At 62.2% G+C, this 44343-nt stretch carries 40 protein-coding genes and 2 tRNA genes; 38 read left to right on the forward strand and 4 right to left on the reverse strand.

Annotated features, from left to right (window positions below):
• The 20 genes from F4Z81_04300 to hxlB all read left to right on the forward strand — a co-directional run.
• Positions 1–466, forward strand: a 466-nt coding sequence (locus F4Z81_04300; GenBank protein ID MXW04276.1) for a hypothetical protein, incomplete at its 5' end; no start/stop codon positions are given.
• Positions 467–535: 69 nt separating this feature from the next.
• Positions 536–1531, forward strand: a complete 996-nt coding sequence (grpE, locus tag F4Z81_04305) for a nucleotide exchange factor GrpE (GenBank protein MXW04277.1) — start codon at positions 536–538, stop codon at positions 1529–1531.
• Positions 1528–2679, forward strand: coding sequence for a molecular chaperone DnaJ (gene dnaJ / locus F4Z81_04310; GenBank protein MXW04278.1), 1152 nt, complete (start codon positions 1528–1530; stop codon positions 2677–2679). The genes grpE and dnaJ overlap by 4 nt, the downstream gene beginning before the upstream one ends.
• Before the next feature lie 49 nt (positions 2680–2728).
• Positions 2729–3613, forward strand: coding sequence for a 50S ribosomal protein L11 methyltransferase (prmA, locus tag F4Z81_04315; protein ID MXW04279.1), 885 nt, complete (start codon positions 2729–2731; stop codon positions 3611–3613).
• A 59-nt stretch (positions 3614–3672) separates the two neighbouring features.
• A complete protein-coding gene (locus F4Z81_04320) occupies positions 3673–4416 on the forward strand; it encodes a 16S rRNA (uracil(1498)-N(3))-methyltransferase (GenBank protein ID MXW04280.1) in 744 nt (247 codons plus the stop codon).
• Between the two features lie 60 nt (positions 4417–4476).
• Positions 4477–4821 (forward strand): histidine triad nucleotide-binding protein, encoded by a 345-nt coding sequence (locus F4Z81_04325; GenBank protein MXW04281.1) that lies wholly within the window; start codon positions 4477–4479, stop codon positions 4819–4821.
• 155 nt (positions 4822–4976) lie between these two features.
• Positions 4977–5174 carry a 30S ribosomal protein S21 gene (rpsU, locus tag F4Z81_04330; GenBank protein MXW04282.1) on the forward strand — a complete coding sequence of 66 codons (198 nt, stop codon included), beginning with the start codon at positions 4977–4979 and terminating at the stop codon, positions 5172–5174.
• A gap of 16 nt (positions 5175–5190) precedes the next feature.
• The gene (locus F4Z81_04335; GenBank protein ID MXW04283.1) at positions 5191–5673 is read left to right on the forward strand and encodes a GatB/YqeY domain-containing protein; all 483 of its coding nucleotides are present in this window, start codon (positions 5191–5193) and stop codon (positions 5671–5673) included.
• 82 nt (positions 5674–5755) lie between these two features.
• A complete protein-coding gene (locus F4Z81_04340; protein ID MXW04284.1) occupies positions 5756–6289 on the forward strand; it encodes a CvpA family protein in 534 nt (177 codons plus the stop codon).
• A gap of 24 nt (positions 6290–6313) precedes the next feature.
• Positions 6314–8818, forward strand: a complete 2505-nt coding sequence (locus F4Z81_04345) for an endonuclease MutS2 (protein ID MXW04285.1) — start codon at positions 6314–6316, stop codon at positions 8816–8818.
• 112 nt (positions 8819–8930) lie between these two features.
• Positions 8931–9512: a thioredoxin family protein gene (locus tag F4Z81_04350; GenBank protein ID MXW04286.1), complete on the forward strand. Its 582-nt coding sequence runs from the start codon at positions 8931–8933 to the stop codon at positions 9510–9512.
• Positions 9513–9545: 33 nt separating this feature from the next.
• A complete protein-coding gene (locus tag F4Z81_04355; GenBank protein ID MXW04287.1) occupies positions 9546–11366 on the forward strand; it encodes a DNA primase in 1821 nt (606 codons plus the stop codon).
• A gap of 88 nt (positions 11367–11454) precedes the next feature.
• Positions 11455–11528 (forward strand) — tRNA-Ile (locus tag F4Z81_04360).
• 6 nt (positions 11529–11534) lie between these two features.
• Positions 11535–11608: transfer RNA gene (locus F4Z81_04365), tRNA-Val, on the forward strand.
• 69 nt (positions 11609–11677) lie between these two features.
• Positions 11678–12505 (forward strand): HAD family phosphatase, encoded by an 828-nt coding sequence (locus F4Z81_04370; protein MXW04288.1) that lies wholly within the window; start codon positions 11678–11680, stop codon positions 12503–12505.
• A gap of 18 nt (positions 12506–12523) precedes the next feature.
• Positions 12524–13354 carry an HAD family phosphatase gene (locus F4Z81_04375; protein ID MXW04289.1) on the forward strand — a complete coding sequence of 277 codons (831 nt, stop codon included), beginning with the start codon at positions 12524–12526 and terminating at the stop codon, positions 13352–13354.
• A 161-nt stretch (positions 13355–13515) separates the two neighbouring features.
• A complete protein-coding gene (locus F4Z81_04380; protein ID MXW04290.1) occupies positions 13516–14187 on the forward strand; it encodes a hypothetical protein in 672 nt (223 codons plus the stop codon).
• 81 nt (positions 14188–14268) lie between these two features.
• The gene (locus F4Z81_04385; GenBank protein ID MXW04291.1) at positions 14269–15045 is read left to right on the forward strand and encodes a LarC family nickel insertion protein; all 777 of its coding nucleotides are present in this window, start codon (positions 14269–14271) and stop codon (positions 15043–15045) included.
• 52 nt (positions 15046–15097) lie between these two features.
• A complete protein-coding gene (locus F4Z81_04390) occupies positions 15098–15796 on the forward strand; it encodes a 3-hexulose-6-phosphate synthase (protein MXW04292.1) in 699 nt (232 codons plus the stop codon).
• Entirely contained in the window at positions 15789–16379 is a 591-nt protein-coding gene (hxlB, locus tag F4Z81_04395) for a 6-phospho-3-hexuloisomerase (GenBank protein ID MXW04293.1), read from the forward strand. Before F4Z81_04390 ends, hxlB begins: the two co-directional genes overlap by 8 nt.
• A 75-nt stretch (positions 16380–16454) precedes the next feature.
• Here hxlB and F4Z81_04400 read toward each other — a convergent pair whose 3' ends face one another.
• The 4 genes from F4Z81_04400 to F4Z81_04415 all read right to left on the reverse strand — a co-directional run bounded on the left by F4Z81_04400 (position 16455) and on the right by F4Z81_04415 (position 27263).
• Positions 16455–18074, reverse strand: a complete 1620-nt coding sequence (locus F4Z81_04400) for a hypothetical protein (GenBank protein ID MXW04294.1) — start codon at positions 18072–18074, stop codon at positions 16455–16457.
• Between the two features lie 133 nt (positions 18075–18207).
• The gene (locus F4Z81_04405) at positions 18208–20097 is read right to left on the reverse strand and encodes a BamA/TamA family outer membrane protein (GenBank protein MXW04295.1); all 1890 of its coding nucleotides are present in this window, start codon (positions 20095–20097) and stop codon (positions 18208–18210) included.
• Positions 20098–20151: 54 nt separating this feature from the next.
• Positions 20152–24933 carry a hypothetical protein gene (locus tag F4Z81_04410; GenBank protein ID MXW04296.1) on the reverse strand — a complete coding sequence of 1594 codons (4782 nt, stop codon included), beginning with the start codon at positions 24931–24933 and terminating at the stop codon, positions 20152–20154.
• 23 nt (positions 24934–24956) lie between these two features.
• Positions 24957–27263 carry a hypothetical protein gene (locus tag F4Z81_04415; GenBank protein ID MXW04297.1) on the reverse strand — a complete coding sequence of 769 codons (2307 nt, stop codon included), beginning with the start codon at positions 27261–27263 and terminating at the stop codon, positions 24957–24959.
• A gap of 298 nt (positions 27264–27561) precedes the next feature.
• On the opposite strand from F4Z81_04415, the gene F4Z81_04420 reads away from it, so the two are divergent.
• From F4Z81_04420 to F4Z81_04505, 18 genes are all read left to right on the forward strand, one after another.
• Positions 27562–28092, forward strand: coding sequence for a metal-dependent transcriptional regulator (locus tag F4Z81_04420; GenBank protein ID MXW04298.1), 531 nt, complete (start codon positions 27562–27564; stop codon positions 28090–28092).
• A gap of 217 nt (positions 28093–28309) precedes the next feature.
• Entirely contained in the window at positions 28310–29581 is a 1272-nt protein-coding gene (locus F4Z81_04425) for a hypothetical protein (GenBank protein MXW04299.1), read from the forward strand.
• Positions 29582–29584: 3 nt separating this feature from the next.
• Positions 29585–30595: an FAD:protein FMN transferase gene (locus tag F4Z81_04430; protein ID MXW04300.1), complete on the forward strand. Its 1011-nt coding sequence runs from the start codon at positions 29585–29587 to the stop codon at positions 30593–30595.
• Between the two features lie 133 nt (positions 30596–30728).
• Complete coding sequence (locus tag F4Z81_04435) at positions 30729–31172, forward strand: FMN-binding protein (protein ID MXW04301.1); 444 nt, start codon at positions 30729–30731, stop codon at positions 31170–31172.
• Entirely contained in the window at positions 31169–31663 is a 495-nt protein-coding gene (locus F4Z81_04440; GenBank protein MXW04302.1) for a hypothetical protein, read from the forward strand. Before F4Z81_04435 ends, F4Z81_04440 begins: the two co-directional genes overlap by 4 nt.
• A gap of 3 nt (positions 31664–31666) precedes the next feature.
• The gene (locus F4Z81_04445) at positions 31667–31930 is read left to right on the forward strand and encodes a ferrous iron transport protein A (GenBank protein MXW04303.1); all 264 of its coding nucleotides are present in this window, start codon (positions 31667–31669) and stop codon (positions 31928–31930) included.
• 6 nt (positions 31931–31936) lie between these two features.
• Entirely contained in the window at positions 31937–34171 is a 2235-nt protein-coding gene (feoB, locus tag F4Z81_04450; GenBank protein ID MXW04304.1) for a ferrous iron transport protein B, read from the forward strand.
• Between the two features lie 88 nt (positions 34172–34259).
• Positions 34260–34493 carry a FeoB-associated Cys-rich membrane protein gene (locus tag F4Z81_04455; protein ID MXW04305.1) on the forward strand — a complete coding sequence of 78 codons (234 nt, stop codon included), beginning with the start codon at positions 34260–34262 and terminating at the stop codon, positions 34491–34493.
• 36 nt (positions 34494–34529) lie between these two features.
• Positions 34530–35096, forward strand: coding sequence for a nitroreductase (locus F4Z81_04460; protein ID MXW04306.1), 567 nt, complete (start codon positions 34530–34532; stop codon positions 35094–35096).
• Positions 35097–35172: 76 nt separating this feature from the next.
• On the forward strand, positions 35173–35700 hold the full coding sequence (locus tag F4Z81_04465; protein MXW04307.1) for a thioredoxin family protein: 528 nt from the start codon (positions 35173–35175) through the stop codon (positions 35698–35700).
• Positions 35701–35707: 7 nt separating this feature from the next.
• Positions 35708–36220 carry a DUF402 domain-containing protein gene (locus F4Z81_04470; GenBank protein ID MXW04308.1) on the forward strand — a complete coding sequence of 171 codons (513 nt, stop codon included), beginning with the start codon at positions 35708–35710 and terminating at the stop codon, positions 36218–36220.
• 117 nt (positions 36221–36337) lie between these two features.
• Positions 36338–37303: a PhoH family protein gene (locus tag F4Z81_04475; protein ID MXW04309.1), complete on the forward strand. Its 966-nt coding sequence runs from the start codon at positions 36338–36340 to the stop codon at positions 37301–37303.
• Between the two features lie 18 nt (positions 37304–37321).
• Entirely contained in the window at positions 37322–37837 is a 516-nt protein-coding gene (gene ybeY, locus F4Z81_04480; protein MXW04310.1) for an rRNA maturation RNase YbeY, read from the forward strand.
• Positions 37737–39152, forward strand: a complete 1416-nt coding sequence (locus tag F4Z81_04485; protein MXW04311.1) for an HlyC/CorC family transporter — start codon at positions 37737–37739, stop codon at positions 39150–39152. The genes ybeY and F4Z81_04485 overlap by 101 nt, the downstream gene beginning before the upstream one ends.
• The gene (locus F4Z81_04490) at positions 39115–40677 is read left to right on the forward strand and encodes a sulfatase-like hydrolase/transferase (protein MXW04312.1); all 1563 of its coding nucleotides are present in this window, start codon (positions 39115–39117) and stop codon (positions 40675–40677) included. The genes F4Z81_04485 and F4Z81_04490 overlap by 38 nt, the downstream gene beginning before the upstream one ends.
• Before the next feature lie 278 nt (positions 40678–40955).
• Positions 40956–41984: a 6-bladed beta-propeller gene (locus tag F4Z81_04495; protein ID MXW04313.1), complete on the forward strand. Its 1029-nt coding sequence runs from the start codon at positions 40956–40958 to the stop codon at positions 41982–41984.
• 60 nt (positions 41985–42044) lie between these two features.
• Complete coding sequence (locus F4Z81_04500) at positions 42045–43361, forward strand: efflux RND transporter periplasmic adaptor subunit (GenBank protein ID MXW04314.1); 1317 nt, start codon at positions 42045–42047, stop codon at positions 43359–43361.
• 64 nt (positions 43362–43425) lie between these two features.
• Positions 43426–44343: 6-bladed beta-propeller (locus F4Z81_04505; GenBank protein ID MXW04315.1), on the forward strand; the 918-nt coding region annotated here is incomplete at its 3' end.

Genomic DNA, 44343 nt, shown 5'->3' on the forward strand with positions numbered 1-44343 from the left:
GTCCGGCTGTTCCCTCAGGGAGATCCGGGGCCAGCTCGACGAACGCCTGGAAGACGCGCCGCAGTCCAGGCGGAAGATCGTGCAATTGTTCATCCAGTACAGCGAATATCTCTTCGATTTCGAGGAAAACGAGAAAACCCATATCGGCGGCACGACCTATATCGTGTCGCAGCCGGAGTTCGTGACGGACTACACGAAGCTTTCGTCGCTGCTGCAGTTTCTCGAGCACAAGCGGACGGTGGCACACTGGCTGAGCGAGCGCCATCACGACAACCGGATCGCCGTCACCATCGGGCGCGAGAACGGGCAGCGTGAAGTAACCTCGTGCAGCGTGGTGACTTCGACCTACCGAATCGGCGACATGACGGGTGTTATCGGGGTGATCGGCCCGACGCGCATGCCCTACGCGCGGCTGATGTCCGTCGTCGGCTACACGGCGAGGTACCTGAATACGAAATTCGCTTGAGTCTCAGGGGTTTTCGTACCGAACCGGTTTACCAGCGGACGTGAGCGATCACGCCCGCTTCGTTTTGATATGCCGGTCGCGTCCGGGCGTTACCGGGCGGACATTGCAGAACGGGCAAAAGCGGTAGAATGGACTGAACGGACTGAACCGAAAACGGTCGTCCGTGCTGAATTCCGGCGTAGTGACAGGAGGTTTGAAGTGTCTATGGGCAAGGAAGAGGAAGCAGCAATCGAGTCTGCGGCGTCGCCCGGTGACGCAGCCGAAGTGACCGGGACCACGGCGGAGGATAACGACCCGGAGGCCGGAGAGGATTCCGAGGCCGGGGCCGATTCCGCGGCCGGAGAGGATTCCGAGGCCGGGCCGGACCATGGCGCCGAACCGGGTAACGGACCGGCGGCCGGGGCGAAGGATCAGCCCGGCGGGGCCGCGTCCGGCGACGAAGCGGACTCCAGGGAGCCATCGGGTGGGGCTGCGGTCGATGCGGAGGAAGATGAACAGACCAGGCTGGCCGAGGAGGTCCTGCTTTACAAGGACCGCCTGGTACGCCTGGCCGCCGAGTTCGACAACTACAAGAAACGGACCGGCCGCGAGTTCACCGCGCTGGTAAAGAACGCGGGTGAATCGCTGATCACCGAGCTGCTGCCCATCCTCGACAACATCGAAAGGGCCCTCCAGGCTCCGCAGACCTCCGACGAGACCCGGTCCTTCGCCCAGGGTTTCGAGATGATCCGGCAGCAATTCCTGGAGAAACTGGAGAAGGCGGGGATGAAGGAGATCGCCGCCGAGGGAACGCCCTTCGATCCCACGCGGCACGAAGCCGTCATGGCCGTAGAAAACGAAGATCACCCGGCCGATACGGTGATCAACGTGGTCGAAAAGGGCTACACACTCAATGAAAAAGTCCTGCGCGCGGCCAAGGTCATCGTAACACGCGCGCCGGTGAAATCACCGGACCAGGCAGACCAGGCGGACCAGGCAGACCAGGCAGACCAGGCAGACCAGGCAGACCAGGCGGAAACGGAGAACCAGGACGGCAACCAGGCGTCGGGATCCAGTGGAAGATGAATAAACAGGACTACTACGATACCCTGGGCGTGGCGCGCTCGGCATCCGAGGACGAAATCAAGAAGGCGTACCGGAAGCTGGCCATGCAGTATCATCCGGACCGGAACCCGGACGACAAGGCAGCGGAGGAGAAATTCAAAACGGCCGCCGAAGCCTACGAGGTGCTCAGCGATCCGGACAAGCGCACGCGGTACGACCGGTTCGGCCACCAGGGCGTGGCCAGCGACTTCGGATCGGGCGGCTTCCAGTGGACGGACTTTTCCCACGCCGGAGACTTCGAGGACATCCTGGGGAACCTGTTCGGGGGCGGCATATTCGGCGACCTCTTCGGCGGGCGGACCCGTGGGAGGGCAAGCAACCGCGGCGAGGATCTGCGGGTGAACCTCAAGTTGACCCTTGAGGAACTGGCCCAGGGCGTCAGCAAGACGATTCGCATCAAGCGTTACGTGCCCTGCGACAGCTGCGATGGAGTCGGCGCCGCCGACCGGGACGGCGTGCGGACCTGTCCCACCTGCCACGGTCAGGGCCAGGTGCAGCAACGTGCGTCCTCCCTGTTCGGCGTCGTGATGAACGTGACGACCTGCCCGAACTGCCAGGGGCAGGGGAAGACCATCGACCGGCCCTGCAGCGCGTGCGAGGGGCAGGGCAGGCAGGTGAAGACGGTTACGGTCAAGGTGGATATCCCGACCGGCGCCGGCGACGGGAACTACATGCGACTTCAGGGCCAGGGCCACGCGGGGATCCGCGGCGGACCGGCGGGCGACGTGCTCGTCGTCATCGAACAGGAGTCCCACGAGTACTTCGAACGGCAGGACGACGACGTCATCTACGTCATGCCGCTCAGTTTCAGCCAGGCGGCCCTGGGTGACCAGGTCGAAGTCCCGACCCTCTCGGGCAAAGTCCGTCTCACCATCCCCCCCGGTACCCAGTTCGGCAAGGTGTTCCGGCTGCGGGGCAAGGGCATGCCCCACCTCAATGGTTACGGCCAGGGCGACCAGCTCGTAAAGGTCATCGTGTGGACGCCCACGGAACTCACCGGCCGGGAAAAGGAACTGTACCAGGAGTTGTCCCGCCTGCACAGCGGGAAGACACCGGAAAACGACCGGGGATTCCTCAACCGGATCCGGGACGAGTTGTTCGGCGACTGAGCCGCTGCGGAAACTCGAACTCCGACCCGCGTCCGCCCGATCCTCGCCTATGCGCCACTGGGTTGAAGTCACCATAGCCGTCTCGCCCGAAACCGAAGAAGCGATCGTCAACGCGTTCTGGGAACTGGGGTCCAGCGGGGTCCAGCAATCCGGGGATGGAAGTATCGGCACATCCGATCGCGTAACGGGCTTCTGGCCCGATCGGCCCGGAGTGGACGAGAAACTTCACCGGGTCGCACGCCTGTGGGAGGAACTTCGCAACCTGGGCCTGGCGGAAGGTCCTTGCCGGATCTCCACGCGCAGGGTTTCCGAAGACGACTGGTCCGGGAAATGGAAAGCGCAGGTGGGGCCCGTCCGGGTCTCGGAAGGGCTCACGGTCGCCCCGCCCTGGTCCGAGGTGCCCCAGTCCAATCGCTCGCTCGTGGTGCGGATCAACCCGGGCACCGGGTTCGGCACGGGCGGCCACGAAACCACGCAACTGTGCCTTCGGCAACTGGAAAAGCGGATCAGGCCGGGAGACCGGGTGCTTGATGTGGGATCGGGTTCCGGCGTGCTCTCCATTGCCGCGGTCCTCCGGGGCGCCTCCCGGGCGACGGGCATCGATATCGATCCCGAGACCCTCGGAAACGCGCGCGAGAACGCCCGGCTGAACGGGGTGGCCGACCGTGTCGACCTCCATGCCGGCCGCCTGGATCATCCTGCGGTGAGCGGCCGCTACCGGGTCGTGGTCTCCAATATCAGCGCGGCCAGCCTGACCGCCATGCTTCCCGGTTTCGCAGCCCACCTTCACCCCGGTGGCGAACTGATCCTGTCCGGACTGCTCATCGAGGAAGCCGGGTCATTCGAAGCTTTGCTGGCCAGCGAAGGATTTTCGCTGATCGAGCGGGAGACCCAGGGCGTCTGGTGGGCCGGCGCGGCTGTGCCGGCGATCTGACGGATGGCGACCGGCCGTTCCGGTAACGGCCGGACGGCAAGCCATGATCGGTGGAATTGATGGAATTCAGCTACGTGCCCCCGGAACGGATCACGGGAAATTCGGCCTTCGTTACCGACAAGGACGAACAGCATCACCTGGCCCGCTCATTGCGGAAGAAACCGGGGGACGCCGTGCATTTCGTGGACGGCGAAGGCTGGATCTACGACGGCGTGCTCGTAAGCTTGAAGCCGGAGATCGAAATCCAGATCCGGGACCGCCGGAGAGACCGGGAGACGGAATCGCCCGAAGTCACGCTCGCACCGTCGCTGCTCAAGGGGACGCGGCTGGACACCGTCGTCGAGAAGGCGACGGAACTGGGTGTTTCCGCCATCCTTCCCATGCGCACCGCCCGGACGGTGGCGGGCGGCAGGCCTGCAGGCAGGCAGGCCGGTCAACGGCTGGACCGCTGGCGGCGCATCGCCCTGAGCGCGATGAAGCAGTCGCTGCGCGCCCGATTGCCCCGAATCGAACCGGTCACGAGCATTGGGGACGTCGTGGGGACCGCGTCATCCTACGACCTGGCCCTCATCGCCTGGGAAGAGGAAGGGGAAAGGCGCCCGGGCCTCGCGGCGGGCCTCGACGCGACGGCAAGACGCGTCCTGCTGATGATCGGTCCCGAGGGCGGTTTCGCCGGGGAGGAGATCGCCATGGCCCGTGAGGCGGGCATGGTGACGGTTTCCCTGGGACGCTCGCGCCTGAGGTCCGACACGGCGGCCATCGCGGGACTGGCCCTGCTCATGGCGGCGCTGGACGCCCCGTGAGCGAGACTGACGGGAGTCACCGCCCCGTGTCAAGCACGAGGCACAATGGAGGACGATAACATGTCCGAGTGTCTGTTCTGCCGGATCGTCGCCGGATCGCTGCCCACCGAATTCGTCTACGAAGACGAGCACGTCGTGGCCTTCCGGGACATAAACCCCGCGGCCCCGGTGCATATCCTCATCGTGCCGCGGGAGCATATCGAAACGGTCGCCGACCTGGGCAGCGATGGGACCGGAGTCATGAGCCGGCTCACGGCGGCGGCGAACCGGATCGCCCGGGAAACCGGCGTCGACACCGGCGGATACCGGCTGATCGTCAACTGTGGCCCGGACGGGGGCCAGACCGTTTTCCATCTCCACATGCACCTGCTCGGCGGCCGCAAAATGCCCGAGCTGGCCGCTTGAGCGGCGAGGGGCGGGACGAAGGGCGCATATCGGAATCAAACGAATTAATCTCCTTGCTTTTTCTACCGGTCCATGGCATATTAGATAGGCTTGAATAGAGACGGAGAGTAAGACTTGGTTCACCCGATTCGAGAGGCATGAGAGGGGGTGTGAGGATGCCAGGTATTCGTGTCAGGGAAGGAGAACCGTTCGAAAAGGCCCTGCGTCGTTTTACCAAGACTTGCGAGAAAGTCGGCATCATGTCTGAAATACGCAAGCATCAGCATTTCGAAAAGCCAAGCGCGAAACGCAAGCGCAAGCTGAACGCGGCGAAGCGGAAGAATCAGAAGCGGCTCCAGCAGGAAAGATACTGAACGACCGGAGCGGGTCATGGCGCTTAAAGAGCGTTTGACGGATGACATGAAGTCGGCACTCAGGAACCGGGAGACCGTACGCCTCGGACTGGTCCGCATGATACGCGCGCAGATCAAGAACCGGGAGATCGCCAAGGGGAGCGACCTGGAGGACGAGGAAACAGTCGAGGTGGTCTCTTCCCTGATCAAGGCCAAGAGAGAAGCGCTGGAATTCGCCGTCAAGGGAGATCGAAAGGACCTGGTCGCCCAGGCCGAAGAAGAGCTGGAGATCCTTGCGTCCTATCTTCCGGAACAGTTGTCCGAGGAAGAGATCAGATCCGTCGTCCAGGAAGCCATCGACCAGTCCGGCGCAGCGGGACCGGGAGACCTGGGCAGGGTCATGGGCGCGGTCATGCCCCGGGTAAAGGGCCTGGCGGACGGCAGGCTCGTCAACACCATCGTGCGGGAATGCCTGGCCGGCCTGGCCACGCAGGACATGCAGTCCGTGCAGACCGGATAATACTCTTTATATCACGGTCTGCGACGGTCCTGATTTCGAAGCCTCTCCGAATCCCCGGGGAGGCTTTCCGTGTTTTGATGCCATGAACTGGATCGATATCGCCATCGGGATCCTCGTAATCTTTCAGGCGGCAACCGGCTTTGGCAAGGGAATCGCCCGGAGTCTGCTCGACCTTGCGGGCATCGTCGCGGCGGTGGTCATTTCCCTGACCCAGTTCGGTCTGGTGTCCGATTTCATCGGGCGCATGACCGGCATTTCCACTGGATGGCTGCACTGGTTCAGCCTGTTCGTCTGCCTGGTCCTGTCGCTCGCGCTGGCCAACGTCGTGACCGGCGTGGCCGGCCGGTCGTTACGGGGCGCTTCAAAGTCCCTTCTCGACCGCGTGGCCGGATTTCTGCTCGGCGGCGCGCGCGGCTGCGTCATCGCGAGCCTGCTGTTGATCCTTTACGCATTCATGCCGTTCTCCGGAACGGCGAAGACCCAGCTTGACCGGTCGTCCCTGGCACCGGAGACCATGTCCATCATACCGGCGATCATCGATACCGTCATGGACCGCGTCGCGCCCGGTTCCCCGCCGATCATGGAGAAACTGGCACGGTACCTGCTAACCAGGTAACCGGCCCGATGTGAGCGACCGAGCATGAAAATCGGTATACCTCCCCACACGCTGAAAGTACTGGAATTCGACGCCGTCAGGACCATGTGTTCGGAAAGAACGGTCTCCGCACCGGGCCACCGCCGGGCCATGTCCCTGGAACCGGGCAGAGACGTCGTCGTGATCGGGAACAACCTGCAGACCGTCACCGAGATGCGCGGATTCCTGGACCAGGCCGAAACGGTTCCCCTGCGGGGCATCAAGGACATCGGCGGGGCCCTGGAACGGGCCGGCGTGGCCGGAGCAAGAATGGAGCCCCAGACGCTGCTGGACATGGCCGACACCCTCCGGGTAAGCCGGCGCATGCGGGCATTCGGCCAGAGGTTGCGGAATCGTTCCACGGCCCCCCACGTCGGGTCCCTCACAGCCGGACTGGGAGACTTCCAGGAGATCGAAAACTCGATCGGTCAGGCCATCGACGGTGACGGCAACATACGCGACCACGCCAGTCCCGGGTTGCGGCGAATCCGCACGGACCAGCAGACCATGCGGGAGCGCGCGAGAAACTGGCTGCAGCGGTTCATCCAGTCGGAAGCCGGAGCCAAAGCACTGCAGGAACCGGTCATCACCATGCGGGACGGGCGGTACGTGGTCCCGGTACGCATGGACCACCGCGGCCAGGTGCAGGGCGTGGTCCACGACCAGTCGGCCAGCGGCGCCACGGTATTCATAGAACCCATCGGCGTCGTCGAATTCAACAACCGACTGCGCGAACTGATCGTGGCGGAAGGCCGCGAGATCGAGCGCATCCTGCTGTCCCTGACCGACCAGGTACACCAGCAGGTGGAAGCCATAACCGTTTCGTACGGCCTGCTGGGCCAGCTCGACTTCTTTCACGCGGCGGCCGTGCTTTCCATCGACCTCCGGGCCGCGCCGCCTCGGTTGAATACCGACGGGCACATCGTCCTGCGCAACGCCCGGCACCCCATCCTCGAGCTGTCGGACCAGTGCGAAACCGTCGTCCCGTTGAACCTGCAGGTCGGGGAAAGCGCGCAGACGCTCGTGATCACCGGTCCCAACATGGGCGGCAAGACGGTCGCCCTGAAGTCGATCGGCATCCTGACCATGATGGCCCAGTCCGGATTGCACATACCGGCGGACGACGACACCGAAATCGCCGTGTTCGACTCCATCTTCGCGGACATCGGGGACGAGCAGTCGATCGAGGCGAACCTGAGTACCTTCTCGGCCCACCTGGTGCATATCCGGACCATACTGGAGGAGGCTGACGATCACACGCTGGTGCTCCTCGACGAGCTGGGCGCCGGCACGGATCCATCTGCGGGGTCGGCCATGGGCATGGCCATCCTGGAATCGCTGACCCAGCGGGGGACCGTCACCGCGGCCACGACTCACTTCGATACGCTCAAGGCTTTCGCCACCCGGACCGCGGGGGTGGAAAACGGTTCGATGATCTTCGACGTGGAGACCCTGACACCTTCCTACCAGTTCAGGCAGGGCATTCCCGGCGCCAGCTACGCGCTGGAAATCGGCAGCCGGCTCGGCATGCCCGGTGACGTGCTCGAGCGCGCCTCCCGGTTCATGGGCAACGCCGAAAAGCGCCTGGACGAAGTCATCATGGAAGTGGACCGGAAGCACGAACTGCTCGTGGCCGCGCAGGAGCAGGCGGACCGGCTTCGCGCCGAACTGGACGGACTGAAACGGACCTACGAGGACCAGATCGCTTCTTACCGGCAAAAGGAACGCGACACGATCGCCGCCGGCCGGGAGAAGATGGACCGGCTGCTGAAAGACGCCCAGGCCGCCATCGACCAGGCGGTGGCCGCGGTCCGCAGGGAACAGGCCGCGGCCGGGGCCGTCGAGGCATCGCGCAAGACGGTCGGCGACCAGCGCGCGCGGCTCCAGCGCATGCTCGATACCATCGATTCAGCATCTTCTTCGGACGGGGACGCCGGGGAGGCTGCCGCGGACAGTACGGGCGCCGCTGCGGACAGTGCAGGCGCCGCTGCGGAACGCGCCGGGGAGGCCGCCGTGGAACCCTCCGTGAACTCCGGCACGGGACCCGCCCGTGAGGCCATTTCTGCGGGCGACGAGGTGTGGGTGGCGTCGCTGGGACAGGCGGGGAGCGTGATCCAGGTCCAGGGAGACCGGCTGCGCATCCGGACCGGCAGGATGGAGATCACGGCCCGGCGGTCCGAGGTCCGGTTGCATAAACCCGATCCCGCGCCGTCACGGGGAAAACCGGCAGGCCGCGTGGAAGTGCGGATGGACCGTCCACGCGCTGCCCTGACGGAACTGGACGTGCGGGGCTTCCGCGCCGGGGAGGCCATCGACGCCGTGGACCGCTACATCGACCAGACCACCCTTGATGACCTCAACGAAATCCGTATACTTCATGGTAAGGGTACCGGGGCCCTGAGCAGCGCGATCCAGGAGTTTCTGCAACACCACCCCCTGGTCAAGTCTTCCCATTTCGCCGAACAGCGCGACGGGGGGACCGGGGTGACCATCGTGGAGATGAAGGACTGAGCGCGTTCGCGCGCTGACGTCGCGCTGTCGCCGCGGTGGCGGGTTCAGACTGCGGCAGACGGACGATCCATATTCGATTTCAATTAACGTTCTTGAGGCAGGAGGGACGATCATGGCCTTTACGCTGCAACTGGGCGAATCCGCGCCGGGGTTCTCGCTTCCGGCGACGGACGGCAGGACCTACAGCCTGGACGATTTTTCGACCGCCGAGACGCTGGTGGTGTTCTTCACGTGCAACCACTGTCCCTACGTGACCGGTTCCGACGAAGTGACGCGCGTTTCCGCGGAGAAATTCGCGTCCCGCGGCGTCCGGTTCGTCGGGATCAACTCCAACAGCGAGGTTACCCATCCCGACGACGACTTCGATCAAATGGTCGTACGGATGAACGTCCATCGCTTCCCGTGGGTCTACCTGCGCGACCTGTCCCAGGATACCGCGCGGGCGTACGGCGCCCTCCGGACGCCCCACTTCTACGTCTTCGACCGGGACCGCAGCCTGGTCTACACCGGCCGCGGCGTCGACAGCCCCCGGGACGTGGACGGCATCACGGTGAACAACCTGGAAGCGGCCCTCGACGACGTAACGGCGGGACGTCCCGTGCGGACGGCGCTCACCAACCCCATAGGGTGCAACGTCAAGTGGGAGAACCAGGACGCGCACTGGATGCCGCCGGAGGCGTGCGACCTGGTGTGAGGATCTTCAACAAGCCCGCCCCAGGCCGGCGGCATACGCGGGGAGAGCGCCTTGGCGCGGATACCGGAAGAGCTCGTAGATTCGATCCGTTCGCAGGCAGACATCGTGGACGTCGTGTCCGACTACGTCACGCTGCGCCGATCGGGTAAGAACTACATGGGGCTCTGTCCGTTTCACGACGAGAAGACGCCTTCCTTCAGCGTCAACCCGGAGAAACAGATCTTCCACTGCTTCGGCTGCGGCAAGGGCGGCAGCGTGTTCACCTTCCTCACGGAGCACGAGAACGTCACATTCGTCGAAGCGGTCCACCACATCGCCCGGCGCCTCAACATCACCATACCCGATACGCACGGGGAACGCGAGGAAAGCAGCGAGGCGGAAAGCCTGGCGCGGGTGACCCGGTTCGCCGCCCGGTTCTTCCACGACCGGCTGATGAACAGCGGGCGGGATTCCATCGTCCGGCGGTACGCCGAACGGCGCGGGCTGTCCGAAGAGACGATAAAGTCCTTCGGGCTCGGCTACGCGCCCGATTCCTGGAACGACCTGCTCAGCACCGCCCAAAAACAGGGCATCGGCGCGGACTGGCTCGTCAAGGCCGGATTGGCCAAGACGGGTGAGCAGCGCACCTACGATGCCTTCCGGAAACGGCTCATCTTTCCCATACAGGCGCCGAGCGGCCGCGTGGTCGGATTCGGCGGGCGAGCGCTTTCCGACGAGGACCAGCCCAAGTACCTCAATTCACCCGAATCCCCCATCTACCGGAAGAGCCAGGTGCTCTACGGGCTGTACCAGGCCCGGGACGCGTTGCGGCGGCAGGGACAGGCGCTGGTCGTGGAAGGGTACATGGACCTGCTCGGCCTGCATGAACAAGGGATCCAGGGAGTGGTCGCCCTGTGCGGAACGGCGTTGACGCGGGAACAGGCCCGGCTCCTGGCGCGGTACGGGCAGCAGGCGTACCTCGTCTACGATTCGGACCAGGCCGGCGTACGGGCGACCTGGCGCGCCATCGAGCCCCTGGTGGAAAGTGGGCTCTGGACCCGCGTCGTGCGGCTGCCGGAGGACTACGACCCTGACTCCTACGTGCGGGAACACGGGCAGGACGGGTTCATGAAACTCGTCGAACAGGCCGATTCCCTGGCCGATTTCATGGGCTTTCACGCCAATCTCCAGGCAGCGGGCGATCGGGACGAAGTGTTCCGGATGCTGGCCGGCCTGATCCGAAAGACGACGAACCTGGTCCACCGGGAAATGTACCGGGAAGAAGCCGAACGCCGGTTTCCGGCGCTGCAGGGCCTGCTGGCCTCTGAGCTGCGGCACCCAGGCAGACCGGGCGGACCGGGCGGACCGGGCGGTTCGGGCACCGCGGGGCGTGATCGCCAGGCGACCCACGCTGCGCCGGCGCGGGACGGCGACGAGCGGGTGGAACGGGACCTGGTCCAGCTCATGCTCAGCGACCGGACCATCGCCGAACTCGTCGAAGGCCAGCTGGAGCCGCAGGACTTCAAGTATCCCCTGTACCGCCGGATCGTCGAACAGTGTCTCGCCGGACTGGGCGACGGGGGATCCTACGACCTTTCCGGCCTGATCGATACCATCGGCGACGACGAGGCCGCACGGGTGATCACGGAACTGATCAACACGTCGGACTCCGGCGTTCACCTGGAGCAGAGGGCCCGGGACCATATCGTCCGGATCAAGCAGAAACGGCTCAAGGAAAGCATGGCCCGCCTGATGGAACAGATCAAGCAAATGGAAACGGGAGGGCGAAGCAGCGAATTGAACGAAGCCATGGCCACCTACATGGAACTCAAGCAACAGGAAAAAGTCCTGCTGCGGTCGGCCCGCGGCGACTGAATTGCCGCCCCATCTTTTGCTTGACGATGACCCGCCGTTCGCCTATATTGGTCCCGCTTGTCGGGCATGCTGACTGGGCATCTACCATGGGCCTGTAGCTCAGTTGGTTAGAGCATCCGACTCATAATCGGACGGTCCCAGGTTCGAGTCCTGGCGGGCCCATTTGCCGGGCGCTTAGCTCAGCCGGTTAGAGTGCCACGCTCACATCGTGGAGGTCAGTGGTTCGAGTCCACTAGCGCCCATAGGGTGTAAAGGTTTACGTCGAAAAGCGGAGGCTTTCCTGAAGTCTCCGTTTTTTAATTGGGTCTGTCATGTATCGTCTCCTCGCCCTGGACATCGACGGCACGCTGCTCGACGGCAGGCGGGAAATGTCCGATGCCACGGTCGACGCCGTTCGGTACGCGGCCGGCCGCGGCGTCCACGTCACGGTGTGTACCGGGCGAAGCCTGCCCTCTGCCGAAGAGGCCGTGCGGCATCTGCCGTTGAACGTCCCCTACGTACTGAACAACGGCGCCATGATTTACGACGCCCCAGGTCGTCGCGCCAGGTATCTGCGAAACCTGCCGAGCCATCTTGCGATGGACGCCGTCCGGGTCTTTCGCGGTATCGGGTTTCATCCCATCGTGTATGGCCCCCTGCCCGAAGTGCAGTACTTCTACTACGACTCCTTCGATCCGGACAACCACGCGTTCATTGACTATGCAAAGCAGAATGCCGACCGCGTTCACCGGGTGGACGACGTCTGCGCGTTTCTGCGCCAGGACATTGCCTGCATCACGGTCGCCGAGCGCAACGAACGGGTCAATTCCCGGGAATCACACATAAGGGCCCAACTGCCCGATACGGGGGTGGTCTTCGAAATCAGCCCGTGGGACCCTGGCTACCACGTCATCACGGTCATGCCGGCCGGCGTGTCCAAAGGCGACGGACTGCGCAGGCTGGCCCGGCTTCTCGGGATCGGGCTCTCCGAGGTCATGGCCGTGGGGGACAACCTGAACGACCTGGAAATGCTCGACGTCGCGGGCCTGGGCGTGGCCATGGGAAATGGCCCCCCCGAAATCCTCGCCCGGGCGGATTATGTCACGGCTTCCGTGGACGACGAGGGTGTCGCCCGGGCTATCGAGCGCTTCATAAAGTGAATTGAAAGAGTTGCGGGCATGACCTACGACCTGATCGCCATCGACATCGACGGCACGTTGCTGACCTCGCGCCGCGAGGTCTCCCCGGTAACGCGCGAGGCGCTTCAAAGGGCCGTCTCGGCCGGGAAGCGCGTGGCGCTCTGTACGGGGCGAAGCCTGAACTCCGGCCGGGCCGCGGCGGAGCAGGTGCCGTCCTCCACGACGCTGGTCTTCCACAGCGGCGCGCTCATACTCGAGCACCTGGACGGCCCGTTGCTCAGGGCGCAAAACCTGCCCAGGGACCTGGCGGCCGACCTGGTCGATTTCTGCAGGCGGCGCGGTCACGACCCCCTCGTCTATGAACCGGTCCCGGAAAGCCGGTATATCTGGTTTGAATACCCCCGTACGGCGAACGGATGGCGAGAACGCTACCTGGAGGCCAATGCGGACAAGGCCTTCCAGGTGGACGGCCTGGAGGAGGTGCTGCACCGGGACCCGGCGCAGATCGCGGTGGCCGGAAGGGGATCGTCCATGCATGAACTGAAGGCGGAGCTGGCGGAATACGGCGACCGGATCGGCGTCATCTTGTCGCGCAGCACCCTGGTGGGCGACTACTGGTGCATGGAGATCGTACCGGCCGGCGTGTCCAAGGCGAAGGCCCTCGCTTTCCTCGGCGAACGCTACGAAATCGGAGCGGAGCGGATGATCAGTATCGGCGATAACTTCAATGACCTGGACATGATCGAATACGCCGGCCTCGGCGTGGCCATGGGGAACGCGCCCGACGCCGTGCGGCGCGCCGCGGACCGGGTCGCGCCGGACAATGACGCCGACGGGGTCGCCCACATCATCGACACCTGTCTGCTGTAAGCGCTTCCCCGGTCCGGCCGGTCCGGGGAGAATCATTTGATTTTTTAACGGATTTTCTTATCTTCCTGTATAACCCTGTTGACGCAGACGACGGACAAGACGAGAGATGGAGTCTGTACCGAAACAACATGACCCGTACCGGGACTAAGGAGATTGTCAAAATGACTCGAATGGTTATGGCTACCGCGGCGCTTTCCGCGCTGTTGCTGCTGATCGGAACCGCAGCGCCCCTGCATGCCCAGCATGACGATCCGAACATGGAATGGGTGATGGACGGCCCCCTGTTTGACCGTCTGGGCGGCGAAGAGATGATCATGGGCGTGATCGACGACTTCGTTGCCGCGGCCGTGGATGAGGAACCGTTGAAGGGTCATCTCGAAGGGGTCGACCAGGATGCGTGGAAGGAGACCCTGCTGGCCCAGTTCACTTTCGTCTCCGGCGGTGAAATCGAATACGACGGCAGCAGTTTCAAGGAAAGCCTGGCGGAAATGGGCATCGAGGAAGCCTCCATGGAGACCGTCGCCGATCAACTGACGATCGCGCTGGAGTTGAACGAGGCCTGGCCGGAAGACGTGGATGAACTGCTGGTCGCCCTGGAATTGAAAGAAGCCGAATTGACCGAAGAGGAGATGGCCGAAGAGGGGATGACCGAAGGGGAGATGGAAACAGGAAGCGGCCAGGACAGTGAGGCCGGGGACGCCGAAGCCAGCGACGCAGGGGAAGCCAGCGGCGACGCCGAAGCCAGTGAAACCAGCGACACCGGGGATGCGAGCAGCGACGCCGGAACAAGTGAAACCGGAGATGCCGCGGCGGATGGCGGGACCCGCAAGTAGCCTGACCCGCTTTTTCTACCGATTGCCATGACCGGGCGATGAGCGAAAGATCGTCCGGTCATTTATATATGGGGCGGACGCATGGCCATAGCGTACTTCGACTGCTTCTCCGGCATCAGCGGCGACATGATTCTCGGCGCGCTGGTGGACGCCGGCCTGGATTTCGATACGCTGAACAGCGAACTGGAGAAACTCCCCCTGGACGGTTTCCGGCTCACCCGAAAGACGGTGACCCGGCAGCTTATCGCGGGTACTAAGATCGATGTGATCGTCCGGACCGCGGAGGGCCGTGAAATCATCGAAGGCCCCGGCGAATCCGGACCCTTCCACGACCACGGGGAAGCGAGGCACCTGGAAGATTTGACCTCCGTCATCGAAGGCAGCACGCTCGACGGGGCCGTCAGAGGCCGGGCCATCGAGGTGTTCGATCACCTGGCGACGGCGGAAAGCAAAGTGCACGGCATCTCGAAACAGGAGGTACACCTCCACGAAGTCAGCGGGGTGGACGCTGTCGTGGACGTCGTGGGCGCCTGCATCGGCCTGGCCCTGCTCGACATAGACCGGGTTTACGCGTCGGCGCTGCCGGTGGGACGGGGATTTATCCACTGCGCGCACGGCCGGATGCCCGTCCCCGCCCCGGGCGCGCTTGAACTGATGCGCGACATGCCGGTTTACCACACCGGAATCGAAGGTGAACTGGTCACCCCGACCGGCGCCGCGTTCCTTAAAGCCACGGCCAACGGGCACGGAGTCCTGCCAAGGATGATTTTGAGGAAGATCGGCTATGGCGCGGGTACGAAGGATCTCCCGGAACACCCGAACCTGCTCCGGGTTTTTATCGGCGACGGTGTGGACTGACCGGGTCGAAGCGGACCCGTTGCCCACCGCTGCTTAAGTGGACAAGGCCATCATGTTGCTCCAACTCGCCCTGGACACGCCGCACGCGGATACGGTTCGCCGCCTGTTGGACGAGACCGCCGGCGACGTGGACATCATCGAACTCGGAACGCCCCTGCTGATCCGTTACGGGGTCGACATCATCGCCGGGATCAGGCGGGACCATCCCGACAAGAAGATCCTGGCGGATCTCAAGATCGCCGATGCCGGCGCCGTGGAATCGGGCCTTGCCTTTGATGCGGGAGCGGACATCGTAACCGTGCTCGGGACGGCCCACCCGGCCACGCTTCGGGAAGCGGTCGAGCGGGCGAAGCGCTCCGGCGGCCGGGTCATGGCCGACCTGATCACCGTCCGCGCATTGGACGAGGCGGTTTCCCTGGCCCGCAGGCTGGATCGGTCCGGGCTGGATTACATTTGTCTGCACACGGCTTTCGACGCCCGGGGGCCGGGAGGACCGGGCGGACCGGGCGGACCGGGCGATTCAGCGCGAGACCTGGAAGGCATAGGCCAGGTCGGCGCAGCGGTCGAACGGGCGGGGCTGGCCGTCGCGGGCGGACTGGACCCCGACTACATAAAGCGGTTGATACCGCACGGGCCGGACATCGTGATCGTTGGAGGTTACATCACCGGAAACGCCGACCCCGGCCGCGCAGTCCGTGCGGTCCGAGCGGTCCGGCAGAGCATGGAGACTGTGCATCGAGCCGATGGATAACGAGAGAGCCTCTCCCCCATTCGATGTAGTCGCCCAGTCCATCCTGGACGAACTCCGGCAGACGCTGAACCAGGTCTCAAGCGACGAAGTCGAGGCGCTGGTGCGGGAAGTCACTGGGGCCCGGCGGGTTTTCGTTGCCGGCGCGGGACGTTCCGGGCTGGTCATGCACAGCTTCGCCATGCGCCTTGCGCAGCTCGGCCTGCTGGTCCACGTGGTGGGCGAAACGACCTCGTCCGCCATCCGACCTGGCGACCTGCTGCTGATCGGATCGGGATCTGGCGTGACGGACCGCCTGGTCCGCTATGCCGGGAAAGCCGCCGAGGCCGGCGCGCGTGTTGCGGCGGCGACCGCCGTCCCGGATTCTCCCGTCGCCCGGCGGGCGGACGTTGTCGTCGTCATACCGGCGCCCACGCCGAAATCACCGAAAGAAACCAGCGGACAGGAACAACGGTCGGGCCAGCCGATGGGCACGCTCTTCGAACAGAGCCTCGGGGTGATGCTCGATGCCTGCGTCATGCTGCTCATGGCGCGGCTCGGCGAAACCGGACGGAGCATGTTCGCCCGCCACGCCAATCTGGAGTAGGCGCCGGTAGTTCCGGCAAGCGCCGGTAGCTCTCGCGTGTCTGCGGTCCCGGGCCGCGGCTCCGTGCCGCGGATGCTATGCCTTCGACAAGCGCCTGAGCACTTCCCGGTCCAGGACGGCCTTCAGGAATCCACGCCAGTGGCCGTTGCGGTCTCTGTCCGCCGACCGGTAGGGATCGGTACCGATGTACAGGGCGCCGCCGTCCTTGTGCGGTTTCAGGATCACCGCGGGCGAACCGTCGCCCCACCGTCCGATGACGCGCACGTCGTCGTCGATTTCCGCCGGTCGGACCCGCCACTGGTGCGCGTCGAGCGCGGCGCCCTCGGGCAGGTCGGGCCAGCCGGCAGTCAGCAGGATCCGGTCCGGATCATTGAGGACGGACTCCGCCTGTATGCCGAACACGCGTGCCCGCGCGTCGCCGTGACGCATCCCCTCGTCCAGGCGGAAGTCGTCGGCCGAACCCACGATCCATCCGCCTGCCCGCATGTAGCGAATCAACCGTTCGACGACCGCTTCTTTCACCGTTGGACAGGGCGTGCAGCAGAGCCATTCACACCCGGAGAGTTTGTCCCCGTCCGATACCTGGTGATCGGACGCGTATCCCACTTCCCGCCCCGTGCTCTCTTCGAGGATGCCATGGGGAGTCCAAACGTCCAGCGCGGGCACGCGGCTCGCGAAGGAATCATACGAAAGCAGGCATCGGTATTCCGTGGATGGTCCATTCGCGCGTTCCATTTCGGTCACCGAACGACTCAGTGTGGAAATCGCCGCCCATTGCTCCGGGTTCGATTCCGACAGGGACCTGCCCCGTATGGCCCGGCCTTCCCACCACGCGGTATCGTCCCAGTTATGCCAGCCAACGGCCGATACCCCCGGCGCAATGGCCGCGCCCGACCATTCCCGCAGCTCCCGAAGCGTGGCCTGGTACCTGCCCCGCATCATCTGCGAACCGACGACCATCCAGACGTCCCTTTCCGCCAGAGACCCGGCCGAGCGTGCCGACCAGCGGATCAGGCGGCCGGTATCCGCCGCGGACCGAACCGGCGGGGATCCCGGATCGATGATGACGAAGTCCAGCGCGCGGGCCGTCTGCTGAAAGTGGACCAGCGTTTCGGCGGGCAGGAGGGCGTCGAGATGGAAAGCCATCGTCGTCTTCAGGTTCGATTTCACCTTCTTCACGGCCCGGGCCACTTCTGCCGTAAACAGCGCATGTTGTTCCATCTGCCAGATCCTGCGCCCATGCCGGTATCCGTCTTCGGTCATCTCCATCGTCAACAGGCGGCCTTCGACGGACTCCATCACCTGTTGCCAGCGGTCCTCGGGGTACTCGCTGCCTCCCGTGGGCGCGTCCTCCAGCTGCAGCGCGTACAATCCCTTGCAGGACCCGAATACTTCCGACACGCGCCGCACATAGTCAAGGCGCCACGCCCGGGTGTCGGGCAACAGGTACAGGGCTTTCGGGTTGCCGATGTGCAGGATGGACCGGATGCCCGCGTCTGCCGCGGTGCCGATCATTTCTTTCACCCGGTCCGTCTGGTCTTCGGAGGCCAGCTGGTTTCTGAGATCGAATCCGTCTCGGAAGACGACGAATTGAAATCCACCGGCTTTGAGCTCGGCGAAGTCGTCGCGCCATCGGTCCGCGCGGTCAAACTCGTTATAGTACGTGAAAGCCTGTAGTCTTGTTTTGGCGAACATGTCTCCCTTCCCGGCGTAAACCCGCGATTGAAATCGCGATTGTAGTCGCGTCGGCTCTTGGGTGAATAGACAAATGGGTGAATGGGTAAATGGGTGATTGAAGGCAATGCGGAAAGGCGCCGTCCGGTCGAAATCAGAACGCCTGTCCGAGACCGAAGTAGAAGAACGTCCGGTCGTACTTCCTCGAATTGGGCGGGTCGATCTTGCTTTGATTGTGAAAGCCCACGTCGCCCCGAATCAGCCCGATCGGCGAATTCACCCGGACTCCCGCCCCGTAACCGAGCAGGAGATCTCCGAAACCGAAAGAACCCACCGTCTTGCCTACCCCGCCCCAGTCCGCGAACAAGGCCAGGTCAAAACGGGAAAAGGGTATCTGGACTTCATGCTGCGCGCTGATGGCGATCAATCCGCCGTCGGGCTGGCCGATCCGGTTAATGCCGAACCCCCGCACCGATCGGTCGCCTCCGATGAACAGTCTGCTGTCGAGGGGTACGCGGTTTTCATTCAGCGCCCTCACGTAGGCGAACGAGACCGCAGTGGAAAAATCCGGCGCGTTGGAAAAAGACAGGTACTTACGGGCTATGGCCCTCACCGTAAGTATCGAGCTCCGGTTGAGCGTGGAACTGCCGAGCAGTGGGCTGGCCACGCTACTCTGGAATTGACCGTAGAAACCCGTCTTCGGATTCAGGATATCATCCCGCGTGTCGTACGTCACAAGCCCGGTCAGACTGCCTTCGCGCCTGGACCGAAGGCTGTCGACTTCCGAACCGCTTCGCAGGAGCTCGGCCAGTTCGTCGCTTAGCGACGACACCTCGATGTTCTTCAGCGTATAGGTCAGTTGACTGCGGTAGGTGCGGGAGAGTTCGCGGTTGACCGCCACGGACACGCCCGCTTCCTGCTCGGTATGGCTGATGCGGTCCTCGCGCCGGAAGAACGCGCGCAGGATGCCCGTCGTCCTGGTCCGGAACAACCACGGCTGAGTGACCCCCGACTCGACGTGCTGGAAGAGCGTACTGATCTGACCGTTGGCGCCAATGGTGATCCCCCGGCCCAGCAAGTTTCGGTAGGCGACACTGAAGCTGCCCCTGAAGCGTTCGGCCGTGGCGTACCCGGCGCCGAAGCTCACCTCGCCACCGGGCAGTTCGGTGACCTCCACCACCAGGTCCCGCACCGTGGCGGAGGTGTCGCTCCTCAGGGGCGACAGGCGCACGCTGCGGAACAGGCCCGTCTGGAAGAGCCGGGTCTGGCTCAACGATATCTTCGCGTTGTCATAGAGTTCTCCCGGTTGGATCTCCAGTTCGCGGATCACCACGTTTCTGTGGGTCTTCAGCAGACCTCGGACCTGTATCGTGCCCACGCTGACTGGATGCCCTTCGGTAACCCGGAAGTTTACGGTAATGGTACGGTCCTCCACGTGCAGCACGATGTTCGAATCCACCACCACGTCCAGCAGCGCCCGGCGATCGGCGAGACGTTGGATGTAGCGTTTGTCCGTCGCGGCGGACAGCCGGTAGAAAACCTGGCCTTCCCGCGTGATCAGGTTCTGCCGGACCTCGTCTTCGGACAGGTATCCGAAGCCGTTCAGATTGACCGCGCGCACGGTGTACCGCGGACCTTCGTCGATGACGATCCTGAGCGCGATCCGATCCGTGTCAATCTCTTCGCGAACGGACCGGACTCTTGCGTCCAGAAACCCGCTGTTCCTGTAGAAACTCTCTATCGCCGACAGGTCGGTCCGCCAGACGGCGTTGTTTATTCGTCTGCGTTGCCAGAATCTGGGCCTTAGAAAACTGTCCGTTCTGGTTTCGATCAGACTGAGTATACGGTCCTCGGCGATGGACGCGTTGCCATCGACGACGATGCGCTCGACGATAAGGGACTGCTGGGCGTTGGTGGGGAAAGCGTACAGGATCGCCAGGAGAAACAGCGTCCGGATCGTACCGGTATACCGCATCCGGGATGAGCCGATACGACCCGATTCGGCAACGGTTGGCTTCGAGGGAAGCCTCATTCCCTTTACCATGTGAATTGCCTGACCGTTTGGTCCCCTGACGTCCTTACAAGAAATGTCGCAGGCTTACCGAAACCGGAATTTGACCCGGAGGTCGATTCCATTCTGGGGAAGTTCGCCCGATTGATCGGAAAATGTCTCGATATACAAGTAGTCGGTCAATTGGTAACCGACCCGCAGCGAGTATTCCGAAGATTGGAACAATCGAGTAAAGCTGACCCGGGCACGCCGGTTGATCCGCTTGCTGAGGGTAAGTTGAACCGGCGATCCGGCTTGAATGGCGCTGTTCATCGAGAAAGGATCGCCCTCGACCTGGACTTCGTCGAGATTCAACAAGGCCTCTGCGAGTGCTTCACCGGTCATCATAAAGGCCCTGTTTCGCATACCGGCGTATTCATCGGGCGTACCCAGGCTGGTTAGTCCGGCCGTGCCGAAAGTCAGCAGGGAGACGACCTCGGGACCGTAGATTACCTCGGGGCCGGCAAGCGACCGGGAACCCGACGCCAGAATCTCCGTCGCGTTGTCGTCGCGCGGCGCCGCACGCAGCTGGGGTGTCACCGTGGAGACCGGTCCGGACGCGAGCAGTTCCACTTCGTAATAGGTATCGTGAATGTCGCGCACGCGGGGCGCCCAGGCCTGAATGTTCAGGACCGGGTCGAGCTGCGCCACCGGGTACTCGATCAACGCGGTGAAGCTCTCCAACGGTACGCGTCTGGTCAGGTCGATCCGTCCGGTTTCCAGTTCGAACGTGGCGCCCAGGTACCTGATCACGCCGTCTTCCTCGGCGACTGCGTTTCCGGTCACCAGGGGATTCTGCACCGTGTTGCCAAGGGCCACTCCGCCCTCGACGGTCAGTTGGGCGATATTGTTCTCGACGGCCAGATCGGTCACGTCCACGGCTACGTCCAGCGCGATACTCTCCAGGAATGGGTCCGGCGTGTCTTGCGGACGTATGATCGCGTTGTCGAGGAGCAATTCGCCTATATCCAGCGAATGCGTGACCACTCCGGTCACGACGATCGGATCGGCTACATTGTAAATCCGTGAAAGTTCCCTGTTGCCGGTCCAGGCAAGCGATCCGTCGATTATGAGCATGGCCGAACCGAGCCGTTCCACTTCAGCCTGGCTGAAATCGGCATAGGCTTCGATTTGGGAGAAGGACAGATTGTCCGTCAAGAGGTCGCCGGAAACCCGGACCGTGCCGTCCCCGGCGCGGAACGCTGCGGGCTTCAGCTCGAAGGCGCCTCCGTCGACGTCGACCCGGAGTACGTCTGTCCGGAACATCGGTTCGAACTCACGGAACCGCAACGCCGCATCCCGAACGGTGACCTGTCCGACCGACCGGGGTGAAGCGGGCGATCCTCCGATGGACAGGCGGATGTCGGCCTTCCCCTCGATGCGTTCGAGGTCGTACACGACGCCACTCAGGAAAGACAGGTCGATGTCGTCTCCTTCGACGGTCAAAGCGATATCCTCCACACCGGTCGCGTCGCCGGTCCTTTCAATACGGGCCGGGTCATAAGGTATGGTGCCGTGGGCGGTTATGGTATCGTCGCCTTTGCGAATCCTCAGGTCCCGGATGGCGATTTCCCCGCCGCCATACACCATGTGGGCGGAGAGGCTGTCCAGGGAGGCCTGATTGTAACTCGGTCGATCCATGGAAACGCGGGCGTCCATGACCCGGGCGGAGGCCGGACCGGTGACTTCGATCCGGGTATTCACGTTACCGCCCAGGGGAAGGTCGAGATTCGCCAGTGCCATGACGGCGTCCATCCTGATCTGCTCACCCTGGATGACGAGGTCGGACGCGCCCGCCTCCGTTCCGCCATCGACGTACGCCAGGCGGCCGCCCATCGTAAGCCGGCCCCGCTCGTCATCGGGTTGGTTGATTCGGCGAATCGTGGCGGACATGGAATCCATATGGATGTGGGCCCCGTCGAAATGCAGCCTGACGGGTTCCGTGTTCACCAGCTCGTTCTGGAGACCGAACAGTTTCAGCGAATCCAGCGCCATGACCCCGTTGACGTCGCTGCGGTCCCGGACCGAACCGTTCACGTCGATCCTGCCCCGGATGTACCCGTCCAGATCGGCGGGAACCACCTCGAAGAACTCCCGCAGGGGCGCCACGGCCAGGTTGTCCACGACCATGGACGCCGTGTATCTCTCGCCGGACGGAAGCGGCTCCGGTTGAACCTCCGGCGCCCATCGCAGATCGACCGGATAGACAAGATCGATCTCCGATCGTCCCAACGGGCTCTGCACGGATAGCATGGGAACCCGCAACAACCGGTCTTCGTAAAGCGCCGTAGCGGCCACCGTGCCAAGCAGGTTTGTTCTGTTTCCTGTTGCATAACTCACGTTCGACACGGTCAGCAGGCTGTTCATCCTGGGATCCTCCGGAGTGCCCCCCAGGGAGATCACGCCGTCCATGGCGCCGCTGAACGTGCCGGCCGACACCAGGAAAGGCGAGAAGAACTCCAGCTGCACGCCTTCCAGGACAGTTTCAAGGTCGACCGGTCCGTCCGCGGCGAGACTCGCCGTACCGTCGACCGTTATGCGGCCGAAATCGCCCGCCAGTCTGAATTCGTCCACGGTAATGACCTGGTTCTCCAGCTTCACGGTGGAGGGGGCCTCGGAATGCAGTATCCGGTCGTTCATCAATACATCCAGCGAATCGAGGGAGACCGTTATGGTGGAAAGGTCCGGATACCCGGCCAGTCCCACGGCGTTTACGCTCCCGCTGAACGTACCGGTGCCGCCTTCGATCGGTCTCTTGGAGAGTATGGAGAGCAGCGGAGACAGTGAAGTCTGCAGCAGATCGACCCGCAGATCGTAGGGGTACTGCCCGGTCAATTCGAGGGATCCTTCCGCGTGTACGGTGGGACCCGGCACCCTGGTCAGGGTGAATGCCAGGCGGTCCGTGTCGATCGTCATTTCCAGATCGGTGTCGCCCAGGTCTTCGTTCTGAATCGACAGATTCTTAACGGAGCCCATCCCCGTTACGGAGGGCTGTTGAAGGGTACCGGCAATATCGCCCCGCATACGCAGGATGGCATCCAGCCCCCACCAGGATTCGCTTTGGAGGTAGTCCGCAAGCCTGAGGTCATGCACGTTGAAGTATCCGGAAACAGCCTGGTCCCCGGCCAGGTTCGTCCTGGCGCGGAGTTCCAGCCTGTCCAGCACGGCATTGACCGTCAGGTTGCGCCGTTCGTCCAGAAACCCTTCGACTTTCGTTTCGCCGAGGAGGACATCGCCATAGGCCAGGCCGCTGAGCCAGCCACCCAACCGCACGTTCGGCCGCCGGAGCGTGCCCAGCAGGTAGAGATCCAGGTCGCCCGAACCTCGGAGATTTGCGAAGTCCAGCGGCGGGGGAAGCTGTCCGACGTCATGCACGTCGACCGAACCGGTCAGTTGGATGTTCCCGTCCGTACCGAGATGTCCCTCGGTGTTAACCTGGAATGACGCTTCCCGAAGGTCGGTCCGCAGCAGGCCGCGACGGTACGCGGCCGTCGCCGTTACCTCCCGCAACGGCAGGCCGCTTATGCTCACCAGGGCGGAAGTAGCGTTCAGATCGGCCCTGCGGGGCGCATCGTCGAAGCCGTCGCCTTCCATTTCGAAGGCCAATTCCACCTCGCCCTCCAGTTCGCTCCCGGCGCCGACGAGGACCGTCGGTAACGCGGGAAGCGCGATCCCGGGGGACTCCAGCTGCAGGCGGTATCCGGTAGATTCACCGCTGAAATCGAGCAGGCCCCTTCCCGATATCCATCCGGCCTCATGCCGGCCCCGGAACCGGTTGACCGTGAGCACGTCCCGCGCATAGGCCATATCCAACGCGGCCAGGTTGAACGCACCGTATTCCGATCGTACCACCGGCGACGCGAACCTGGCCTCGATGGCCGGATCGGACAGGCCGTTGCGCAGCGACCCGGTCATGGTGAAGGTCCCTGGCATGGTGTTTTCGAAACCGATGATCCTCAGTATGGCGCCGACTTGTCCGTTCGCGGCGAAATCCAGCGTGGCCGGGTTCTCGTCCGCGGTCGATATCTCGCCGGTCACGTGGTATCTGATCAGGGGGCCGTGGGCGGATTCCATGATCAGGTCGTGAACCGTAAGGTCGTCCCCTTCGAAGTACACGTCCGCGCGCATATTCGTTGCCGCGTCTTCATAACCTGCAATACGGTAAGCCACGTGTCCCGCGTCGATCTCGCCTTCCACCGTGAACGGCCGGAGCACGGAGCCGATGAAACCGACTTCCCCGGCGCTCACCGCCGTGGAATCCCCGGGATCGAAATAACGGAACGTGCCATTCCGGATCCGCAGGTCGCGCAGATCGAAGGGCAGGCCGGACGTTCCCTCGTCCGCTTCCCCGTCCTGCACCGCTTCCCCGTCCTGCACCGATGCCCCGTCCTGCGCCGCTTCCCCGTCCTGCGCCGGGCCTCCAAACAGCAGATCCAGGGAATTCATCCCGCTGCCGGCGGCGTCTTCGATGTAGGCCATGCGGAATCCGTCGATCCCGACGCTGTAGAGCGGCGCATCGCCCACTGCGGCGTCCCAGACGTTGAAGTCTATCCTGATTTCGTCCGCACCCGCGACCTCACCGCCACCATGGACGTCCGCCAGGCGCAAGGATACGCCCCGCATCGCCAGGTGCGTCCGCAAGCCGGTTTCGACACGCTCGATCGTTACCTGCCCGTTGATCCGGTCCTGAACGTTCCGCACCACGGCGCGGCGGATCTGGTCATTGCCCCAGCCGGTTCCCAGCAGGACGAGGACGCCCAGGCTTGCCGCCAGCGTCAACGCGGCGAGCAGGCCCAGTCCCATGGTCCATATGTTCAGCCGTAGTTTCATCGTGCCATACCGAGAGTGAAATCTCAATCGAACAGCTTGTGGACGAAACGGGTCCTCAGCGCCCTGGCCGCCCATTCCATGTTCCGCTCAATGTCCCGCCGCAGCTGCGCGTCCGGTCCCGCGCCGTCTCCCTCCTCGTACCCCAGGCGGCGGGCAAGGAAAAGAAACTCCTGGGAAGACCAATCCGGAAGGACCAGGTCCCGGGCGTTGCCGCGCACCATCCGAAGGGCGTTGATCAGCCTGACGAGGAACCGGTATGCCCGGTCCAGCATGCCGCGCTCTTCGTCTGAAAGGAATCCGGTCCGGTTGAGCGTCTCCATGGCCTCCAGCGTGTTCGGCCCGCGTACGGAGGGGTTTTCGGCACCGTAGAGAATCTGCATATCCTGCACGAAATACTCGATGTCGATCAGGCCGCCGTAACTGTATTTAACGTTTATGGCGCCGGTTTCGACCAGTTCGTCGTTCTGCCGCTCGCGAAGATGGGCCCACGACCTGCCGTCGACCGGGGCTTCGTGGTATACGAATGCGTCGCGGGCGTCCTCGACGTTACCACCCAGGACCGGATCGCCGCCGATGGCGCGCAGCTTGATCAGCGCATGACGCTCGTAGGGCAGGGCGCCGCCCTTTTCGTTGAAATACGCGTTGAACTTCTCCAGGGACGAGGCCAGGGCCCCTTTTTCGCCGTAGGGCCGGAGCCGGAGGTCGATCTCGAACAAACCTTCTCTCCGGGACTCGATGGTGCTGCAGATCATGCGCACGAGCCGCTCGTAGTACTCCGAATTCAACACGACGTGGGGGCCGCTTGTACTGCCCTGTCCGGCATAGATGAACATCAGTTCAATGTCCGAGGCCCAGCCCAGTTCCCGGCCGCCGCACTTCCCCAGCGCGCAGATGCTGAAGACGCAGGGCTCGCCGGAGGGCAGCGTGGGCTCGCCGTATTGCCGTCGCTGCTCCTGGTCGCAGATGTCGTACGCAGATTCGAGGACCACCTCCGCCAGCGTGGTGAGTTCGCGGGAAAAGGCCTGTATGTCCTGTTTCTTCTCCAGGATCTGGCGCATGCTGATCCGGAGCATCTCCTTGTCCTTGTACCTGTTCAGCAACTCCTTGCGGCGGGCGTAACTCCCGACCTTCGACAACCGCGCGGCCAGTTCGCCTTCCATCTGCTCCCGCGACCTTACGATACCGACTACCCTGATGTCCTGCAGCACAGGGAACAGGTTTTTGTACTGCATCCTGAGAAAGTCCTTCCACAGGAAATCGCTCGTGCCGAAGAGTGTCGCCATCGCGCTGATCACTTCCTGTTTCTCCAGCTGGTCGAACATCTCCTCCATCGCCCGGCCGGGCGGTACGTTGGACAGGACCTGGTCAATCAACTGGTTGAAGTGTTCCAGGGCCTGGGCGGGATTCGGCGCCCGGGTCAGCAGATGGGTAAACTGCTTGATGAGGGTGATCACGAACCGCAGTTCATGGAGTTTCCTCGGGTCGGTAATCTTGCCTCCGCGCCGGTCGGTCACCTCGAGCGTGTCCTGCACCTCGACGCCGGCGGCCGCAATGTCGATCCTTCGTATGTTGATGTCGCGCAGTGCCAAGGCGGTCGAAAGAGCGTACAGGAACGCGGGGGTGTCCTGGCCCGTGATGTCCAGGCGGGTCGCTCCGGTCCCGGTTTCGTTGTCGATCGCCACGCGCACCGGGAACATGGAGGAGCGCTCCGCGTCCTCTTCGTGACGGAGGTAGTCCACGACGCGCTCGTTGATCCTTCGTTGCAGCGCCCCCGCACTGTTCATCCGCAGGCTGTGCATGGCATCCTTGATTTCCCGTTTAATGGCGGACCAGTCCGGAGGCGCCTCCGACGGCGCGCCCACACGGAAGACATCCACGATTTTACGCTGCGTCCTCAGCGACGCCGAGGTGATCTCCGGCGGTGCGGCCGGCGTTCCCGGACGTACACGACGGCGGCGGCGCGGCCGCAGGGACCGTTTGCGCGCATCAACCGCCGGCGCCGCGTCGGCGTAGGTGAACACGTCTCCCCGCCGTATGCTCAGTCCATTAGACGCCAGAAGGCCCGAAAGGATCGAGATTACCGTCAGGTTGTCGAAAGCCACGACAGTTAGCCGCCACGTGGCATCGTCCAGGGGCTCCACGTCGATCTCCGCGGCGCTGTCCGGTCCCAGCCGGCTGATCATTTCGATGTGCTGGCGAACCACTCCGGGCTCGTAACGCTCGAAGTAGGCCGGCTCCATCCGGTCGAGATGATCCCGGATCAGCATATCCGGCAGATCGGTGCCCTTAAGCTGCTCCGAAAGTTCCATGTAAGGGATCGTATTCGTCATGCCGAGGTTCCGGTGTTTATAGTCAAGGGCATAAAACGCCTATCATACATAATACATCCAACTTTCCGTAAACACAACCACGTAACACATTTAGGTACACGCGCCCGGGCGTGCGCGTGCGTACGAGACCGGGCGGGACAGGGCAGAACCAGGCGCACGGCTGCAATAAACTTGCGGATTGTCCACTTTTTTCTTGACAGTCCCACGAAAGATTTTATTATTCGATGGCATATTTGATAAGCCAAACTTTTTATTGTGTCGGCAACACGATGGTTGCCATAACGAATCGGACAGTGAGATGGATGTCTGGAGAGAGTTCGAGCACAACGAGATTACGCACAGCGGCGCGCACTACCTGATGACGGTCCAGCAGTTAATCGAAGAACAGGGATATGCGCGGGTTTCAGACGTGGCCCGGGAAATGCACATCACACCCGGCAGCGCGTCGATCATGATCAAGTCGCTCCGTGAGAAGGGATACCTCGAAGAGGACAGGAACCGGTTTCTCCGGCTGTCGGACGAGGGAAACCGGCTGGCGCAGTCGGTATGGTCGCACCGCCAGATCCTCATCGCCTTTCTCAAGGGCGTCCTGCATATCGACGCGGAACAGGCGGAGATCGACGCGTGCAAGATCGAGCACCTGATCAGCACGAAGACGGGAGAACGGCTGCTGCTTTTCCTGCAGTTCCTCCTGTCGGACGATCCCCACGGCAAGGCGTTCCTCAAGTCCTACTGGGACGCCAACGTGCTGACGATCTGCGATTTCGATACCTGCGCGGTGTGCGAGGAAGTGGGCGAATGCCTGGTCATCCGATCGGAGTCGGCGTGAGGGAAGTGGAAGCATTCGGTGTCCTGGCGGCGGCTCACGCGTCGTCAGAAAACGTAAAGGGACTATCGCAACATGGCCCGGCAAGCCCGGCGATAGTCCCTGGCAGGACAGGTGATAATGTCCCTGAGGGCGGTACGGACGTACGCGACCCTCTTGTTCTTTAATATATATTGGCCGCTCGAAAGGGTCAATGTATTACTCGAAAGGATTTCGTTAGATGTACTGTCGTATACTGGTCGCCGTGATCGGCCTGATGATCCTCCCCAGCGTGCTGTTCGCGCAGGACGACACGAAGGATGAATCCGAGGAAATCAAGCGACGGATCGATGCGCTTGCCCAGGAGATCGAACAGCTGAAACTGGGCGAAGCTCTCGTGGATGCCAATCAAAGCCGATTCGGCTTCGGTCCCGCGGCTTCCAAGATCTACCAGACCGAGCGCGGCGTTTCCATCGGCGGTTACGGCGAGGCCGTGTATTTCAATTACGCCGGCGAAAAGGACGACGGCTCGAGCGGCAAGGCGGACGTGACCGACCTGTTGCGCGCCATCGTGTACGTCGGGTACAAGTTCGACAGCAAATGGCTCCTCAACACCGAGTTCGAGTTCGAACACGGCTCGACGGGCGCGGGCGGCAGCGTCTCGGCCGAGTTTATCCACCTGGAGTATACTCACAGCCCCGCCTTCAACATGCGTTTCGGCCTGTTGCTCGTCCCCATGGGACTGGTCAACGAACTGCACGAACCGACGGTCTACATGGGCGCGAACCGGCCGGACGTCGAGAAAGCCATCATGCCCAGCACCTGGCGGGAGAACGGGTTGGGCATCTACGGCGACACGGGTACGGTTTCCTACAGGGCCTATATCGTCAACGGTCTTAGAGGCTCCAAGTTCTCATCCGGCGGTCTGCGCGGCGGCCGGCAGAAAGGCGGCAGAGCGGTAAGCGACCATTTCGCGCTGGTCGGAAGGGCGGACGTCACGCCGCGGCCCGGGGTTCTCTTCGGCGGGTCATTCTACTATGGTAATTCGGGCCAGGATCTGGCACGCGAAAACGCCAATGTCAAGGTCCCGACGGGCATCTACGAAGGCCATGTCGACATTCGCCATTCAGGCCTGTGGTTCAGCGCCCTCGCCGCCTACGCGAAATTGGGTGACGTGGCGGCGTTGAACGATGCGCTCGGCTATACCGGTAACGGTTCCGTGGGTGAAACGTTGAATGGATTCTACGTCCAGGCAGGATACGACCTGCTGCACCGCTCCAGCTACGTCGGCCAATCCTTCATGCCATACCTGCGGTACGAGCGCGTGAACACGCAGGCCTCCGTGCCATCGGGTTACACATCGAACCCGGCAAACGACAAGGGCAGTATTACGTTCGGCGCCGCCTATCAGCCCGAACCCAGGATCGTGTTCAAGGTGGACTACAAGAACAACACCAACGAGGCGGACTCGGGACTCGATCAGTTCAACCTACAAGTCGGATACGTCTTCTAGTTCATGACCATCAGCCTTTTACTCATACCCTGGTTGGCCCTGCTGCCCGAAAACCGGCCGGATCCCGTGCGCGTCGAGCGTCATCTGACCCTGATGGGTACTACCCTGGTGATCTCGGTCGAGGCCGGGGACCGGCGCGCGGCGATGGTAGCCAGCGAGAAAGCACTGGAAGCACTGCATCGGGCTGAGCGAAGGCTGTCGACCTGGACGAACGATTCCGAACTGGCCCGATTGAACGAAGCCGAGGTGGGGCGGACGGTGAGCCTGTCCCCCGAACTGGCCGCGGATCTGACCGTTGCCCGGGGGTGGTGGATCGCGACTGGCGGCGCTTTCGATCCCGGAATCGGGACGCTCACCGAGATATGGGGCCTGCGCAGCGGCGGGAAGATGCCGACCCGCGCGTTGCTCGATCGGGTTGGGGACTTGCCGGGGTTGGAGGCGCTGGATATGGACGGGCCTACCGCCGCCCGGCGGCATCCCGACCTGCGCATCGACGAGGGGGGATTCGGTAAAGGCGCCGGCCTGGACGACGCGGTACGAAAGCTGACAGAGACGGATGCGACGTCCGCCATGATCAACCTGGGCGGGCAGGTGGCGCTTTACGGCTCCGGCAGATCCGTTCGTTTCGATGTGGCGGATCCATCGGACCGGCAACAGGTCGCGCTGACGCTCACCATCGACCGGGGAGCGCTGGCCACATCGGGGAACAGCGAGAGAGGTCTCGTGATCGGCGATCGAACCTACAGCCATATCCTTGACCCGAAAAGCGGAATGCCCGTACCGGATTTCGGTTCGCTGACCGTGTGGGCCGATGACGCCTTGGCGGCGGACTGCCTTTCGACCGGCCTTTACGTGCTCGGACCGGAAAAGGCCCTGGACTGGGCGGCGGAACGCGACGGGATAGAAGTACTCGTGCTTGAATCTTCCGATGACGGTATGTACGCCCGCGCGACAACCGGATTCAGGGGCCGAATCGATTCAGGAGGACCGGATGTCGTCCTGTCCTTCCGTTAATTCCAAGCCGTCGTGGCCGGTCCTGCTGCAGGCAATGCGGTTCAGCCCATGGCTGCTTGCGACTGCTGTACTGATTACGTTACCGGCCCCTGCTTCTGCCAACGTTTACCTGTCCGTAGGCGAAGCGCTCGAAATGGCGTTTCCGGAATGCGAAATCGAGCGGCGGACGATTTACCTGACGGAGCAGCAGAAAACCGATGCCGGCGGAATGGCACGGGTGGAACTGAACAGTGTAATCATTTACCCCTACGTGGCGTTGAAGGGAGGCCGAATCGCCGGAGTCGCATACTTCGACAGCCATATCGTGCGTACGCTGGGGGAAACGATCATGGTGGCCATCGACCCGGACGACAGGGTAAGCCGCGTCGAACTGCTGGTGTTCAATGAACCACCGGAGTACATACCTCCGGAGGCCTGGTATCGGTTGTTCCCGGGCCAGCGGCTGGATGACCGCCTCGCCGTGAACCGGGGAATACGCGGCATCCTGGGCGCAACCTTAACGACGCGCAGCACCACCGACGCGGTGCGGCGCATGCTGGCGATTCATCATGTTATCAAGGATCAACTGGGACATTGAGCAGGATCGAAGTATGGTTCGTACATATCTCGACGATCCTGGTCGGGGTTACCGGAGTGGCTTACGCCGTCATGAGATACCTCATGGAACCCGCGGATGCCTACTCCGTGGTCAACCACCCATGGCAGCCCGGCGTGCAGTATCTTCATATCGTGGTCGCCCCGTTCGCAGTGTTCGCCATCGGGCTGATCTGGAAGAACCATGTCTACGACCACTATCGGCGCGGATTGACGACCGGGCGGCGCAGTGGGATAAGCATGATGCTGACGATGGTTCCCATGGTCGTATCGGGGTACCTGATCCAGGTGTCGGTCGGCGAGACCTGGCGCGTAATCTGGATCGTCGTTCATTGCATCGCATCTTTCCTCTGGATAACCGGTTACCTCGTGCATCAGGTAATCCATCTACGCAAAAAGGGGGCACTGCCTATCCGAAAAACACCTTTGCGTTCCGTAGCGAGTACCGGCATCGGACCTTCTGACGCGAGATAACCCATGCAATCCGAACAATTTACCAGTACACAAGCGAATACGATTTGCCTGGATGAGTTGAAACCGGGCGAGAAAGCGACGATCAGGCAGATCAAAGGCACGGCGGGGGAAGAAGTTCACCTGATGGAACTGGGACTGTTACCCGGGACAACCGTCGAAATGATCAAACGCGCACCTATGGGCGATCCGATCGAGATACGCGTTCGGAGATACCATCTGTCCATACGATGCGCGGAGGCCCGTTCGGTCATGGTGGAAAGAGAATGATGGTTAATGGCTGAAGTTTCGGATACATATACGGCGCGTGAATCCGTAATCGACGTACTCCTCGTCGGCAATCCGAATACGGGCAAGACTTCCGTATTCAATTCGTTGACCGGGCTTCGTCAGAAAACGGGCAACTATCCCGGCGTGACCGTGGAGAAAAAGACGGGCAACGTGACGGGGCCGGACGGCGGCACGCTTCGGCTGCACGACATGCCGGGGATGTACAGCCTTACCCCGAAGTCCCTCGACGATTCCATCGCCCGGGAGGTGCTGATCGGGGAAGCGGACGAGGACCTGGACATCCGCCTCATCGTGGTCGTGGCGGACGCTTCGAACCTCAACCGGAACCTCTACCTGGTCACCCAGCTCATAGACCTCGGCATCCCCGTCGTCGTGGCCATGAATATGATGGACAACGCCGTCAGCAGCGGCGTACACATCGATCTCGACGCGCTATCCGATCAGCTCCAGGTCCCCATCGTGCCCGTCGTCGCTTCCCGTCAGCAAGGCATAGACGAATTACGGAAGATGATGTTCGACCAAATCGGTCCGGTGGGACCAGATACGCCCGCACCCGGGTCGACCGAAGCAGCCGGGACCGGTTCGACGGGGTCGGTGCCGTCCTCGGTTTCCTTCGCCGAACGGTTTCCTCGGAGACGGCTGCTGGGCGGCCTCCTCGACGAGGCGCTCGCCCCCGCGGCGGCGTGGTTCGGGGAACATACGAACCTGAACGAGGTGGCGCAGACCTCGGAAGCGTTGCGCGTGACTTCGAGCGACCAGGCGCTGCAGACTTGGATGGAAGGCCGACAGGACCCCTCCTGCAAGGAAGACCTGAAACGCATCGTGGAACAGACACGGGGCAGGCTGGACGAGTTGCAGGTTCCGTGGCGGATGCTGGAGACCATCCTGCGGTATGACCAGATCGACGATCTCTATTCTCGGGTGGTGCGGGAGGACCGGGACGCACAGGCCAGCCTGAGCGTCCGGCTGGACCGCGCGTTCACCCACCGGATTGCCGGTCCGGTCATCGTCCTGGCCGTGTTCGCGCTGGTCTTCCAGTCCATATTCTCCTGGGCAGAAGCGCCCATGACGCTCATTGAGGAGGGGATCGCCGCCCTGGGCGCCTTCGTCTACCAGTTCCTGCCCGCCGGCATGCTGCGGGACCTGCTCGTGGACGGCGTCATCGCCGGCGTGGGCGCCGTGCTCGTCTTTCTCCCGCAGATCCTCTTCCTCTTCTTTTTCCTTGCGCTGCTTGAAGACACGGGCTACATGGCCCGCGTCGCCTTCATCATGGACCGGTTCATGAAGAGCATGGGCCTGTCCGGCCACTCGGTCATGCCGCTGCTTTCGTCCTTTGCCTGTGCGATTCCCGGCATCATGGCGACCCGTACGATCAAGAACTGGAAGGACCGCCTCATCACCATCATGATCGCGCCGCTGATGAGCTGCAGCGCCCGCCTGCCCGTGTACATCCTGCTGATCGGCGCTTTCTTTCCGTCCATGACGATCCTGGGCGTGTTCACGCTGCAGGGGCTCATGCTGTTTTCCATGTATATTTTCGGGATCGTCGTCGCTATCGGCGCCGCGCTGGTGTTCAAGCGGTTATTCATGAAGGACGCCGTCCCCACGAGTTTCGTCATGGAACTGCCGCCCTACCGGCGGCCCTCCCTGAAGTGGGTCCTGCTGCAGATGTACGAGCGGGCAAAAGTCTTCGTGACGGAGGCGGGCCAGATCATCCTGGCCATATCGGTCGTCCTCTGGTTCCTGGCGTCCTATCCGCAACCCGACGACTACGATTCCATGACTTCCCGGTCGCGCATACAGCAAAGCTACGCCGGCGAACTCGGCCAGTTGATCGAACCGGCCATCGAGCCGCTCGGGTTCGATTGGAAAGTGGGCATTGGACTGATCACCTCCTTTGTCGCCCGGGAAGTGCTGGTCAGCACCATGGCCACGATCTACAACGTGGAGGAGGCCGATGAGACCTCGGTCGATCTGAGATCCTCGCTTCGAAGCGAGGTGGATCCCGAAACGGGCGATCGGGTCTATACGCCGCTGGTCGCCGTATCGCTCATGGTGTTTTTCGCGCTGGCCTGCCAGTGCATGGCCACGGTCGCCATCGTGAAACGGGAGACCAACGGTTGGAAATGGCCCATCGTCATGGTCCTGTACATGACGGCCCTGGCCTACGTGGGGTCCCTGGTCGTCTACCAGGGGGGATTGCTCCTGGGGTACGGATAACCGCCGTCGGACCTCCTGGCAGTCGTCGGACCGCCTGGCAGCCGTCGGACCACTTGGCTTTTAGCCCGTCCGACATTATCTTGCTATCATGGACCTTCAAACCCTGATCGTCGCCATAGTCGTGGGGGTCGCGGCCGCGTTTGTCTTGCGCACTTTCACCCGGCAGTTCACCTCCCGGGACCGGAAGGGATGCGGGAGCTGCGCTCACGGCGGCTCGTTGCTGACCGGACAGACCAGGCAGTCCAGGCAGTCCAGCGCATCGCGTGACGACGAGCTGATCCAGGTAGAGCCGATCCAGGTGGAGGAGTCAATCCGGGAGTAGCTTTCGCCTTAGAGGCAACGGTCGACATCTAATCACATGTCCGTATTCAATACGATCCGTAACAGACGGTCGATTTACGAATTCAAGCCGGAACCGGTCCCTCGGGAAGTGATCGCCCGCGTGCTCGAGACCGCCGTGTGGGCGCCGAACCACAAGCTGACGGAACCCTGGCGCTTCCTGGTCGTCACCGGGAAAACCAAGGAGACCCTGGCGAACATCTACTGCAGGATCCAGCGGGAGAAGACGAAGACGGACGATTCCGGCATCCTGCGGAAGGCCACGGAAAAGGGCTATGCCAAGATCATGTCCAAGCCCGTGATCATCGGCGTGGCCTGCAAGAAGGACGCGGACGCCTTTCGCGCCCGGGAGGATTACGCGGCAACCTGCTGCGCCATACACAATATCGCCCTGGCCGCCTGGGAAGAGGGCATCGGGATGCAGTGGAGCACGGGAGGGCTGATACGGGATCCCGATACGCTGGAGCTGCTGAAGATCGACGATCGGGAAGAAGAGATCGTCGGGTTCCTCTACACTGGCTATCCCGCGCAGGTCCCAGCCCAGAAGAGAGTGCCCGCCGCCGAACGGACCGAGTGGTTCGCCTGACCGACCGGTCAACCCGTCCCGCCAACCTGTCCAAGTCAACCTGTCCAAGTCAACCTCGAAACAGCCTGGAGACGCCATGTCCGTAGTTTCCGAAGAACGATTCGCCTCGGGATTCCTGTGGGATGACTACATGGGGAACAGCGAGAAGAATCTCGAACGATTCCATGATAATTACGACAGATTTACTTTGGAAGGGGAGGACGCCGGTTTCTTCGCCGCCGTCGAGACGCCCGTGAAGGTGCTGATCCTCGCTGAAGACTGGTGCGGCGACGTGGTGCAGAGCCTCCCGCCCATCGTCCGCATGCTGGAGGGCAGCCCGTCCATCACGTACCGCATCTTCCGCCGGGACGAGAACCTCGATATCATGGACCGGTATCTCACCGACGGTTCGAAGGCCATTCCCTACCTGGTCTTCATGGACGCCGGCCGGAACGAGCTGGCCCGGTGGGGACCGCGTCCCGAGGCGTGCCAGGCGATCATGCGGGACAACAAGGGCAGGATCCCCATGGAGGAAATCTACCCGCGTATACGCACCTGGTACCGGCAGAACGGTAACGGTCCCCTCGTCACGGAGATCCGGGACGTCCTCGAAGGGATCACGTAGCCCTTCCATGGCCACCACCATTACGGAAATCAAGCACAACCCGGGCAAGCCCGACCAGTCCTTCCAGTGCGGCCTGCTGCACCACGGCGGCAGCCGCATGGTCATCTCCTACCGGTCCGACCGGCCGTACAGCCAGGGTGACATCCGGATCCCTGCCGGCACGTTGACATTGGCGTATTACGAAGAGGGGCTTCCGTACATCCTTTGGAAGATGATCGGACCCGACGGCCGTCTCGTCGGGCATTACGTGCACCTGTGCGACGGGGTGCGGATCGGACCGGACCGCGTGGAATACGACGACCAGTTGCTGGACCTGTGGTTCTACCCTGACGGCGGCTGCCGCGTGCTGGATGAGGACGAGCTTCAGCAGGCCAGCGACGCCGGACTGATCGACGGGCAGACGGCGAATCGCATCAGGACGTCCGCCGCGGAAGTCCAGCGCGGCATACACCGGATCATGAGGGATTTCGACGCATTGCTCGACCGCCTCGGCATCGAATCGCATTCGGAATACGCTTGACACGGACCGGATTCAGCCTTAGATTTTACTTACGGGAAACGTGGCGAAAGCGTTGCCTGACCGGACAGTCGGAACAGGCCGGCGAATCGCACCGTACAAGCATCGACCTTCCAATATATGCCATCATTGAAAAACACGGTTACGCAACGCCTGTCGGCCAAGGGCATCGATCCCCTCGCGCTCTACGGCCAGTTTGACTCCAGGCTGCGCGCCATCGAAAGCGAATTCGACGCCAAAATCACCGCCCGGGGCGAAGAGGTCGTGATAACGGGCAAGGCGGAAGAGGTAAGGCAGATCACCCGTGTGCTGCGCGAAATGATAAAGTCCGTCCAGCAGGGTCGGGCCAAGGAAGTGGATGACATCATCCGGGCAACGCGTACCGGGACGAAAAGCGGCGAGGATCAGGGATCGGATTACGGCGATTCCATCGACGTGCTCTCCCGGCGGGAACGGATCCGGGCTCGGAGTCCCAATCAGCAGAAGTACGTGGACCAGGTTCGCAAGTGCGATATCGTCTTCTCCATCGGACCCGCGGGCACGGGGAAGACCTACCTGGCCGTCGCCATGGCCATCTCGGCCCTCCGCCATGGGGAAGTCGACCGGATCGTGCTGGCGCGGCCGGCCGTTGAAGCGGGAGAGAGTCTCGGCTTTCTGCCCGGAGACCCGCGGGAAAAAGTGGACCCGTACCTGAAGCCGCTCTACGACGCGCTGCACGACATGATCCCGAACCACAAGGCCGGGCGGCTCATCGAAGACGGGACCATAGAGATCATCGCCATGGCGTACATGCGCGGCCGTACGCTGAACAACGCCTTTGTCATACTCGACGAGGCCCAGAACACGACGACGGCGCAGATGAAGATGTTCCTGACCCGCCTGGGCGCGAACTCCAAGGCGATCATCACGGGGGACATCACCCAGATCGACTTGCCCGAGGAAAAGGTTTCCGGACTGGTACACGTGCAGGAAGTGCTCGCGGACATTCGCGGGATCTCCTTTGTATACCTGACGGAGACGGACGTGGTCAGGCACCGGCTCGTCCAGGACATCATCAAGGCCTATGAACGCCATGAAAACCCGTAATTCCACCCGCGACGACACTTGAATATTGAAATCGAGACCGTCCTGCCCGCGCCGGACATCCCGCGCGAGGCGCTATGGACCGCAGTCTGCCGGGTACTCCGGGGCGAAGGCCGGGACCATGCGGCCGTGACCGTGGTACTGGTCGATGACCCCTATATCCGGAAGTTGAATCACAAGTACCGCCATCTGGATCGCGCGACGGACGTGCTGTCGTTCGGCATGGACGACGATCCCGGTTCCGAAGGGGAAACCCTGGGCGACGTTTACGTATCCGTCGACCGGGCCCGGGAACAGGCCGCCCGTCATCACGTGTCCCTGGACGACGAGTTGCATCGGCTCGTGGTCCATGGGTGCCTGCACCTGCTGGGATATGACCACCACACCGCTTCACAGCGCAAAGTGATGCGGGAGAAGGAGCGGGTCTATTCGGCGGATGCGGCGGTCAGGTTCGGCCGGGCCGACCAGGCCGACCAGGCTGACCAGGCTGACCGCGGGATTCCGGAAGGTCAAGTGGGAGAAAAATGTTGTGGATGACGACGTTCCTCTATTGATCGAATGGCTTGTCCTCATTGGATGCACCCTCTACGCCATGCTCCTGACCGGAGCGGAATCCGCGTTTTCCAGCCTGCCCAAAACCACGCTCCAGGAACTCAAGGCCGCCCACGAGGGCGGACAGTCCAGCCGGGTTACCCGGTGGCTGGACAACCAGGAACGCCTTTTCACCACCCTGCTGATCGGGAAGATCATCACCACGGCCGGCGTCGTGATCTCCGTGGTGGCGCTGTTCCTGACCCCGCCGCTCACCGACTGGTTCGGTTCGACGCTGACGCTGACCCTTTTCGGACTGTTCGCCATCGGGCTCCTGCTTGTGCTCATCGAATGGCTGCCGAGACTGCTCGTATCGCACTACTCCGATCCGACCGTCCGCGTCTCCGCCGTGCTCGTGCTCATCAGCTACTGGCTGTTCTGGCCGCTGATCACGCCGCTGCTGCTCGTCAACCGGCGCATGGCACGCGGGGGGCTCTTCAGCAGCGGACGCAATCCATACTGGCTCGACGACGAATTGCACCGGGTGCTCGAACTGGAAGAAACCCACGAACTGAAACCGGACGACAAGGAGATGATTAGCAGCATCATCGAAATGCACGACACCAACGTGCGCGAGGTGATGGTCCCGAGAGTGGACATGGTGTGCGCCGAACGATCCAGGCCCATTCCGGAACTGCTGGAGCTCATCCGCGAGATGGGACACTCCCGGATTCCGATTTACGGCGATTCCGTCGACGATATCGTGGGCGTCGTCTACGCCAAGGACCTGCTCCAGTTGAGCGAAGACCCGGAAGGGGAGAAGGATCTGGACGGGCTGCTTCGCCCGCCCTACGTCGTGCCGGAGACCAAGAAAGCCGCCGAGCTGCTGAAAGAGTTCCAGCAGGAGAAGATCCACCTGGCCATCGTCGTGGATGAACACGGGACCACCGCGGGCCTGGTGACCCTGGAGGACCTGCTCGAAGAAATCGTCGGCGAGATTCAGGACGAGTACGACGACGAGGACCCCATGTACGAGGCGACGCCCGACGGCTCTTACATCGTCCACGCCCGGCTCAACATCGATACGCTGAACGACATCCTGGACCTCGATATCACGCCGGACGGGTTCGAAACTGTCGGCGGGCTGATCTTCAATGAGCTCGGCCGGGTGCCCGAACCCGGAGAGGATGTGCCGTTCCCGAACGCCCGGATCGTGGTGCGCGAAGTCGAAGGCCAACGCATCATCAAGGCGGAGGTGACCCGGCTGCATCCTCCGTCCGAGGATGACGGCGACGGTGAGATGGAGGACCGCGTTGCCTAACCCGCCTGGCCCGCCTGGCCCGGACCGTCCGGACCGCCCGGACCGCCCCAACATCATCCTCATCATGACGGACCAGCAGCGCATCGACACGATCCGCGGCTGGGACCAACCCCACATGATCACCCCGGCCCACGACCGGCTGGTCGCCGAAGGGGTTTCCTTCCGGCAGGCCTATTGTCCGGGCGCCACCTGCGTGGCCTCGCGGGCTGCCATCTTCACCGGCATGTACCCCCACAACACGGGCGTCTACAGTTTCCAGCCCTGGGGACGCCACCGCAACTGGGTGCAGGACCTGGCGGAAAACGGCTACTGGTGTGCCAGCATCGGCAAGATGCACTTCATGCCCCGGGACATCCCCGGCGGCTTCCACGAGCGGGTCGTCGTCGAGAACCCGACCGGCATGAGTCTGGCCGGCGGCGGCGCGGACGACGACTGGGGCCGGTACATGACCTTCCACGGCGTGGAGCGGCCCAACGACCGCCACCTGACGGACCCCCACTGGTGGACCAAACTGCAGGGCGTGCCGTGGCACGAGGAGGAGCGCTTCCACAGCGACGTCTTCATCGGCAACTCGGCGCTCAACTGGATCCGCAGCCACCGCGGCGACAAGCCCTTCTTCCTCGAAATCGGATTCACAGGTCCCCACGAACCCTGGGATCCCCTCCCCCGTCACCTGAGCCTGTACGACGATGTCGAGATACCCATGCCGGTAACCCGGGAGAACGAACTGGCGGAAAAACCGCCCCAGCAGGAAGCGCTGAAGAAGATGTTCTCCACGGCCGGCCACGAATCCGGCATCAACATGTACCTGGCCAACGACGAACGCATCGACCGCATGCGCCGTCACTACTACGCCAAGGTGACCACGGTGGACGAGAAGATGGGAGAGATCCTGGACGCCCTGGAGGAACGGGGCTACCTGGAAAACACCCTGGTCATCTTCTGCTCGGACCACGGCGAGAACCTGGGCGACCACGCCCTGGCCTACAAGTGGCTGATGTACGACACCATCACCCACATCCCGCTCATCATCCGATACCCGGACCGCCGGCGCCGGGGCGACCACGTAAGCAACCTGGTTTCTCTCATGGACCTCGGTCCCACCATCCTCGAGGCGGCCGGCGTACCGGTCCCCACCTACCTGGAAGGGCGGTCCTTGCTGCCCTATGCCGACCCGGACGCATCCGTCACGCCGCGTGACTACGTCTTCTGCGAGGACAACTACCAGATCATGATGCGCGGCCCGGCCCACAAGATGGTTTATTACATCGGCCAGGAGGAGGGCGAGCTATACGACCTGGAGGCCGATCCCGGAGAGTTGTGGAACCGGTGGGACGACGATGCGTATGCCGGGATCAAGGCGAAGATGAAGGAAGACCTGCTGGAATGGCTGGCGGCCAGCAACTACTGGCAAGCCGGCTACAAGCGGGACCGCTCCGCGCACTATAACGTGCGCTGGCCCACCGGGGACAACGTCAACCTGCAGGGGCCGGCCGCGGAAGACGCGGAGAAGCCGGGGTTGTAGGTGCGGTTTTCGAATTGCACTGTTTCCATTCGCAACTAAATCACCACAACTTAGTCTAAGGGTTAAGTCCCTGATCATGTGGTCGATGGGCCTCGCTTCGGTATTCGGAACGGTCCGTCAGTACCCTTTCTTCCAGCTCACCCGATCCATCCAGATAGTAACGCGAGATCATGCGCAGAAAGTAGGGTAATACCCTATTGATGGCGGTGTTTCTTTCTGGTTTGTTATCGGTCGAATAGTGCTTGGGATCGTTTGTAAGGTTTATTCTGGGTGACCCTATGTATCCTGTGCTGACCACGCTTGCCGCTACGGCCGTGTTTCCGGTGTTGTTGACTGGTTGTGCCGAGGAAAGAACGCTCGTTTTCGACGATGTTTTCCGGGAAGAATCCCGAATTGTGTTGGATTCGAGCGACGAGTTTCTTATCGGACCTCTGCCCCGAATAGGAACGGTAACGCCGGACGGCGATATCATCATACTGGATGTCACCCCGCGTGTAGGGATCTACGACCGGACCGGGACCGGCAAGGGAAGGATCGGCGGGCCGGGCGACGGTCCGGGCGAGTACCGTTATCCGGTCTCGATGACCTCTTTCAATGATGGGTTGTACCTGTATGACCGAACGCTGTCCCGAATATCGCGTTATGACAGGACATTCCGTTTCGTCAGCTCCATGCCGGTATCGGAGCACCTGGATGAAATCAGTTACTCAGACAATGGCCGGCTATTCGGTTACTGGTCCACCCATCCCACGGAACTGGTATGCGAACTGGACGATGAGGGCCAGCTTTCTCGAAGGTTCGTGCTTCAATCTGAAAACTACAATGAAGCGTCCAGATCATCGGGCGGAGGATTGGTCATATCGGAGGGATTCCTCTACACCATATCGCCTTACGAGTACACCCTTTCGCAGTATACGCTGGATGGCGTCCTTGTCGACTCAGTCCAGGGCCGGTCGGCGCACTATGTCCCACCGCCTGATCAATTCGACGTACGTATCTTGAACGACATTCCCCGTCTTAACGAGTACCATGACCAATGGAGCCATATCCTTCAGATCCTGCGGATCGGCGACCGTGGCCTTGCGGTGGTGTTTGCTGTACCCGGCTATTCGCGCGCGTTCCTTGCCCTCTACGATTTGGATCTCAACCCGATTGCGGAAGATATCCAGTTGCCGGATTACACGAGGGCGCCCGGTACGCTGTTCTCTCGCGGCGACCGGCTCTACATGCTGGTGGAACCGTCGGATGACCAGGCGAATCCATCGGTGGCTGTCTACACCTTGAGACGGTCTCTCGACGATCTGTAACTACGTTTCTCAACCACTTTCCTGGTCGAGGTAAGGCGCTTCGCGGCTTGACAGAAATGTTTGAAAACGGTAACGATTCGATGGTTCCCGGTTTTTTTTGGTCCGATCCTCTTTCAATGGTCCGATCCTCAAGGACGAATACCTGTGAAGATTCGAGTAACAACCTTCGCTGTATTGGTTGCGGTCGTCGTGACCTTTGCAGCCTGCCTGAGTGCGTGTACTGCAGATCCCGGTGAGGAGGCCGCTCAGGAAACTGCCGATGGGGCTGCCGAAGTCAATCCATCTGAGAACACCGTGCAGCCCTTCCCGGTCGAAGCCGTGGTGGTGAGCCCCCGCACACTGACCCGTTCGATCGTCGCATCGGGCCGGCTCACAGCCATCCGGCGCACCAAGTTGAGTACCGGCGTTTCGGGCAAGGCATTGGAAGTCCTGGTGCGCGAGGGCGATCGCGTCACGGAGGGCGACCTGCTGCTGCGCCTGGACGAAGCGCCGTTCAAACTGAGTGTCGAGAAAGCGGAAGCGGATCTGCTGGACAAGCGGATCGACTATGCCGTGTACGTCATGGATACTACCGCCGTACTGAACTCGGACACGACCTGGGTGGTACGTGAACGCGAAGCACTGGAAAAGGCTCGTCAGGCATTTGAGCTTGGCGAAATCGATGACGGGAAACTGAAGTCGGCGCAAAGGAACCTGGATGCCGCGGAGTTACTCAGTGGATCGCAGCTGGATCTCCTAGCGCTGAACACGGGACTCATCCTGGCCGAAGTAGAGCATGCCCGTGTGCAGTGGGAACTCCAGCAGACCTCCGTCCATGCTCCGTTTTCAGGCATCATCGCAGAAAGACTGGTAGAGGAAGGTCAACAGGTCAGTTCGGGCGAGACCTGTTTCGAATTGATCGACATCTCCAGGGTACGCGTCAGGGCTGCCGTGCTGGAAAGTGACCTGGGCGCCGTCGGCGTCGGTCACGGGATACGCATCAGCGTCACCACGTGGCCCGGCGAGTTCTTCGAAGGCAGGATATCCCGTATACACCCCACCGTCGACGAAGAGAGCGGGACGGCCATCGTCGAAGCGGAACTCGCCAATCCGGGAGGACGGCTCAAGCCCGGCATGTTCGCCGAGGTGCTTATCGAGGGTACTTCATACGAAAACCGGATCGCCGTGCCGGACGAGGCCATCGTCAGCCGCGACGAACGCACGCTGGTGTTTGTCATTCAAGGTGGAAGGGCGCAGTGGTCCTACGTCACTTTAGGGCAGGAAGGCGACGCCTGGAGGGAGGTGACTTCCGGGGTCAGCGAAGGCGACACGGTGGCCGTCACCGGCAACATCACCCTGGCCCACGACGTCCCGGTCCGGGTGCGGTTGAGGGAATGATGCGGCTTGCCAATGCACGTGTGTTCCTGAAGAAAGTGTATTCCTGAAGAAAGGCGATATCGTTTTGAAAATGCTTATCTCCGTCGTATCAACAATTGTTTTCACGGCTGCTTCAGGTACGGCAGATGCCCAGCCATTCGCATTCGAGAAAGTCAGTGCAATCCCGCTTCAACTTGGAGATGAGTTTGTCGGACTAATCTCAGATCTGATTCAGGACACGGACGGACGGTACTACCTGACGGACTGGCAGCAGCATTCCGTTTGGATTTGTGACTCGGAAGGCAAACTGATCCGACGTGTCGGGCGGGAGGGAGCCGGTCCCGGCGAGTTGCAGCATCCCACCGGAACCGCTGTATTTGAAGACAAGATTATCGTGCTGGATACCGGAAACGGCCGGGTAATGATATTCAAGAAGGATGGTACACATTTAAACGACTTCAGATTGGACTTCCTCCCAATGACATCAGGGATCCTGGTGAGCAAGGATGGCCGGATCGCGGTCAATTCTCTCTGGGAGCCAACACTCTTCACGGTTTACGATATGGATGGCGGCATCATTGGCAGCCGAGGTGAAAGAGTGCCGGACCAGGCGGTTGGTTATACCATTGGTGATCAGCATTTCAGCCAGACACCGGACGGCCATATTCTGTACTCCACGGTCAAGGAATATCCCGTTTACAGAATGCAGTGGGACGGAACTGTTATAGCAACTTACGAAGCCGATTCCCCGGGTTACGGCAAGCTCACCTATCCGCCCGGTGCCATGTTTATAAACCACAAGGAGATCATGAAAATCTGGACGCCCATACTGCGAGCCCTCGTTGTCTCTGATCACGTACTCACGCAGCGAAAGAAGGAAAACGTCGAGAGCGACGGAACTATTGACTACTTCGGCGATCTCTTCACTATGGCCGGCGAACCTGTTCAGCTTGCGATCGAACTTCCCATGCAATTCTATGCCGCTGATGGCAATCTCCTCTCC

The organism is Gemmatimonadota bacterium (assembly GCA_009835325.1).
In the GTDB taxonomy this organism is placed as follows: Bacteria; JAAXHH01; JAAXHH01; order JAAXHH01; family JAAXHH01; genus JAAXHH01.

Excerpts from the sequence above, each read along its gene's own strand:
- F4Z81_04325 (MXW04281.1), top strand. The coding sequence starts at position 4,477 with ATGTCCGAGTGTCTGTTCTGCCGGATCGTCGCCGGATCGCTGCCCACC.
- rpsU (MXW04282.1), top strand. The coding sequence starts at position 4,977 with ATGCCAGGTATTCGTGTCAGGGAAGGAGAACCGTTCGAAAAGGCCCTG.
- F4Z81_04410 (MXW04296.1), bottom strand. The coding sequence starts at position 24,933 with ATGAAACTACGGCTGAACATATGGACCATGGGACTGGGCCTGCTCGCC.
- F4Z81_04475 (MXW04309.1), top strand. The coding sequence starts at position 36,338 with ATGCCATCATTGAAAAACACGGTTACGCAACGCCTGTCGGCCAAGGGC.
- F4Z81_04420 (MXW04298.1), top strand. The coding sequence starts at position 27,562 with ATGGATGTCTGGAGAGAGTTCGAGCACAACGAGATTACGCACAGCGGC.
- F4Z81_04335 (MXW04283.1), top strand. The coding sequence starts at position 5,191 with ATGGCGCTTAAAGAGCGTTTGACGGATGACATGAAGTCGGCACTCAGG.
- F4Z81_04485 (MXW04311.1), top strand. The coding sequence starts at position 37,737 with ATGCGGCGGTCAGGTTCGGCCGGGCCGACCAGGCCGACCAGGCTGACC.
- dnaJ (MXW04278.1), top strand. The coding sequence starts at position 1,528 with ATGAATAAACAGGACTACTACGATACCCTGGGCGTGGCGCGCTCGGCA.
- feoB (MXW04304.1), top strand. The coding sequence starts at position 31,937 with ATGGCTGAAGTTTCGGATACATATACGGCGCGTGAATCCGTAATCGAC.
- F4Z81_04490 (MXW04312.1), top strand. The coding sequence starts at position 39,115 with ATGACGGCGACGGTGAGATGGAGGACCGCGTTGCCTAACCCGCCTGGC.
- grpE (MXW04277.1), top strand. The coding sequence starts at position 536 with ATGCCGGTCGCGTCCGGGCGTTACCGGGCGGACATTGCAGAACGGGCA.
- F4Z81_04345 (MXW04285.1), top strand. The coding sequence starts at position 6,314 with ATGAAAATCGGTATACCTCCCCACACGCTGAAAGTACTGGAATTCGAC.
- F4Z81_04465 (MXW04307.1), top strand. The coding sequence starts at position 35,173 with ATGTCCGTAGTTTCCGAAGAACGATTCGCCTCGGGATTCCTGTGGGAT.
- F4Z81_04375 (MXW04289.1), top strand. The coding sequence starts at position 12,524 with ATGACCTACGACCTGATCGCCATCGACATCGACGGCACGTTGCTGACC.
- F4Z81_04435 (MXW04301.1), top strand. The coding sequence starts at position 30,729 with ATGGCGTTTCCGGAATGCGAAATCGAGCGGCGGACGATTTACCTGACG.
- F4Z81_04390 (MXW04292.1), top strand. The coding sequence starts at position 15,098 with ATGTTGCTCCAACTCGCCCTGGACACGCCGCACGCGGATACGGTTCGC.
- F4Z81_04340 (MXW04284.1), top strand. The coding sequence starts at position 5,756 with ATGAACTGGATCGATATCGCCATCGGGATCCTCGTAATCTTTCAGGCG.
- F4Z81_04385 (MXW04291.1), top strand. The coding sequence starts at position 14,269 with ATGGCCATAGCGTACTTCGACTGCTTCTCCGGCATCAGCGGCGACATG.
- F4Z81_04495 (MXW04313.1), top strand. The coding sequence starts at position 40,956 with ATGTATCCTGTGCTGACCACGCTTGCCGCTACGGCCGTGTTTCCGGTG.
- F4Z81_04430 (MXW04300.1), top strand. The coding sequence starts at position 29,585 with ATGACCATCAGCCTTTTACTCATACCCTGGTTGGCCCTGCTGCCCGAA.
- hxlB (MXW04293.1), top strand. The coding sequence starts at position 15,789 with ATGGATAACGAGAGAGCCTCTCCCCCATTCGATGTAGTCGCCCAGTCC.
- F4Z81_04425 (MXW04299.1), top strand. The coding sequence starts at position 28,310 with ATGTACTGTCGTATACTGGTCGCCGTGATCGGCCTGATGATCCTCCCC.
- F4Z81_04455 (MXW04305.1), top strand. The coding sequence starts at position 34,260 with ATGGACCTTCAAACCCTGATCGTCGCCATAGTCGTGGGGGTCGCGGCC.
- F4Z81_04320 (MXW04280.1), top strand. The coding sequence starts at position 3,673 with ATGGAATTCAGCTACGTGCCCCCGGAACGGATCACGGGAAATTCGGCC.
- F4Z81_04400 (MXW04294.1), bottom strand. The coding sequence starts at position 18,074 with ATGTTCGCCAAAACAAGACTACAGGCTTTCACGTACTATAACGAGTTT.
- F4Z81_04460 (MXW04306.1), top strand. The coding sequence starts at position 34,530 with ATGTCCGTATTCAATACGATCCGTAACAGACGGTCGATTTACGAATTC.
- F4Z81_04470 (MXW04308.1), top strand. The coding sequence starts at position 35,708 with ATGGCCACCACCATTACGGAAATCAAGCACAACCCGGGCAAGCCCGAC.
- F4Z81_04370 (MXW04288.1), top strand. The coding sequence starts at position 11,678 with ATGTATCGTCTCCTCGCCCTGGACATCGACGGCACGCTGCTCGACGGC.
- F4Z81_04380 (MXW04290.1), top strand. The coding sequence starts at position 13,516 with ATGACTCGAATGGTTATGGCTACCGCGGCGCTTTCCGCGCTGTTGCTG.
- prmA (MXW04279.1), top strand. The coding sequence starts at position 2,729 with ATGCGCCACTGGGTTGAAGTCACCATAGCCGTCTCGCCCGAAACCGAA.
- F4Z81_04405 (MXW04295.1), bottom strand. The coding sequence starts at position 20,097 with ATGGTAAAGGGAATGAGGCTTCCCTCGAAGCCAACCGTTGCCGAATCG.
- F4Z81_04350 (MXW04286.1), top strand. The coding sequence starts at position 8,931 with ATGGCCTTTACGCTGCAACTGGGCGAATCCGCGCCGGGGTTCTCGCTT.
- F4Z81_04415 (MXW04297.1), bottom strand. The coding sequence starts at position 27,263 with ATGACGAATACGATCCCTTACATGGAACTTTCGGAGCAGCTTAAGGGC.
- F4Z81_04445 (MXW04303.1), top strand. The coding sequence starts at position 31,667 with ATGCAATCCGAACAATTTACCAGTACACAAGCGAATACGATTTGCCTG.